Source organism: Mesorhizobium sp. M0601 (assembly GCF_040320845.1).
GTDB lineage: Bacteria > Pseudomonadota > Alphaproteobacteria > Rhizobiales > Rhizobiaceae > Mesorhizobium.
In genome coordinates this window covers 1-48,166 of sequence record NZ_JAMYQK010000043.1, presented here as the reverse complement: position 1 = coordinate 48,166, position 48,166 = coordinate 1, and the positions used below count along the sequence as shown (strand labels likewise).

Genomic DNA, 48,166 nt, shown 5'->3' with positions numbered 1-48,166 from the left:
CTCTCTCAGCGTTCCTTTCTGACCCATTCGGCAGCGAAAGTCATAAGACAAGCAATTCCAGGAAAAGTGTGAAACGGTTTTCCGTCCGGAATTGCGCAAAAACAAAGAGATAGAGCGATTCGGCGTTTCCGTGAAACGATGAACCACTCTAGCCATTGTTGTAGGGGAAGAGCTTGAAATACGGCTGCGCTTCCTCGATCACACGGGCAACCGAGGGGCGTTGCAGCAACCGGTCGTGATAGCGCCTGACCGCAGGATATTCGTCTCCGAACGGCTCGACCTTGTTGGCGTAGAACAGCGCGGGGGCGGCAGCGCAGTCGGCCATGGTGAAGCTCGCACCCACCGCCCATGTCCTCGACCGCATGTCCTGTTCAATGATGGCGTAGGAGCTGCGCAGCTGGGCGCGGGCCTGCTCGACGCCGAACGGATCGGTCTTGCCCTCCGGCCGCAGCCGGTCGCCAACGATCTTCTGCATCGGTTCCTGGACGTAGAAGTCATAGAAGCGGTCGGCAAGCCGGGTCTGGCGAGCGAGATCGAGATCGGCGGGGATCAGTTCGACCGGCCCAGGATAATACGCGTTGAGATATTCGATGACGATCGTCGATTCCGGCACGGTCCGGTCCAGCGCTTCATCGCGCAGCACCGGCATCTTGCCGAGCGGCCACAATTTCAGAAACGCCGCGCGCGACTGTTCATTGCCGAGATCGACAACGACCGATGTGAATGGCGTGCCGTTCTCATAGAGCGCGATCAGCGGTTTCCAGCAGAAGGAGGCCAGCGGATGAAGATGCATCGTCAGGGACATTTTTGCTCCTATCTTTGGTGCTTCGTCTCGCGGGCATCCGGTGTCAAGGTTCGGCCCGCTGCTACGTGGCCCGGCTGTGGGCGACGATCGCATCGATGATCGCGGCCCAATCGTCGGGATGCAGCTCGTGGCCGCCGCCCTCGATCCGGACCAGTCTTGCACCGGCGACCGCGTCGGCAAGAGCGGCGCCATGCTCGGCTGGAAAGATCGGATCGTCGGTGCCGTGGACAACGAGGAGCGGAATCTTCATCTCGTGCAGCCGCCCCGTCCAGTCCTCGCCGCTCCGATCTTCGCCGCCCTTGAGCATGAAGTGATTGGTCGCGCTGAGAAAGCCGCCGGACCGGTCGTAGTCCTGTTCCACGAACGCTCTCGTCCGCGCCTCATCGAACGGATGCGCGGTGCCGGCGAGCGCACGCGCGTTTTTGACCATGAAATCGACCGCTTGGCCACGGTCAGACCAGTCGACCTTCGCGCCTTCGGCCGAATGTTTCCTATAGGCCTCGGTGGTTCCGGGCAAATGCGACGTATCGATGCCCAAGGGCGAGCTGCTGATCACCGTCAGCGAAGTGACACGCGACGGGTATTTCAACGCAACGAGCTGCGCGATCATGCCGCCCATCGACATGCCGACCACGTGCGCCTTTCGGAGTCCCTGGTCGTCAAGGACGCGGACGGCATCGTCCACCATGTCGTCGAATGTATAAGGCGGCTCGCCCGGCGCGTATTTGGTCGAACGGCCGGTATCGCGATTGTCATAGCGGATCACGAAGCGACCCTCGCCGGCCAGCTTCCGGCAAAACGCTTCGGGCCACCAAAGCATGGAAGCCATCGCGCCCATGATCAACAACACCGCCGGATGGGCCGGATCGCCGAACGTCTGGGATGCGATTTCGGGGTGTTCGGCGTTTTTCATGGCTTTCCTCCTTGGGCTTCCAATCCGATTGCATTTTGCAATCAGTTGCACGATATTAAAACCGATACGATAATGCAACCGGTTTTTGGAGATTCGCATGAACATCGATCGTCGGTCCGGATGCCCCATCAACCTGTCGCTCGAAGTGTTCGGTGACCGGTGGAGCCTGATCATCCTTCGCGACATCATCTTCGGCGGCAGACGCCACTTTCGCGAACTGCTCAACGGCTCGATGGAGGGCATCGCCTCCAACATCCTCGCCGACCGGCTGAAGCGGCTGATGGAGCTCGGCATGCTGACCAAGGCGGACGATCCCTCCCACAAGCAAAAGGCGATCTACAGCCTGACCGAAATGGCGATTACGCTGGTGCCGATCCTGGCGCATCTCGGCGCCTGGGGCCGCGTCTGGCTGCCGGTCAGCGAAGAGCTCTCTATCCGTGCCGAGCTTCTGGAAAAAGGCGGCCCGCCGATGTGGGATAAGTTCATGAACGAGTTGCGCCACGAGCATCTGGGTGCGTCTCCCGCCCCATCTGGACCCACCGTCCGCGCGACTTTGCAGGCCGGATACGATGCGGTAGTCGCCCGCAAGGCGGAGCGAGTTGGCTGCGATCCGGCGCCATGACCAACTTATTTTCCCAATTGCGGGCTGGCTCTGCTATCAAGGGACTGAAGATAATTTACGGATTGGATAACGCTCTTGGTCGAGAACTCTAAGGACACTGCCCGTGCGCGGGCCGATTTGCGTTTCAAGAAACAGGAAGAGGCAGCCACGGTTCGCCAGAAGGCGATGGCGGAATATGTCGCCGAGAGCGACGCTCGCCAAGCCAAGACCAACAAGCTGCGGGCGCTGCGCCTCGCCAAGGAAGCGGAAGACCTGGCCAATGCGCCTCCGGCCCCGGTGAAGAAGCCTCGGGCCAAGAAGAAATAGGCCGGCGCTCCCAGAATCCATGCTTCCTTCCGCACGCGAAACAGTTCACTCGGAGTCTGTTCTGACGGCTGATAACTGGCGCGTTCAGGAGACGGCCATGACCGCACTGACGCTCGACGAAGCCCTTGAAATCAACGCCGCCGCCTTTGCCAAGGGTGCCTAGCTCAAGCTCAGGCCGCTTGGCGTCTCGGTGCTCGACGCCGGCGCCCATCTGGTCGCGTTCCAGCGTCAGGACGGCGCCTCGTTCCTGCGTCCGCAAATGTCGGCCGGCAAGGCCTATGGCGCGCTCGCTATCGGCATGGGCCCGCGCCGGGTGGAAGCTTTCGCCAAGGAGCGCCCGCATCTGATCGCCGGCGGCTCCGACGTGTCGGGCGCGCGCGCGCGGCGTGCTGATCCGCGACAACGCCGGCACGATCATCGGCGCCATCGGTATTTCCGGCGACACGTTCGACAATGATGAAACGGCAGCCATCGCCGGCTCGAGGCGGCTGGCTTCACCGCTGACCCGGGCTGAGCCGGGATCCTTAATTCATATTGATGTCGCGGGTGGCCGACCGCATTGACACCGAAAAGCCGGCCAGCACGTCGATCAGCGCTATGACCATCAGTGTGAAGAAGACGGAATGGGCGGCGCCCTTCACCAGCAGGAACTCGACCAGATAGGCCACAAAGACGAAGGTCGACAAAAGATGGTCCATGATCGAGGCACTTGTCGTGCGCGTCGACTTCACCACTTCGACGAACAAGAAGATCAGTGCGATCAGCACGATGAGGTCGCCGAGGGTCATCGAGAACACGCCACCCGACATCATCCGGACCGAAAACATTTCGGTGGCCCACGGATCGTCGCCGCTGCCGAATATTCCCAGAAGCCCAAGATTGTAGAGGATGAAAGGCACGATCAGCAGCGGGATGGCACCGAACATGTGGCGGCTCCGGTTGGACTGATCTTTGTAGAGTGCGCCCGGCGTTCGCCGTCAAGAATTTTCGTGCGGCCGATAAACACGGACAAAGACGGCGTGAAACAACAATGTCAGGCCCGGCTGATACGATCAGTTGTCGCAAACGCAAAAAGACCGGCCAATGGCCGGTCGTTTCGCAACCCAATAAACCGTCGAAAGCTCTATCAGCTTTCCTTCGGCTCCAGAACCTGGCGACCGCGATACATGCCGGTCTTCAGGTCGATATGGTGCGGACGGCGCATCTCGCCGGAGTTCTTGTCCTCGACATAGGTCGGGGCCTTCAGTGCGTCGGCAGAACGGCGCATGCCGCGCTTCGACGGAGAGGTTTTTCGTTTCGGAACGGCCATGGATATGCTCCACTACATGGTCAAAACGCCCCGGCGGCCCTCGTGAAAGGGCCACATCAGGGGCCGGAATCTGAGAAAGTCGGGTGCCTATACACGCCCGACAGCGTTTTGGCCAGCGTCGCCGTGTTTTTTTTTGACACTATCGCAGGCAACCGACATAGGCGCCGGCGCGGCCGGCGCGCCGTTCGATCAACGCGGCAAGCCGCCTCAGTCCCGGCCCGGGCTTCGCCGGATTGCGCACGATCGGATTCGGCAAGGTGACGGCAAGCAGCGCTGCCTGCCGCCGCGACAGCTGTTTTGCCGAGACGCCGAAATGATGCTGGGCGGCGGCCTCGATGCCGTAGATGCCCGGTCCCCATTCGGCGATGTTGAGGTAGATCTCCATGATCCGCCGTTTCGACAGCACCGCATCGAAATAGACGGCCAGCGGCAGTTCCACGACCTTACGGACCGAGCCCAACGGCCGCGACCATAGATAAAGATTCTTTACCGTCTGCATGGTGATGGTCGAGGCGCCACGTGTCATCTCGCCGGCGAGCGCATCGTCGACGACGCCGCGCAACTCGCCCAGATCGACGCCGCGATGGAAACAGAACTGCCCGTCCTCCGACATGATTACCGAATATGCCAGCACCGGCGCGACATCGTCGATGGAAACCCAGCGCCGATCGTAGCCGGAAAACGTCGCCAGGTCCTTCAGCATCAATGTCGACACCGGATGCACGAATGACGGCAGGTACAGGAAGGTCAGCACCACCGGCACCAGCGCCAGCACAACGGCGACGGCAATGCCGCGCCGGACTCGGCGTTGAAGACCGATGCGGCTGCCGCGTCTCGGTCTCGCCATGTCCAACCCTTCGGTTTCGTGATCGACGATCGGTTCCGCCAAGCCACCCAGTCCGCGCTACTCCCTGCCCCCGGCATAATGGCGCTTGGCTTCTTGCGCAATGTCTGAGTGTCGGCTACCGCTCCCGACCATGACGAAAGACGACCAAATGGCGTTCGAAGCTGCACTTATTGCCCGGGCAGTTCCGCTCGAGGCGCTGCTGAGGCGGTTGCTCGACGGACGGACGCTTTCGGGCGAGGTCGCGCGGCCCGAACGCCTGATGGCGGCAATGCGACATGGCGTGCTGAACGGCGGCAAACGACTGCGTCCCTTCCTGGTCATGGAAAGTGCTGCACTGTTTTCAGCCGACGGCGAGGCGGCGCTGCGCGTCGCGGCGGCGCTCGAATGCGTGCACTGCTATTCGCTCATCCATGACGATCTACCGGCCATGGACGACGACGATTTGCGCCGCGGCCAGCCGACCGTGCACAGGGCTTTCGATGAGGCGACCGCCATTCTTGCGGGCGACGCCTTGCTGACACTTGCCTTCGACATCCTTGCCGACGAGGCGACAATGCTGCCGGCCGAGCGCAGGGCAACGCTGGTGCTGGCACTGGCCCGCGCCGCCGGGGCGGGAAGCATGGTCGGCGGCCAGATGCTCGATCTCGAAGCCGAACAAAGCCGGCCGGACGAGGCCGGCATCATCCGGCTTCAGGCGATGAAAACCGGTGCGCTGATCCGCTTTGCCTGCGAAGCGGGCGCTATCCTTGCCGGCGCGCCGTCGGGCGACCGCGAGAGGCTGGCCGAGTTCGGCTCGGCGATCGGGCTTGCCTTTCAGCTTGCCGACGATCTGCTCGACCTGACCGCCGACGCGCATCAGATGGGCAAGGCGACCGGCAAGGATGCCGCGGCCGGCAAGGCGACGCTGGTCGCGCTGCACGGACCGGACTGGGCGCGGGGCCAGCTCCATGGCCTCGTTGACCAGGCTCATGCGTTGCTCGAACCTTTTGGCGAGCAAGCTGCGCTTCTGAAACAAGCGGCGCAGTTCGTAGCGGCCCGCAACAATTAAGCGCGCCCCTATGGCGCGCCGGAGAAGTGGCGACTGATCGGCCGAACGTCCTCGCAACCGGCCGATCGGGATCATTTCCGGCGATGTCGGAACACATGGACGCGCCACACCAGTTGCTGAGCCATTCTTCAGCCTCGCGGCAGGGTTCCGCGGCTCGGGTGGACAGCGGTCAGCCTTCGCCAGTTGTCTTTTCCACCACGGGCTGCGGAACCGTTTCCATCTCGGCCGCCGCCTCGACCGCCCGCGCCTCGGCCGGCTTGCGCCGGTTGCGGATGAAGGCGGCGATGCGGTCGCGGATTTCGCCGGCACTGAGAAACACCGGAACGCGCGCCACCGGCGCGGTCGGCTCAAAGGACAGGCCAAGGCCGGTGATCCTGCCCTTGTCGTCGACGTCGCGGACGATCAGCTCGATCGGACCGAGCAGCACGCGGTCGGCATATTCGGCGTGGCCGCCGAGCCGCGTAGTGACCAGGTCGCCAATGCTGAGCTTGCGTTCCGCTTCGGTCAGGCCCGGCGCGTAGGCGGTTTCCAGTTCCTCGGCGGGGCGTGACGGATCGACGGCGAAGGCGCCGAAGAAATCCGCGTCCTCGGGATCGACCACGGCACGGCTGGCGAACAGTTTGTCGAGCAGGCGCGGATAGCGGTCCGGCACGAAGATGTAGACATGGTCGCCGGCCGCGAGCCGGCCCATATCCTGGAAGCGCATCGAGCGTCCGTCGCGCAGCACCAGCGACGGCCGCGCCCAGCGCGGAATGCGTTCGCCGCGCGCCACCGGGCTGCCAGGTGACACGCGGTAGGCGAGAAGCTCATGATGGGCGGAGCCCGGCAGTTCCAATTCGACCTTGTCGAGCGGTCCCAGGCGGGCCGGCACGATAAGGCCGAGACGGCGCGCCAGCGGCCCGACGGTCCATCCCTGGATGATCAGCGAGACCAGCACGATGATGAAGGCAGTGTTGAAGATGAGGCGGCCGTTCTCAAGACCGCCGAGCAGCGGCGTGATGGCAAGCAGGATCGACACGGCACCACGCAGGCCAACCCACGAGACGAAGGCGACTTCCGGGCGTGGCAGACGGAACGGCACCAGGCAGAGCCAGACGGCGATTGGCCGTGCCACAAATACCAGGAACAGGCCGAGCAGCACTGCCGGCACCAGGATCGCCGGAAATTGTGAAGGCGTCGCGAACAGGCCGAGGATCAGGAACATGATGATCTGCGCCAGCCACGACATGCCGTCCTGGAAGCGCTTGAGGATGGTCACGGCCCGGATATCGGAATTGCCGGCAATCAGGCCTGCGAGATAGACCGCCAGGAAGCCGGAGCCGCCGACGGCACCGGCGGCAGCGAACACCATAAGCGACAGCGTCAGCACGAAGATCGGCAGCAGGCCGTGATCGAGATTGAGGCGATCGACAAGGCGCACAATGGCCATGCCGCCGAGAATGCCGATGACCGCGCCGAGCCCCATGTTGACAAGGAAGCCGACGGCAAGATCGGTGACCAGCACCTTGGCCTCGGGGTGGGTATTGGCGGCGATGACCTCGACCAGCGTGATGGTCAGGAAGATGGCGATCGGGTCATTTGTGCCGGATTCCACCTCGAGCGTGGACCGCACGCGCTCGCGCAAATTGATCTCGCCGGCGCGCAGCAGGAAGAACACCGCCGCGGCGTCGGTCGAGGCGACGGCGGCACCGAGCAGGAAGGATTCCAGCCAGGTCAGGTCGAGCAGATAATAGGCGGCGGCGCCGAAGAGCCCGGTGGTCAAAAGGACGCCGAATGTGGCCAGCGACAGCGCCGGCCCGGCCGCCTGCCGCAAGGCGTTGAGCGGCGTGCCGAAGCCGGAATCGAAAAGGATGACCGCCAGCGCCAATGAGCCGGCAAAATAAGCAACTCGGGCATTGTCGAAATGGATGCCGAGACCGTCGGTTCCGGTGGCGAGGCCGATGCAGAGAAACAGCAGCAGGAGAGGGGCGCCGAAACGGAAGGCGATCAGGCTTGAAAACGCGGCGGCAACGACAAGTGCTGCGCCAACGAGCGTCACAAGATAGATACCATGCTCCATTCGTTGGTCGCCCCTAGTCGATATGCTACGGCATCACGGGAGAGTGGGGCGAAGACATGGCCGCTGCAAGGCAGCAGCGTGGCTTTTTGCCCCACGCTGCCGATCGTCGAAAGTTTTGGCACCCCCGAGCAGCGGAGCGTGCCTCGGCGGTTCGTGCTGCAATGAAAAACGCCCGGACTGAGCCGGGCGTCTCCAAGTCGAGAAGCTGGCTCTGCGATCAGGCGATGGTCTTGCCGAAGGCGACGGCGGTATCGCCCATGCGGTTGGAAAAGCCCCACTCATTGTCGTACCACGACAGCACCGAAACGAAGTTGCCGTCCATGACCTTGGTCTGGTCGAGCGCCACGATCGAGGAATGCGGATCATGGTTGAAGTCGATCGAAACATTGGGGTGACGGGTAACGGCGAGGATGCCCTTCAGCTTGCCGTTCGAGGCGGCGATCACCGCGTCATTGATCTCCTGGACGGTGGTCGGCCGTTTGGCGATAAACTTGAAATCGACGAGCGAGACGTTCGGGGTCGGCACGCGGATGGAGATGCCGTCGAGCTTGCCCTTGAGTTCGGGCAGTACCAGGCCAATGGCCTTGGCAGCACCGGTCGAGGTCGGAATCTGCGACAGCGCGGCGGCGCGGGCGCGGTAGAGGTCCTTGTGCATGGTGTCCAGCGTCGGCTGGTCGCCGGTGTAGGAATGGATCGTCGTCATCATGCCCTTCTCGATGCCGACCGCCTCATTCAGCACGGCCGCCAGCGGCGCCAGGCAGTTGGTGGTGCAGGAGGCGTTCGAGATGACGATGTGGTCCTTGGTCAGCTTGTCGTGATTGATGCCATAGACGACGGTGAGATCGGCGCCCTCTGCCGGAGCGGAGACGAGAACGCGCTTGGCACCGGCGGTCAGATGGGCGACGGCCTTGTCGCGGGCGGTGAAGATGCCGGTGCATTCGAGCGCGATGTCGATGCCAAGCTCCTTCCAGGGCAGTTGCGTCGGATCCTTGATCGCGGTGACCTTGAATTTTTCCTTGCCGACGATGATCTGGTCGCCGTCAACCGTCACCTCATGCGGAAAGCGGCCATGCACGCTGTCGAAGCGCAGCAGATGCGCGTTGGTCTCGACCGGGCCGAGATCGTTGACCGCGACGACGTCGATATCCTTGCGGCCGGATTCATGGATGGCGCGCAGGATGTTGCGGCCGATGCGGCCGAATCCGTTGATGGCAACTCTGACGGTCATTGTTCTCTCCCTGGGAGTTGGAGGCCGAAGATCAAGTCCGCAGCTTCATAACGGCGGACGGGCAAAGAATCCAGCCGCCGAGGCGTGGATTTAAATCGATTAGTGCTCCACCGCCCGGCAAAACCGCTATGCCAGCCTTTGCCGGGCGAGGCTCACTTTCATTTGCCATGCAGACGGGCTTCCGCCGCCTTCACCGTTGCCTCGGCTGTGATGCCGAAATGCGGGTAGAGCTGTTCGATGGTGCCGGAGGCGCCGAAGCCGGTCATGCCGACAAAGATGCCGTCGGTGCCGATGAAGTGATCCCAGCCCTGACGGATGCCGGCTTCGATGGCAATCTTGAGCGGCGCATTGCCGATCGTCCTGCTGCGATAGTCGGCGCTCTGCTTGTCGAACAATTCGAAACACGGCACCGAGACGACGCGGGTCGCGTGGCCGTGCTTTTCCAAGGCCTCGCGGGCGGCCAGCGCGATCTCGACCTCGGAGCCCGACGCGAAGATCGTCACCGCCGCCTCGCCACTGGCGGCGGCAAGTTCATAGGCGCCGCGGCTGGAGAGGTTTTCCGCAACGAAGTCGTTGCGTACCGTCGGCAGGTTCTGCCGGGTCAGCGCCAATGTCGAAGGCGTCTTTTCCGACTCAATGGCCAACTGCCAGCATTCCGCGGTTTCCACCGCGTCGGCTGGGCGGAAGACATTGTGGTTCGGAATGGCGCGAAGTGCTGCCAGATGCTCGACCGGCTGATGGGTCGGGCCGTCTTCGCCAAGGCCGATGGAATCATGGGTCATGACGAAGATCGAGCGGATGCCCATCAGCGAAGCAAGCCGCATCGCCGGACGGGCATAATCGGAAAAGCACATGAAAGTGCCGCCATAGGCGATAATGCCGCCATGCAATGTCAGCCCGTTGAGCGCGGCCGCCATGCCGTGCTCGCGAACGCCGTAATGAACGTAGCGCTGGCCGTAATCGTCGGCGGTGATGTTCTTGGTCTGGCTGGTCTTGGTGTTGTTGGAGCCGGTCAAATCGGCCGAGCCGCCGATGGTTTCGGGCAGGGCGCCGTTGATGACCTCCAGCGCCATTTCCGATGACTTACGGGTGGCGACCTTCGGCTTGTCGGCGACGAGCTTCTTCTTGTAATCGCCAATGACGGCGTCGAAGTTGGCCGGCAACGTGCCACTGATGCGGCGTTCGAACTCTGCGCGCAATTTGGCATCAGCCTTGGCAAGGCGGCTTTCCCAGTCGGTGCGCGCCTTGACGCCGGTCCGCCCGGCGGTACGCCATGCGTCGAGGATATCGGCCGGAACCTCGAAGGGCGGATAATCCCAGCCGAAGAATTTTCTGGCGCCAGCGATTTCCTCGGCGCCGAGCGGCGAGCCATGCGCCTTGTTGGTGCCGGCCTTGGTCGGCGCGCCGAAGCCGATCGTCGTCTTGCAGGCGATCATCGTCGGCTTGTCGGAGTGGCGGGCCGCTTCGATGGCATAGGCGATCGCTTCCGGGTCCTGGCCGTCGATATGGCTGGCATTCCAGCCGGACGCCTGGAAGCGGGCGACCTGATCGGTGTTATCGGCGAGCGACACCGGGCCATCGATCGAGATGTTGTTGTTGTCCCAGAAGACGATCAGCTTGTTCAGCTTCAGATGCCCGGCAAGCGCGATGGCTTCCTGGGATACGCCTTCCATCAGGCAGCCGTCGCCGGCCAGCACATAGGTGTAGTGGTCGACGAGATCTTTGCCGAAAGCGGCATTCATGATGCGCTCGCCGAGCGCGAAGCCGACCGAATTGGCAAGGCCCTGGCCGAGTGGGCCGGTCGTCGTCTCAATGCCCGCGGCATGGCCGTATTCCGGGTGGCCCGCCGTCCTCGACCCCAATTGGCGGAACTGCTTGATCTGCTCGATGGTGATGTCTTCGTAGCCGGTCAGATAGAGCAGCGAGTAAAGCAGCATCGATCCGTGGCCGGCCGACAGGATAAAGCGGTCGCGGTCCGGCCAATGCGGGTTTTTCGGATCGTATTTGAGAAAGCGGGTGAACAGCACCGTGGCGATGTCGGCGCAGCCCATGGGCAGTCCGGGGTGGCCGGAATTTGCCTTCTCGACGGCGTCCATGGCGAGAAAACGGATCGCATTGGCCATCCGGTCATGTTGTTCGCGCGAGGTCATGCTTCCTCCAAAATGGGGGTTTGGGCCTTGGGAAAGCCCTTGAAAAGGGTGCGCGACACATAGCAGGCGCGGCCTTTTAGTCAACAAATCGGTGTGCTTTTGCCGGTCTTGTGATGGCCGTGCGCGACTTACATTAGCGTTAGCAGGGGACAGTCGCGACAGCTTTATTGACGTGCGGTTCACACGACGCGTAATGTTTCAGGGATAACGCGTTCTGAACGTGGATGATTCGGTGATGGGCAGGGCGCAGGACGAAAGCCATGACCGGGGAAACGACCCTCAAGGAAGTCATTGCCAGGCTGGGTAAGGCCATCGAAGGGCTGGAAAACGCCGTCGCGGCCAAGCTTGAGCATGAGCGGGACTATTCGGAAGCCGAGGCCGAAGTGCAGCGGATGAACGCCGACCGCTCGCGGCTGGCGCAGGAGCTCGACAATTCCGAGGCCCGCGCCGAACGGCTGGAAGATGCCAACAAGGAAGTGTCGCGAAGGCTGGTGACAGCCATGGAAACCATCCGCGCGGTACTGGACAGGTAGGCCAATGGCACAAGTCACGGTTTCCATCGACGGCAAGCAGTATCGGATGGCCTGCGACGAGGGCCAGGAAGAGCATCTGATCGATCTTGCCGAGCGCTTCGACCGCTATGTCTCGCATCTGAAGGATTCTTTTGGCGAGATCGGCGACCAGCGGCTGACCGTGATGGCCGGCATCATGGTCATGGACGAGCTTTCGGAACTGCAAAAGCGGGTCAAGGGCATGGAAAGCGAAGTGCTGACGCTGCGCAAGACGCGCGATGACGCACTGACCAAGGCCGACAAGAACGATTCCGTGCTGACCGGGGCGCTCGGCGCACTGGCCCAGCGCATGGAAGACCTGGCGACGACGCTGGCAGTGAACAAGGCCTGAACCAGCGCAGCGAAAATTCCTGCTGCATTTGCCGAGAAGCAATGAAAATATTTCGCCGCCGGCCTTGATGCCGGCGCAACAGGCGTTTGAAGGATGACGCCGGAGTGATAGAAAGGCAAAAGCAGCGCCGGCCAACGCCGGCTGCGATCTGCACGCACAGGGTAAGGGACACGTCATGAGCCTTCGCATCAACGATATCGCACCGGACTTCACCGCTGAGACCACGCAAGGACCGATCAGCTTCCATGAATGGATCGGCGATGGCTGGGCGGTATTGTTCAGCCATCCGAAGAACTTTACGCCGGTTTGCACGACCGAACTCGGCACAATGGCCGGGCTCGAAGGCGAGTTCAGGAAGCGCAACGTCAAGATCATCGGCATCTCGGTCGATCCCGTCCAAAGCCATGAAAAGTGGCAGAACGACATCAAGACCGCGACCGGTCATTCGGTGAACTACCCGCTGATCGGCGACAAGGATCTCAAGGTCGCCAAGCTCTACGAGATGCTGCCGGCGGGTGCCGGCGAGAGCTCGGAAGGCCGCACGCCCGCCGACAATGCCACGGTGCGTTCGGTTTACGTCATCGGGCCCGACAAGAAGATCAAGCTGGTTCTCACCTACCCGATGACGACGGGCCGCAACTTCGACGAAATCCTGCGCGCCATCGATTCCATGCAGCTGACCGCCAAGCACCAGGTGGCGACGCCGGCGAACTGGAAGCAGGGCGAGGACGTCATCATCACCGCTGCCGTCTCGAATGAGGATGCCATCAAGCGCTTCGGCGCCTATGAGACGATCCTGCCATATCTCAGGAAAACCAAGCAGCCTTCCGCCTGAGCAGGCAGAGGCGGCACAGAGAGTTTTCGGTTTTCCTGGCCGTGTGAGCATGGGGTGCTTGACGATGCCTGGTTGACGGACAACCATGCCTTTAATTTGCCGTGGCAGAGAAAATCCTTCCTGCCGTGGTGAGGGGCGAAGGAGGCTGGATTGGACGCATTATCGGCCAGGTCGCAGGTCACCGGCTTCTATGACAAGCCGAGCGGGTCCGTCCAGTATGTGGTCGCCGACATGGCGACCCGCAAATGCGCCATCATCGATCCGGTGCTCGACTTCGACGAAAGGTCCGGTGCAACGGCAACGAAAAACGCCGACGCCCTGCTCGACTTCGTCAGGGAAAGCGGGCTGGAGGTCGAGTGGATCCTCGACACGCATCCGCATGCGGATCATTTCTCCGCCGCCCATTATCTGAGGGGGAGAACCGGAGCGCCGACGGCAATCGGCGAGAAGGTCATCGACGTCCAGAAATTGTGGAAGGTGATCTACAACTGGCCGGAATTCCCCGCCGACGGTTCGCAATGGGACAGGCTGTTCGCCAACGGCGCAACTTTTTCGGTCGGCGGCATTGCGGCAAGAGTGCTGTTCTCGCCGGGCCACACACTGGCCTCGATCACTTACGTCATTGGCGACGCCGCCTTCATCCACGACACGCTGTTCATGCCGGACAGCGGCACCGCAAGGACAGACTTTCCGGGCGGCAGTGCCGAGCGGCTCTGGCGTTCGATCGAGGACATCCTGGCGCTGCCGGACGAGACACGTCTGTTCGTCGGTCACGACTACCAGCCGGGCGGTCGCGAAGCGCGGTGGGAAAGCACGGTCGCGGAGCAGAAAGCCGGCAACATCCATGTTGCCGGCTGCAAGACGGAAGCCGACTTCGTCGCGCTCCGCCAAGCCCGCGACAGGACGTTGCCGATGCCGCGGCTGATCCTGCACGCGCTGCAGGTCAATATGAATGGCGGACGCCTGCCGGAACCGGAATCCAACGGGCAGCGCTATCTGAAGTTTCCGCTCGATTGCCTGTGAGAGGATGGGTCGCTGGCACTACAATGCCATTCAGACTCGGCGCCGCCCTCATCGTTCTGCGATGGTCATCCAAGCTATTGATCCTGATTCGATTTTTGCGATGTTTGAATCCGATAGGTCTATGCGGGACGACGGTGGCGGCAGCCGGATGAGGAGCAGCGCAGACGCCAGCCAGTCGAGCGTCAGGGTTTTGTTCGGCGGGCTAAATGTTCATACGTGATTTGCCAAGGATCGCTCTCGGAAGATCTTTCCTCGCCGATCCAATGGAAGCTGGTGGCAGTGATCTCGGTGAAACGCCATCGAGTTTGCAGACCGCGCGAGTCATTGCCGAGCTGGATAATGTCCTTACCCTCGGCCCGCCCGATCTGGCGCGAGTGATCCCGGTTGAGCGGGTCGTTCCATATGATATGCCAGCCATCGATCCCAGGGTCGAAGATGCGCAAGGTTGTGCCATACATCGCGGACGGAGCAGGGCGCTTGGGCCTGATCCAAACGTCCTGAATCGCGCGGCCATCGAGCACCCAGCCAAAATGGCATTCGCCATCCCATTTCTGGATTGTGCCGTCGTCGAGGTAGTGGACCGAGTCCATCTCCCAGCTTCCAATTAGCCATCCATACAGGGCCATGTCTTTCGCTCGATCGGCTGGCGGACCGTCGGATCCGAGGGCGGCCAGAAACGGAGAAATCGTCATCATCACACTGCCTTTCGTTTCCAATAGACGAACTCAACTGCCCGACGGACCGTTGTCGCGCCCGCCTGCCGCAAGCGCCGGGTTGTGGAATGCCGCGGTCGGCGCCGCAACATTGCCGCCACAGCTTGCAGCCTTGCGGTTTTCAGGGCTTGGGGAAAATTGCGACAATGCCGCTATCAATGAGATCGTCTGGGGACGCCTGGCAAGGCTACTGAGCAGTTAGGGCGACGGATCGGACATCCGCGAAGGCGCCGCGGAACCGGCAACCCGCTAATGCATGTCGCGCAAAAGTGTGCAGCGGTTTTGCGATAACGACATGCATAAAAACAAGAATCTAAAGCGCGTCGCACAAGGCCGGCCCGAACGCGACGCGCTTTAGAAAAAAACGGCGGCGCCAGTTACCTGACGCCGCCGTTATTTGTTTCTACCGGAAGGCCTTACGCCGCCGGCTGCGCCTCGATGGTGCGCAGCGCCTGCGTCTGGCGCTTGGCTGCGGCCTTGACCGCGTCCTGCACCTTCTCGAAGGCGCGCACCTCGATCTGGCGCACGCGCTCGCGGCTGATATCGAACTCGGCCGACAGCTCTTCAAGCGTCAACGGCTCATCGGCGAGGCGGCGCGCCTCGAAGATGCGGCGTTCGCGGTCGTTGAGCACGGCAAGAGCGCCCGACAGCATGCCGCGCCGGTTTTCCAGCTCGTCCTGCTCGATCAGCATCTCTTCCTGGCTTTCGTGGTCGTCGACCAGCCAGTCCTGCCATTCGCCGGACTCGCCTTCACTGGCCCGGATGGGCGCATTGAGCGAGGCGTCGCCCGACAGGCGGCGGTTCATCGACACGACTTCCGCTTCCGAGACGTTCAGCCGGGTGGCAATCTCGGTGATCTGATCGGGCTTCAAATCGCCTTCGTCGAGCGCCTGGATCTTGCCCTTCACCTTGCGCAGGTTGAAGAACAGGCGCTTCTGGTTGGCGGTGGTGCCCATCTTGACCAGGCTCCACGAGCGCAGGATGTATTCCTGGATCGAGGCCTTGATCCACCACATCGCATAGGTGGCGAGACGGAAGCCGCGCTCCGGTTCGAATTTCTTGACGGCCTGCATCAGGCCGACATTGCCTTCCGAGATCACCTCGCCGATCGGCAGGCCATAGCCGCGATAGCCCATGGCGATCTTGGCGACGAGCCGAAGGTGGCTGGTGACGAGCTTGTGCGCAGCTGTGGTGTCCTCATGCTCGGCATAGCGCTTGGCGAGCATGTACTCTTCCTGCGGCTGAAGCATCGGAAAGCGGCGGATTTCTTCCAGGTAGCGGCTGAGACCGCCTTCGCCGGAAACGATACTGGGTAATGACTGGGCCATGATAGCGCCCCCTCTCTATTGGAGTGATGCCCCCGAAACGCGGCGGGCATGTGGCGTGAATGCCAAAGGCACATTCGCGCCAACCGACATATATAGGAACAAAACCAGAAAGACAGGCATTTGTTCAACACGAAACAGTGTGTCACGTTGAAGTGAACAACGCCGGTCAGGTTTTCAGGTGGTTGGTTCAGAGCTTGCGGAAGCCGTCGACGAGTTCCTCCATGTCCCACGGTATCGGTGCTTCGAACCTCATCGTTAGATGGGTATCAGGATGGCGAAATGCAAGGAGGCGGGCGTGCAAAGCTTGTCGCGGAAACGCCTTTACCTTGCTTCTTAGCGGCTCGGGCAACCGATTGGCCTTGGTGCGGAAAGCCTGGCCGTATTCGGGGTCGCCAATCACCGGATGGCCGATATGGGCCATGTGGACGCGTATCTGGTGAGTGCGACCGGTTTCCAGCCGGCATTCGACCAGGCTCGCCGTGGCGAATTCCTGCTGCTGCTCGCCAAAGCGCTCAACGACGATGAAATGCGTGACGGCGTGGCGGGCATCGTCGCGGCCTTGCGGCACCACGGCGCGGCGTACCCGGTCGGCGGCGCGGCCGAGCGGCGCGTCGACCGTCCCGGTCGGCCTTGCCGGTATGCCCCAGACCAACGCCAGATAGGCCCGCTCGAGATCGCCGGTCAGGCCGTGGTCGGCAAAGGCCTCCGACAACGCCTTGTGGGCGCGATCGGTCTTGGCGACGACCATGACGCCGCTGGTCTCCTTGTCGAGGCGATGGACGATGCCCGGCCGTCTCACCCCGCCGATGCCAGACAGGCTGTCGCCGCAATGATGGATCAGCGCGTTGACCAGCGTGCCGGTCCAGTTGCCGGCGCCGGGATGCACGACCAGCCCGGCCGGCTTGTTGATGACGATCAGCTCGCTGTCCTCGTAGAGGACGTCCAGCGCAATATCTTCGCCTTGCGGCGCCGCCGGTTCCGGCTCCGGCATATCAACCGACACGCTGTCACCTTGCGCCATCTTGCGCTTCGTTTCGCTGGCTGGCTTGCCGCCGATCCTGACGGCGCCCTGCTTTATCAGCATCTGTACCCGGCTGCGCGACATGTCGGGGCCGAGCCTGGCCGCCAGCCATTGGTCGAGCCGCTGGCCGGCCGCATCAGCGCCCGCCTCCAGGACGATCGGTCCGGCCCCTATTAATTGTCTGACCACTTCGTTATGAGCGCTCATCGAAAACAGTTCCGGAATCTGCTGCCATGGCCCGGCCGCTTGCCGACGAAGACGAGGAAAAGCCGCTCGACCCCGAGGTCGAAAAGGTGCGGAGGAAGCTCGTCCGCTTCGTCGCCATCAATCTCGGCCTGCTGTTCCTCGCCCTTATGGTGGTGATCGCGGCACTTGTCTACAAAGCGCGCAACGCGCCGCCTGCCGCCCCTCCGCTAAGCAGCGACATCCAGGTGCCGATCGGCGAGACGGTCAACGGCGACATCGTGCTGCCGGTCGGCGCCAGGGTGATCAGCCAATCGCTGTCCGGCAATCACCTGTCGATCGACGCAGAGCTGCCCGACGGCAGCCGCGCCATCTTCGTCTATGACATCACCGAGCGCCGCATCGTTGGCCATTTTTCGATCAGGAACAAATGACCGGTTTTGCCGAATACCGCAGCATTGCCACGGTCGCGCTTGTCGTCGCAAATTATGACGAGGCGATCTCGTGGTATGTCGACCGGCTGGGTTTTGTGCTCGCCGAAGATGTCGATCTCGGCGGCGGCAAACGCTGGGTCACGATCACGCCGCGCAACGGACAGGGTGCGCGGCTGCTTCTCGCCGAGGCATCCGGCGATGCGCAAAGGCACGCCATCGGCAACCAGACCGGCGGCCGGGTCTTTCTGTTCCTCGAAACCGACGATTTTGCCCGCGACCATGCGCTGATGCTCGAAAAGGGCGTTGAGTTCCGTGAGGCGCCCCGGCACGAGACCTATGGCACTGTGGCGGTTTTCGCAGATCTCTATGGAAATCTCTGGGACCTGATCGAGCCAAAACGCTAGGCTTGCAGCGGATACTTCACCGGCGCGATCGGCAGCCTTAAGCCTAGTTGCTTTTTGCCAGCCGTCAGCCTATATCGCCGGTTCTTGAACGCGCCCATCGTCTAGCGGTCAGGACACCGCCCTCTCACGGCGGGAACAGGGGTTCGATTCCCCTTGGGCGTACCAAGTCTCTCCAAGCTCTCGGCAAACCATCAATCCGATCCATCGCCTTGGGTCGCGGCGGGTCTGGCTCATTGCCGCTTCTGGTGAAGCGGAGCTGATTGCATTAGCATTGCATCGTGGGTCTTGAGGCACAGCGTTAGCGGCGCGCAGAACGTCGCGCTGAACAGGGCAGTCGATGCCACGCGGGGAGGAGCCAGATACAGAAACTACAATCACAAGGCGTCCATCACGCTGGTCGGCACTGCCTGGAGCCGACCTGAGCTACAGCTGCCGGCGGCGGATCGTTTTGGCGAACTCGGCGAAGGCGCCTCTCCCTCGAAGGGTGGATGCCGGGAAGGCCCTTAGCACCGGCCAGCGAAAGCTGCGCGCGACGCGCATGGCTGGGCTCTAAACGCGCCATACTCCAGTTGCAGTATCGTAGCTTCTTTGCCGTTCGAATTTCTCTCAGTCATGGCTTCGCACGATACCAAGATATGCTGCGAACGACACATCCACGGCGGGCTCAACCATTCGATCTATTCCGGCAAGCCGAAAAGTGTTTGCGCGCCTGCTATTCCTCCGAGCGGATGACTGCCCATGGCGATCATCGGCTCGGTAGTTTCTGCCTCGAACACTGTCGACGCGAGCACCGTCCGTCCCAAAGGCTTGCACAGCCCTTCGATGCGGCTGACAAGATTTACAGCCTTGCCGATCGCGGTGAAGTCCAACCTGCCGGCAGTGCCGATATTCCCCCAGAGTATCTCGCCGACATGCAGGCCAATGCCATATCCGAGCTCAGGGCCGCCATTGCGGCGCCGAGTTTGGTTGAGATGATCTATCCCGGCGCGCGTGGCCTTCACGGCGCGTACCGCCGCGTCACATGCGGCATTTGCATCGCGCTCGCCAATCGGGAAAATCGCGAGGACGCCATCACCTATAAACTTGAGAACCTCACCACCAAATGCGTGCACCGCGCCGGCGACGCAATCGAACCAGGCATCAAGTACCAATACGATCTCGTCTGCATCATGAACCTCGGATAGATCGGTGAAACCTCGAAGGTCCGCGCACAGAAGCGCAGCCCGTATCGTCTCTCCCTTTACTCGACGAGAATGACCGTTGAGCACATGTGCTGCACTGCGCTTTCCCAAATATGCCTCGAGCAATGCGCGTTTCGCGGACCGTTCTGCGAGTGCGGTCATCGGAGCCGCAGCAAACCGGGAGATTTGCCGCAGCAGCTCTGACTGCGCCTCATCCGGAGTATGATCGAACGCCCACACCAAAGTCGGTGCGACACCGCCCGCTCGCTCGTCGAACACGATCGCCCGCGTCGTGCCAAGCCACTCCCGCAGCACGAGCCGGGGATCGGCATTCTGGCGGTCGGCGCCTATCCCCAAAGCCTCGACCACTTCACCCCCAGGCGCTCGCCAGAGCCAGATGCGGCGTGAGATAATCGGGTCGGGAGCATCCTGCGCCAGCGCGCCGGCGATGATCGGCAAGCCGTCTTCAATCAAATGCGTTGAGAGCTGCAATAGAAGTCGCCCACCGTCGCCAATATGCGCGGCGTCGTCCAGAAGGAATGAAAGCGACTTTGCGAGAAGCATGGGTAGAAGGTCACTCGGCACCGGCTTATGCTTACGCCTCGAACATCTTCTTGCAACTCCCCACATTCGCTTCAATCATGCAGGTATTCGCTGCGGATGTGACCTGGAGTGAGCGATGGCGGAATCGGTTTACACAGAGATTGAGGTCGCCGCGCCACAAGCGACCGTGTTCGCGCTTTTGACGGATCCGGACCAGATCGTGCGATGGATCGGGACCGAAGCGAATTTGGATGCAACGCCGGGCGGTCTGTTCCTCGTCAATGTCGGTGGTCGCCATATGGCGCGCGGCGAGTTCACCGAGGTGATCCCGGTCCACCGTCTTGCCTACAGTTTTGGCTGGGAAGACAACGAGACCGTGCCGCCCGGCTCCAGTCATGTCGAGATCGACCTGATCGCGAGGGATGCGGGGACACTGATCCGCTTCACGCACAGCGGACTGCCGAACGCAAAGGAGCGTGACAGCCACCGAAGGGGATGGGAGCACTACCTCTCAAGGCTGAAGATCACTGCCGATGGGGGACATGTCGATCCCGACGTGCCGATGAAGAATATGTGATTTTCATCTAAGGGCCGCGGATGCCCGTAATCCGAACCAGGCGCGGCATGCGTCAACGAGGGCCCCTTTGACCTGCTGTCGCCAAACCGGCGCTCGGGAAACCCAGCGACCTGCGGGCCGCCGCACCACTACAGCTGCCGGCGACGGGTCGTTTCAGCGAGCTCGGCGAAGGCGTCCGCGATCCCGGTGCCGCTCTTGGCGCCTGCGTGGAGTTCTTGAAACTCAGCGCTTCTGGCGCAACGCCTCGGATTGAATTAGCATCCGTTCATCAAAGCTCCGGCCGCACTCCTGCAGGATGCGGAATGCGGAGCGCAGGCGAGCGAGGCCGGGCGCGGTCACATGCCGGGCGCCGATCCAAGCGCGACTGGGCATCCGAACTTCCGTTCGGCGGCAAGACGGCGTGGCCGGGAGGAGTCAGATGCAAAAGCTGCAATCGCAAGGCGTCCATCACATCACGCTGGTCGGGGCCGGGCGCCAGACTTCCATCGATTTCTGGGAGGGCGTGCTTGGCATGCCTTTCATCTTCGAGCAGCCCAATCTCGATAAGGCAAGCGAAAGCCATCTCTATTTCGATCCGGGCGACGGCCGGCTGATCACCGTCTTCACCGACGAAAGCCGCACGCCGGTCAAGCGGCGCACGCCGACCGACACCGGCTGCGTCCATCATATCGCTTTCGCGGTGTCGCGCGTCACCTTTCTGCAGGCGGTTGCCCGGCTCGACGAGCGCGCCATCAAGCACAGCGGCGTCAAGGATCGCGGCTTCATGGACTCGATCTATTTCGAGGATCCGCTCGGCCTGCTGATCGAACTCGCCTCCTACCGTTTCGAACCACCGGCGGGCTTCACCCATGCCGACGTGCTGATGCAGGCGCACAAGATCCGCGTCGCGCGCGGCGACTACAACATCGCCGAAGTGCACCTTGCCGATGCGATCCAGGCGCTTGTCGAGCGCTCGCGCACGACCTTGTCGGAGGATCGCGCACCGAAAAATCCATACTGACGACACGCCAAACAAAGGGAGGACATAATGGCAAAGACAGCAACGAAGAGTGCGAAAAAGCCCGCCGCCAAGGCAGCCAGGCCAGGAGCGAAGCCGGCGGCCAAAGCCGCCGCCAAGTCAGCGGCGAAAGTGGCAAAGCCGGCGGCCAAGGTCTCCGCCAAGAAGCTGGCGCCGAAGGCCAAGGCGAAACCGGCGAAAAAGCCCGCGCTCTCGCTCAGCATGCTGAAGCCCAGCGTCAACAATATGAGCGTTCGGGTGTTTGCACGCGCCGCCGGGCTCGATCATTCCGAGACCGACGTATGGGGTCTCACGCGCTCGCCCGAATACATGGCGCGAAACCCGGCCCATCTTACGCCGATGATCGAGGACAAGGGCCTGCCGAGAGGTGTCTTGTGGGAAAGCTGCGCCATTATGCAGTACCTCGCCAACAAGCACGGGCTGGAGAAACTATATCCCAAGGCGCCGGCCAAGCGGGCAATGATCGACAGTGCCATGTTCTACCTGATCGGGACGCTCTACCCCTATGTGGCGCGCGCCACATATCCTGTGCTGAATTTCCCGCAATATGCCGGCGAGGTCGGCCACAGCGACGCCCACCCCGACAAGAAGTCGGAAGCCCAGAAGGCCGCTATAGAGGCGATAGCCGAGCCGCTGGAGGTGTTTCACAGCTTCTTCAGGAACGGCAAGCCGTTCATCGGCGGCAAGAACCCGTCGATCGCCGACATCCGCCTGGCGGCGACGCTCGAATTCCTCGCCGTCATCGACTATGCGCTGCCCCAATGGGCAAAAGACTATATGGCGGCGATCGAGAAGAAGCTCGGCAAGGCCTATGCTGAGCCGGCCGGCGACGTGCGCGGCTATATCGCCTATGTGCGGTCGCAGGCCAACGCCTGAGGCACGTGCAGGCCGGCGATCGTCCGCACGTTCTGCGGGAGCCGGTAATGATCTGAGGTAATTCTTTCTTACTCTCCCCTGTTTGCACGATGTGGGGAGCTTAAGGTTTCGTTAACCGAAACCCTTTCTACTGGTATCCACCTCCAGCTTGCGACCACGGATGTACTGGCGCGGATGGAAAGCAAAGGTCGGCTGCTCGCCGGCCTTTGCTTATTGCAGCCCTGCCGAAGTTTGCGGCTGACGGCGCTTCACGACGCCTGAATGGCTGATGAAGCGCGTTGCCGGCATCTTGCCATCGCCGATGTGAGCCCTACCATCGAAGTAGTCCCGTCCTCGATGGCGGTTCAAGGACAGAGGCCCTGTCATGAAAAGCATTGCTGGAATGATGGTGATTGCAGGCGCCATACTGGCGGATGCAGCCGGTCAATCGAATGCAGCGACGCTCAACACCATGCCCGAGGTCGGGGCTGCCATCCAGGCGTGCTGGACCCCGCCCGCGAATGCCGGGAATTCCACCGTCACCCTGAGCTTCAGCTTCAGGCGCGATGGCACGCTGATCGGCCGGCCCAAGCCGACCGCCATCCGCGTCGCCGGCGAGGAGAAGACGCGCCAAGCTTTTGTCGACGCGGCGGTCGCGGCCGTGGACCATTGCCTGCCGTTGAGCTTTTCACCGGCGCTGGCTGAAGGCATCCCGGGCAAGGTGTTCACTCTGCAATTCAACTCGCCCAAACAAGAACAGGCTGCACCGCGCGTGAAGGCTTCGCCTTGATTTTTTCCGACAACCGGATTCCACTTTTCGGGACCAAATGCATGTCGCGCAAAAGTGTGCAGCGGTTTTGCGACAACGACATGCATTAGACAAGAACCTAAGCGCGTCGCATGAGGCCCGGTCGACCGCGATGCGCTTTAGTGTCGCCTTCGTCTCGCCTCGACATGTCGCGCCAGTTCCGGCATCTCGAAGACATAGTCGCTCCAGGCCGAATCCGGTATCTGGCCGGCGAGATAGCATTCCAGCAAAAGCCTCTGCTCGTGGTCGAGTGGCCTCGGTGCGCGTTCATGGTCCAACCCAAGTGAATGGAACAGATTCCTGGTCAGGTCCGCGACAGTGAAGTGGATCGACATTTGCGGTCTCCTCCTTTGGCCGCTCAACGCCGATCCCAGGGCTAAGGTTTCAGCAACGGCCGGCCGGTAACGCCGGATTGATCGCGATGCCGAACCCGCCGCGCACATCAAAGCTTCGCCGTGGCGGGCGTCCGCCGGCGTTGCTGCCGTTTCGTCTCAATCTTGAAATAAAAATGTAATATTGAATTTACACGAGGGGATCTAATACACTAGAGCTAAAGTCTCTGGTGGCAGTTTGATCTACTTCAATTAGGAAAAACTGATTTAGCTAGTACTTATCCATAGTCGACAAAGAAATCCTGTTCTCGGTGCAGCAAGGATAATGGTCGTTCCAATGACACGCTTCTGGCCCCTCACGATTCTGATGCTGGTGTCGGCAATAGCCGTTGCGCTCGGCACATCCTTCTCCTATGCGGATAGCTGCGGTGCCATCAGGAGCCAATTGCTTTCGGCGGGGCGCAGCGGCGGGACCAGCCCCGAGCTTGCCCAACTGCGCCGGCAACTCGCCGCGATTCAAAAGCTTGAGAGACAACGCAGATGCACGGCGAAAACCGCCGGCTTCTTCTTCAATCCCTGCGCCGACCTGGTCAGCAGCAAGGCGGAGGTGCAACGGCAGATCGCCAGACTGTCGAATTCGAGCAGGGACACGTCCGGACTGAAGGCCAGGTTTGTCGCGCTGGGCTGCGCCGCCCCCGCTGCCAAGAAACAGCCGGCGCAGCAACGCACGGCACCCAAGGCCCAGTCCGCAGGCACAACAATTGGCGGCAATCGGATGCTGTTTTGCGTTCGCTTGTCGGACGGATATTTCTTCCCCGCGCCAAAGTCGCAATTCGCCAAGAACGACGATCTGAAGGAAACGGTCGATCAGTGCCGCTACATCTGCGACGATGCCGGCGTCGACCTCTATATGCTGAGCGACGCCACTCGCGAGACCGAGGAGATGGTCGCGCTCGAGTCGGGAAAACCCTATGTGGAGCTACCTGCCGCGTTCCGGTACCGCGACGACGCGAACTTCAAGGCCTGTGACGTCAAGCGCTATTACCAGCGCGTTGCCGAACTCAGGGCACGAACCGTGACACCGGCCAACATGAGCAACGCCATCATTCCGTTGCCGACCGCAAAGCCGGATCTTGGCGTCGTCGCGGAAATTCCTGAATCCGGGATCGAAACTGCCGGTGCGGCTCTCGCAGGGGCAAAAACGTCGGTTTTCGAGGTGCCAGGGACTGCCCAGCATCAGTCGATCGAGAAAGCGATCGGCGCGCGGCCGGTGAGAGTGGTCGGGCCGGCCTTTTTCCCGGCGGACTGACCAGGGCGGGCGATGTTCCGAGACGGCTGGCCGGATAGCCGCTTCAAGGCCTGGAGCCGTGCGCATCGACCGACGTCGGCTGGTTATTCGCAGACCATGCGGGCCCGTTTGCCGGGCTCGCTGACATTCTTGCAAGTTAGCGGCTTCGTCGGCTCCGGCGACAGCATGGGCGGGTTGTTGGTGGCCCTCCTCCGAGGCGTTGCAACGGAAGCCGCGCTCCTGCGCACCGCCGGCCCTTTCGGCGTTTGCGGCGCCACTGGAAAGACGTCGGTCTCCAGTTGCGACTGTTCGGCTTGCGCCTGCGGCGAAGGCCTGTCCCAGAAACGGCGAACATCGAGCGGCTTGGGAATGATGACGGTGCCGTCATAGCTGCGCGCGCAGCCGCTTCCCAGAGGCAGCGCCAGGCACAGGAAGACAGGCAGAATCCGTCGAGACATCAGCAATACCCCTGCAAGCTTATAACGCTGCTTCGGCCTAACCGACAACCGGCGGAATAGGGCGAAGGGAGTAGATACCGTGAAGTAGAAGTCGTCGCACTTCCAGTGGAAGGCGTTGCTCGAAGATCGAGCGCCGGGTCGGGCGCGGATGGAGGTCCAGCGCGAGTTAGAACCTTGCGATTCGTCAACGCTTCCAGCGTAAGGCCATGGTGCGATCGCACCATACCAAAGCCGCGCTCAGTGGCGACAATGGGATATTCGAAGTTCCGCTCCTCCAGTTACGGGCGGGAGCAGCGACCGCCGGCAAGAAACAGGGTCAGATTTACCCCAACGGACCTGTTTCGGCGATGGCGCGGCCATGACACGTTCTGGCTGCATGCAACGCGCTCCCGTCCGGCTTTTTTCTTTTAAAGCCGGTGGCTGCGATCGCCGAGCAGACGATGCCGGCCGGAATTCACGCAAGCTGCTGATTCCAGCGGCAAACCGCGGCCCATGCCGACAAAAGCCCGCGGCCGCTCCTTCTTAACCCGGCTGGACGTCGTTACCGGAGCGACATGAAACTGTCATGCGACTGTAATAATCGGGGGCTATTGGCCTCAGCGGGCGCCGGAGGAATGGCGCCGAGAGACCATATTCCGAACAGGAGCAGGCCACATGAGACATTTCATCCGCTCGGCGGCCGTTGCGATTGCAATGGCTGCGGCGACGACCACCCTCACCCTGTCCGCCGCGCTCGCCGCGGACATCTCCGGCGCCGGCGCCACCTTCCCCTACCCGATCTATGCGAAGTGGGCCGACACCTACAAGAAAGACACCGGCGTTGGCCTTAACTACCAGTCGATCGGTTCCGGCGGCGGCATCAAGCAGATCAAGGCCAAGACCGTTACCTTCGGCGCTTCGGATGCGCCGCTCAAGGGCGACGAGCTTGAAGCGACCGGACTGGCTCAGTTCCCGATGGTGATGGGCGGCATCGTTCCCGTCGTCAATCTCGAAGGCATCAAGCCGGGCGAGTTGGTTCTCGACGGCCCGACGCTGGCCGACATCTTCCTCGGCAAGATCACGAGCTGGGATGACGAAGCGATCAAGAAGCTCAATCCCGACGTCAAGCTGCCTTCGCAGGCGATCGCGGTCGTTCACCGTTCCGATGGTTCGGGCACGACGTTCAACTTCACCTATTACCTCGGCGACGTCAGCGCGGTCTGGAAAGAAAAGGTCGGCGTCGACAAGGCCGTGGAATGGCCGGTCGGCATCGGCGCCAAGGGCAATGAGGGCGTTGCCAACAACGTCTCCCAGACCGGCGGCGCGATCGGTTATGTCGAATATGCCTACGCCAAGCAGAACAAGCTCACCCACACCGATATGATCAACAAGGACGGCAAGAAGGTCGAGCCCACCGCGGCGGGGTTCTCGGCGGCAGCGGCCAATGCCGACTGGAGCTCGCAGCCGGGCTATGGCGTCATCCTCGCCAACGAGCCGGGCGCCGAGTCCTGGCCGATGACGGCGGCAACGTGGATCCTGCTCTACAAGAAGCCGGATGATGCCGCGACCACCGGCGAAGCGCTCAAATTCTTCGCCTGGGCATACGACAAGGGCGACGAGATGGCCGGCGAGCTGGACTACGTTCCGATGCCCGACAAGGTGGTTGAGAGCGTCAAGGCCATGTGGGCCAAGGAAGTCGTCGGCGACGACGGCAAGCCGCTCTACTCGGCTATGTAATCTCCTCCAGGGAGGGCGTCGATGGCGCCCTCCCTGTTGCCTTTAATCGCGAGGACCCAATGACCATCGCTTCCGATGCCATGCAATCATCTGCAGCAGCCCGGGCCAGGGAAGCTACTGTGCGGCGCTTCGCGCTCACAGATGCCATATTCCGCGGACTCACCCGCGCTTCCGCAATTCTTGTGCTGGTCATCCTCGGCGGTGTCGCCATCTCGCTGTTTGCCGGCTCATGGCAGGCGCTGTCGTCGTTCGGTTTTTCTTTCCTGACGACTGAGAGCTGGAATCCCGTTACGGAAAAATTTGGCGCACTGGCGCCGATCTACGGCACGCTGGTGACGGCGGCCATTGCCATCCTGATCGCGGTTCCGATCGGCATCGGCATTGCAATCTTTCTCACCGAGCTCTGCCCGCGCCCGCTCAGGCGTCCTATCGGCATAGCGGTCGAGCTGTTGGCCGGCATTCCTTCGATCATCTACGGCATCTGGGGCCTGTTCGTGTTCGCGCCGTTCCTGCAGACGACGATACAGCCCTTCATCATCAACATCTTCCACGGCGTGCCGGGACTATCCAGCCTTTTCGCCGGCCCTCCTTACGGCATCGGCCTTCTGACCTCGGCGCTGATCCTCGCCATCATGGTGCTGCCCTTCATCACCTCGATCACCAAGGACGTCTTCGATACGGTGCCGGCGGTGCTGAAGGAATCGGCCTATGGCATCGGTTGCACGACCTGGGAAGTGACCCGGCGCGTGGTCATTCCCTATACCCGCATCGGTATCATGGGCGGCGTCATGCTTGGCCTCGGCCGGGCACTCGGCGAAACCATGGCGGTGACTTTCGTCATCGGCAACGCACATCGCATCAGTGCCTCCCTGTTCGCGCCGGGCACGACGATCTCGGCGACCATCGCCAATGAATTCACCGAGGCCGACGGCGACCTCTACACCTCCTCGCTGGTTTCGCTCGGCCTGATCCTCTTCGTCATCACCTTCCTGATCCTCGCCGCCGCCCGCTATATGCTGATGCGGATCGACGCCCGTACGGGAGCCTGACCGATGTCGACATCCTCATCGCTCCACAGCCGCCGCAAAGCCAGGAATTCGGTGATGATGGCGCTTTGCGTCGTCGCCGCCGGCATCGGGCTTGCCTGGCTGGCGCTCATTCTCGGCGCGTTGGTCTATAAGGGCACAGCCGGGCTTTCGCTCGCGGTCTTCACCGAGATGACGCCACCACCGGGCGAGGCCGGCGGCTTGCTCAATGCCATCACGGGCAGCCTGCTGATGACGATCATCGCCGTTGTCGTCGGCACGCCGATCGGCGTGCTGGCGGGAACCTACATGGCCGAGTATGGACGCTTTTCGCGCATCACCACCGTCGTCCGCTTCATCAACGACATCCTGTTGTCGGCGCCGTCGATCATCATAGGCTTGTTTGTCTATGAGCTGATGGTGCGGCCAATGGGACATTTCTCGGCCATTGCCGGCGCCGTTGCGCTTGCCATCCTGGTCATTCCGGTGGTCGTGCGCACCACTGAAGACATGCTCAACCTGGTGCCGAACGCGTTGCGTGAAGCCGGTGCCGCGATCGGCGCGCCGCGCTGGGTGGTGATCCGTTCGGTCGCCTACCGCGCCGCATTGTCCGGCATCGTCACCGGCATATTGCTGGCGATAGCACGCATTTCCGGCGAGACGGCGCCGCTGCTCTTCACCGCGCTCAATAACCAGTTCTGGAGCAGCAATATCAACGCGCCGATGGCCAGCCTGCCGGTGACCATCTTCCAGTTCGCTCTCAGCCCTTACGAGGAATGGCAGCAACTGGCGTGGACCGGCGCACTCATAATCACCCTGACGGTTCTGGGCTTGAGCATCCTCGCCCGCAGCCTTACCGGACGCAGAGAGGACAGATGACACAGATGTTGTCCCCAGACATGACGATGGCCGAAACGGTCGCCGAGAAGACGAAGATCGAGGTCAAGAATCTCAACTTCTACTACGGCCAGAGCAAGGCGCTGAAGGACATCAGCCTGTCGCTGCCTGAGCGCAGTGTCACGGCCTTCATCGGCCCTTCGGGCTGCGGGAAATCGACGCTGCTGCGTGTATTCAACCGCATCTATGAGCTCTACCCAAAACAGACGGCCGAGGGCCAGGTGCTGCTCGACGGCAAGAACATTCTCGACCGGTCGCAGGATCTCAACCTCCTCAGGACCAAGATCGGCATGGTGTTCCAGAAGCCGACGCCGTTCCCGATGTCGATCTACGAGAACATCGCCTTCGGCGTCAGGCTCTACGAGAACCTCGGCAAGTCCGAGATGGACGGCCGCGTCGAACAGGCGTTGAAGCGCGCCGCGCTGTGGAGCGAGGTCAAGGACAAGCTCAACGCCAGCGGCTTGAGCCTATCCGGCGGGCAGCAGCAGCGGCTCTGTATCGCCCGCACCGTGGCCGTGAAGCCGGAAGTCATTCTGCTCGACGAACCGGCTTCGGCCCTCGACCCGCTGTCGACTGCCAAGATCGAGGAACTGATCGACGAATTGCAAGCCGACTACACGATCGTCATCGTCACCCACAACATGCAGCAGGCGGCGCGCGTGTCGCGCCAGACGGCCTTCATGTATCTGGGTGAACTGGTCGAGTTCGACCGGACCGAGAAGATCTTCACGTCGCCCCGCGAGAAGCGCACGCAGGACTACATCACTGGCCGCTTCGGCTGAGCCGTTCCGATCATGCATATGAGGACAGGACCATGGGCGAACACACAGTCGCTTCTTTCGACGAGGATCTCGAGCAGATCAGCAAGCTGATCCGCGACATGGCCGACCTCGCCGGTTCGATGGTCGGCGGGGCGACCAAGGCCCTGTTGAATTCCGACAACGTGCTGGCGCAACGCGTCGTTTCCGACGACGCCATCATGGATGCGCGTCAACGCGAATTGGACGACCGCGCCATCACCCTGATCGCCAAACGCCAGCCGATGGCCCACGATCTTCGCCATGTGGTCGGAGCGATCCGCATGGCGGGCGACCTCGAACGCATCGGCGACCTTGCCAAGAATATCGCCAAGCGCGTGAGTGCGGTCGGCCTCAGCGCCACGCCGCGGGACCTGTCGCATTCCATCGACGCGATGGCGCAGCTGGTTCTCATCCAGGTGCAGGGTGTCATCGAGGAATATGCTGCAGGCGATGCGGCCGCGTTGGCCAAGCTGCGTGCCGCCGACGAGCGCATCGACGTCAAATACACGTCCGTGTTCCGCGAGCTGTTGACCTACATGATGGAAGATCCGCGCAACATCACCGCTTGCACGCACCTGCTGTTCTGCGCCAAGAATCTGGAGCGGATCGGCGACCATGTCACCAACATCGCCGAAAATGCGTATTATGTGCTGACCGGCGAGCAATTGCCGGTCAATCGTCCGAAGCAGGACGAAACGACAATGTCCGCACCGGTGACATGATGGGGGTGCCCAGCCGATGATCGCACCACGCATAATGGTGGTGGAGGACGAGGAGCCGTTGGGTGTGCTGCTCCGCTACAATCTCGAATCCGAAGGCTACCAGGTCGAGGTGGTGACACGCGGCGACGAAGCCGAGATCCGTTTGCAGGAGAATGTGCCCGACCTTTTGGTGCTCGACTGGATGATACCAGCGGTTTCCGGCATCGAGCTCTGTCGTCGGTTGCGGGTGCGCCCCGAAACCGAGCGGCTGCCGATCATCATGCTGACCGCGCGCGGCGAGGAGAGCGACCGGGTGCGCGGTCTTTCGACCGGCGCCGACGACTATCTGGTCAAGCCGTTTTCGACACCGGAATTCATGGCCAGGGTCAAGGCGCTGCTGCGGCGCGCCAAGCCGGAAGTGCTGTCCAGCGTGCTGAAGGTCGGCGACATCGTGCTCGATCGCGAATCGCACAGGGTCTATCGCAAGAAGAGCGAAATCAGGCTCGGGCCGACCGAATTCCGGCTGCTCGAGTTCATGATGCGGCATCCGGGCCGTGTCTTCTCGCGCAGCCAGTTACTCGATAATGTCTGGGGGGAGACAATCTACATCGACGAACGCACCGTCGACGTGCATGTCGGGCGGCTGCGCAAAGCCGTCAACAACGGCCGGATGCCGGATGTCATCCGCACCATCCGCGGCGCCGGCTATGCGATCAGGGAAGATTGACCCGCCTGGTCAGGCTACGTTCTTTCTGACGCTGGGCCTCATTTGCGCGCCCGGCGCGAAAATCTCCTGGTCGACGAAGCTTAACGCCCGCATCGCGCAGCCTTCGCGGATCAGAGGCAATTCGTTCGGCTCTGTATCGAAGGAGATCGAGCCTGAATGCTGGCCGCCGGCGGTCTGGGCGATTGCCTTCCGCAAGGCCGGCTCGATCAGATCGAAGGCGGCGGCACTGGCGCCGACCATCGCCACCGGTGCCGGATCGATCAGCGCGAACAGCGAGCCGAGACCGAAACCCAGCGCTTCGCCGGCCTTGCGGTAGGCCTCGCGTTCCGGCCCATCTTTCTCGCGCGCCCGGGCCGCCAGTGCGCGCATGTCGGCGTCGCTGACATCGGCGACCGGTTCGCTGTCTTCGCTCATCTGCCTGGCGTTGCGCCAGATGGCGTAGTTGCCGGCATACGCCTCGATGCAGCCGCGCCGCCCGCAACGGCAGAGCGCGCCGCCCGGACGATGGATCATGTGGCCAAATTCGCCGCCCGAGGAATGCGTCCCGGTGAACAGTTCGCCCTTCAGCACCAGCCCCATGCCGATGCCATGCGAAAGCAGGATGGCGATGAAGTCATCGCGATAGCGATCCGGATTGCGCCAGCGCAAAGCCACCGCCATCATGTTGCAGTCGTTCTCCACCGTTGCCGGGATGCCGAATTCGTCCTCCAGCATATCGGCAAAGGCGATGTCGGTCTGCGGCGTGATCGGCGACCACAGCATGGCGCGTGCAGGGGAGTCGGTAATGCCCTGAATCGCCAGGGCGATGCGGGCGACACTGCGGACGTCAAGATCTGGATCCTGCAGCCGGCGCCGGACGATGGCCATGCATTCACGGATCAGCTCGTCGCGCGGCATAGTCAGCGTGTCCAGCCGGCGCTGTTCCTCGGCGACCACCTGTCCCGTATAGTCGATAATGGCGGCCGAAAGGAAATTCAGCGACAACACCACGGTCAGCACCGCCGCCGCTTCCGGGTTGAGGGCGAGGCCGACTTGCGGACGACCGCGTTTCAACGAAACGGGCTCACTTGGCTTGCTCTCGGCGAGGATGCCTTCCCGTATCAGGTCGGAAGAAATCGCCGATATGGTCGAATGACTGAGGCCGGTGGTAGCTGCGATCTCAGTACGCGATGGCTGGCCGGCCCGGCGCACCGCCGAGATCACCATCGCCCGGTTGCGCCGGCGCAAATCGTCATGGCGGATTCCGACCGACATTGTTTTGCTTTCCTCCCGGTTGCCGCGGCCGCTCATGAACCGGAAGCCGTCGGTAATGTCCGACAAATAGTGTCGGATGAGGCAAATAGTGTCAGATGCAGGTGGCGCTGTCATCGTTTATTCCGACGCTCGAAAAAACTCGCAGAGTCATCAAAATCCATCAGAATCGATGTTGACAGCAGCCGGAGATCGGGCCAGTATTTTTTCGAGGCTCGAAAAAATTAGAGCTTCTAAGCTGGTCTTTGAGCCAATTGATCACGCCGTACGCGGCGCAGGGAGGATATGATGAAGAAATTCACGACCGCCATTCTGGCGGGTGTCGCCATGACGCTGGCGCTGGCGTCAGTGGCGCAGGCTAAAGACAAGGTCATCGGCGTTTCCTGGTCGAACTTCCAGGAAGAGCGCTGGAAGACCGACGAGGCCGCAATGAAGGCGGCCATCGAGGCCGCAGGCGACAAGTATATTTCCGCCGACGCACAGTCCAACCCCGGCAAGCAGCTCACCGACGTCGAGAGCCTGATCTCGCAGGGCGCCAACGCACTGATCATCCTGGCGCAGGACGCCTCGGCCATCGGGCCGGCCGTGCAAAAGGCGCTGGACGAAGGTATTCCGGTTGTCGGCTACGACCGGCTGATCGAGAACAAGGACGTCTTTTACCTGACCTTCGACAACAAGGAAGTCGGCCGCATGCAGGCCCGGGAAGTCTTCAAGGTGAAGCCGGAAGGCAACTACGTCTTCATCAAGGGTTCGGGTTCCGATCCGAATGCCGATTTCCTGTTTGCCGGTTCGATGGAGGTGCTGAAGGCGGCAATAGACAGCGGCAAGATCAAGAATGTTGGCGAGGCCTATACCGACGGCTGGCTGCCGGCCAACGCTCAGAAGAACATGGAACAGTTCCTGACCGCCAACGACAACAAGGTCGATGCCGTGGTCGCGGCCAATGACGGCACTGCCGGCGGCGTCGTCGCCGCGCTGACAGCGCAAGGGCTGGCCGGATCGGTTCCGGTTTCGGGCCAGGACGGCGACCACGCCGCGCTGAACCGCATCGCGCTCGGCACACAGACCGTGTCGGTGTGGAAGGATGCGCGCGAGCTCGGCAAGAATGCCGCCGAGATCGCCTCGCAGCTGGCCGACGGCAAGCAGATGACCGACATTGCCGGCGTGAAGGATTTCACCACGCCCGGCGGCAATACCGTCAAGTCGCTGTTCCTGACCCCGGTCGCCATCACCAAGGACAACCTCAACGTCGTCATCGACGCCGGCTGGATCAAGAAAGAAGAGGTCTGCGCCGGCGTGACGGCTGGCACTGTTGCAGTCTGCAACTGAGCCGACGTTTCCGAGAAGTCCGAACGCCGCGGCCGCTCGCCGCGGCGTTTTTCAACAAGAGTTGTTTTTCCGCTTCCGGCGGATAACTTCTAGGCTGCTTCCGGCATCCGCGGCAGACGGCAACCCGGCGGGAGAAACATCATGACCGACACGACGTCCAACACGCCGGTCGACAGCACGGCAGACCGGGCACGGGAATCCGAGCTCGGCATCGTTGCCCGATTTCTCAAGGCAACCGAACTCGACACGCGCATGCTCGGCATGGTCGGCGCGCTGCTGGTCATCTGGGTCGGCCTGCATGTCGTTTCCAGCGTACGGCTCGGCGTCAATCCGTTCGACTTCGACAGCCGGACCTTCCTGACGCCACGCAATCTCTGGAACCTGTCGGTGCAGACTTCCGCCGTGGCCATAATGGCCGCCGGAATGGTGCTGGTTATCGTCATGCGCAATATCGACCTGTCGGTCGGTTCCGCCGAAGGTCTGATCGGCGTGGTCATGGGCTTTGCGCAGGTGCATTTCCTGGTGCGAATGATCGGTCTGCAATTAGGCAATCCCTGGATCTGGATCCTGGCACTGGCCATCGGCCTGGCGCTTGGCCTTCTGATCGGAGCGTTCCAGGGATACATCATCGCTTATCTCGAGGTGCCGGCCTTCATCGTGACGCTGGGCGGCCTTCTGGTCTGGCGGGGTGCCGCATGGTGGGTCGCCAGCGGTCAGACGATTGCGCCGCTTGATGCCACTTTCCAGCTGATGGGCGGTGGGCCGGCGGGTTCGATCGGCGCGCGATGGAGCTGGATCGTCGGAATTGTCGCGTGCCTGGCGGTTGTGTTCATGCTGCTCAACGGGCGGGTGCAGCGCAAGCGGTTCCGCTTTCCGTTGCGCCCGATCTGGGCCGAGACGTTCCTCGGTGTCCTCACCTGCGCTGTCATCATGGGCGCCATATGGCTTGCCAATTCCTATCCTTGGCCGGTCGGCATCGTGAACAGATATGCGGCGGCCAACAATATAACGGTTCCCGAAGGCGGGCTGTTCATCGCCCATGGCATCGCCATACCCGTGCTGATGGCTGTAGCCGTAGGGCTGATCATGACCTTCATCGCCAAGCGTACCCGTTTCGGCCGCTATGTCTTCGCCATCGGCGGCAATCCGGAAGCAGCCAACCTTGCCGGTATCAACACGCGCTGGGTGACCATGAAGGTGTTCATGATCATGGGCGTGCTGGCGACGATCGCCGCGGCGATCTCGTCAGCCAGGCAGAACTCGTCGACCAATGCGCTGGGCACGTTGGACGAGCTGCTGGTCATCGCGGCGGCGGTGATCGGCGGCACGTCGCTCGCCGGCGGCTCCGGCACAGTGCTCGGCGCCATGCTCGGCGCGCTTTTGATGCAGTCGCTGCAGTCCGGCATGGTGCTGCTCGGCATCGATTCACCGCTGCAGAGCATCGTTGTCGGCGCCGTGCTGGTGCTCGCGGTGTGGCTCGATACCGTCTATCGCAAACGCGTTTAGGGAGGAGGAACGATCATGGCAGACAAAACCGCTCCCACGGGCACGCCGCTGATCGACATGCGCAACATCTCCATCGCTTTCGGCGGCATTCGCGCCGTCGACGATGCCTCTGTCGACCTTTTCCCGGGCGAGGTGATGGCTTTGCTCGGTCACAACGGTGCCGGCAAATCGACGTTGATAAAAATCCTGTCCGGCGCCTACAAGCGCGATGCGGGCCAGATTTTCGTCAACGGCGAGGAGGCTTCGATCTCCAATCCCCGCGACGCCAAGAAGTACGGCATCGAGACGATCTACCAGACGCTGGCGCTGGCCGACAATGTCGATGCGGCCGCCAACCTGTTTCTCGGCCGCGAGCTGATGACCGGCTGGGGGACGCTCGACGACGTCGCCATGGAGGCCGAGGCGCGCAAAGTGATGGGCAGGCTCAATCCGCGTTTCCAACGCTTCAAGGAGCCGGTGGTAAAGCTTTCGGGCGGCCAGCGGCAGTCGGTGGCGATCGCCCGCGCCATCCTGTTCAATGCTCGCATCCTGATCATGGACGAGCCGACGGCGGCACTCGGGCCGCAAGAGACGGCGCAGGTCGGCGAACTGGTCAGGCAGCTCAAGGCCGACGGCATCGGCATCTTCCTGATCAGCCATGATATTCACGACGTGTTCGAGCTTGCCGACCGTGTCTGCGTCATGAAGAACGGTCGGGTTGTCGGAACGGCGCGCACAACCGACGTCACCCAGGACGAGGTGCTCGGCATGATCATCCTCGGCAAGTGCCCACCCGGCGCCATTCCGGGGCCGGGCGCGCTGAAGATCGCCGCATGAACGAGAATTAGCCGGCTAATCACACGCCGCCAAAATGTGCCAGCCGTCACCATGCTTTGGCCTCGCCATTGTGTTGGCGTCAGGACTTGCCCATAAAGATGCCGAACCGTCCACGGGACGTATCAGCAATTGAAGAAGCTTTTTCCGACCGTCGCTTTTATCGCCGTCGCGCTGATCAGCCTGACGATGGCGGGTTTTGCCTATTTTGCCACCCAGGAGGCGGCCCGCATTAAATTCGAGGCGACGGCAGACGACGCGCTTAACCGGATCGAAAGCCGCATCGACCTGGACCTGTCGCTGCTGCGTTCGACCCGGGCGCTGTTCGACGCACGCAATGGCGGTATCTCGCAGGGCGAGTTCAAGGCTTTCTTCAACGCGCTCGACGTCGACAATAATTTCGCCGGCCTGCGCGGCATCGGTTTCCTCCGCCTGGCGAAAACTGGCAACGAGGCGGCGGTCGAGCGCGACATCCTGCACGATCACGGCGCAAGCCATCCGATCTATCCCGACACGAACTTACCGTGGCGTACGCCCATCGTGCTGTTCGAACCGCTGGATCCGTCCAACAAATCCAGCATCGGCTACGACATGTTCACCGGGCCGGCGCGGCGCGAGGCGATCGAAAAGGCGATGGCCGACGACCAGCAGCACGCCAGCGGGCTCGTGCAGTTCGGCAAGGATACGGGTGCCGCGCAGACCTTTACCGGGTTCCTCGTCTTCGTCCGGCTCAATGTCGAAACCGCGCCGGACGCCGTGAACGCGACGAGATCCTCGACTGCCGGCTTCCTTTATGCGGCCTTCCGCGCCCGTGATCTGTTCCAGGCTGCGCTCAGCCGGGCACCATTGCTGCCGGTCAACACCGAGATCTATGACGGCACGGTGGACAGCGACAACCTGCTGTTCCAATCGGAAACGCCGCCTGTTTCGAGCCTCGGCGACAGGCTGCTGGTCACCCGCAAGGTCACCGTCGCCGGCCGGTCGTGGGTCGTCCTGTTCAGGCCGACAAGTGCTTTCTCGCAACCTTCCTCGCGCGCCATCCCGGTGATGCTCGGATTGTTCGGACTGCTGCTTGCGGGCGCCATCGCGCTGGTGGCCCGCTATCAGGAGCGGGCCTATGAGGCGGTCTCGCTGCTTCACGAAACGACCGAAAAGAGCCTGCTGGAAAAAGACCTGATGCTGCAGGAGATGAAGCATCGCATCAAGAACTCGATCACGCGGGTGCTGGCAATCGCGCGCCAGACAGCATCGCACACCACCGACGTCCAGGAATTCTCGGCTTCTTTCTCGGCCCGGCTGCAGGCGATGGCGGCTTCCCAGGACATGCTGACGCGCTCACGCTGGCAGAAAGCCGATCTCGGCGACCTGCTGCGCATCGAGCTAGGCCAGGTGTTCGGCAGCGAGCTTCCTGAAGGGCTGCTGTCGGGACCGCAGATTCTTCTCGATGAAAAGACGACGCAGGCACTCGGCCTCGTCTTTCACGAACTGGCGACGAATGCGCTGAAGCATGGCGAAGCCGGCAATTCAGTCGGTGCGCTGAAGGTCGACTGGTCGCTCGAAGCCCGTAGCGGCACCCGGACATTGGCTCTCAACTGGCGCGAGGCCGGTCAGAAGAAGCTTGAGAGACCGGCAAAGAGTGGTTTTGGCACCAGACTGATCGATCTCAACGTCACGCGCGAATTGCGTGGCACAATCAGGCGCGATTTTCGCGAAGATGGCTTGAACGTGGAAATCAGGGTTCCGCTGCCGGCCTGAAGCCCCGTCTCGTGGGCCGCGTCGCAACAGCGCTTTAAAGGGCAAACGCGGAGACAGGTGGCCTGCCTCCGCGTTTGCTGTTCGCCTGGAGCTCGAAACTAGTTGCAGCGAGCTGTGTAAATCCGGCCGTGACGATCTCTGTATTGGCAGTAGCCATTTTGCAGCCGGCGAACGAGCAGACCGCCAATCGCACCAGCGCCGGCGCCGATCAAAGCGCCCTTGCCGCCGCCGACAGCGCCACCAATGAGCGCGCCGCCCACAGTGCCGATTCCCACGTTCTCTTCCGTGGTGGTGCAGCCGCTGACCGCAACCACGGCAACCATGGCAATAATCATCTTCCGCATGGAGTCATCCTCACTTTTGTCCTCACTTTAATAAGCTCCAGCCGCCATTTAGCATGAAAGTACGGCCTTTGCCCGCACGATTTCATTGTTGATTAAGATAGTCTTTTTCGGGGCGTGCGCCGTTTGATGCTACCACGAACCCGGAAATCTCCAAGGACGCATCGAGCGTGCCGTTGGGGCGCACGTTCCAGACGATCCTGTCATGGTCGTTCTCGAGCGCCGGATCGACGGCAAGGCATCTGGCGCCGACATGTTGGGCCTGGCCCTGCAGGTCAGCGACCGCGAACGGGCACGGCCGAGCACTCGGGCAGTGGTTTCAAAGCGATCAAGCAGAGGCGAGTTCGATTCAGATCAGTTGGGACGCGGCGGTCAGGACGATCGCGGCCATAAGCGCGACGGCGGCGAAGCGCAGGGGCGAAGCACGAGGCGCGGGCGTTGCGGGCGCGTCGGGATCCTGAAAACCGCCCATCGAGACGCGAGCGGCCTGTTCCAGTCTGTTCACGTCTGCAGCCGTCAACGCCCATTCCCTTCACTTTGTGCCAAACTCAATCCGGCGGATCGGCACGTTCGCACAGGATCGGACTTGATGGTGAACAGTCGGTTAAAGATGGCGATGCGCAGCAAGCCTTCGCGCGGCGACCGCCGCTCGTTAATCCGTCTCGAAATTACCGTGAGGAACGACAAGGCGGTATTCGAGGCGGTTCCCGGTGATCTCAAGGGTCGCCGTTCCATTCAATGAAGTGGGCACGACGCGTTCGAGCGCGACGCTGCCAAAACGCTTCTCACTGCGCTGATTGTCGTTGGCTCCGATCACTTCGGCCCATGTCAGCGACAGCGCAGGCTCGCCAGCGGAAGCTGCCGTCAGATCGGCCGTCACCTCGACGAAACCGTCGCTGCGCGACAGTGCGCCATAGCTGACCGAATTGACGGCGAGCTCATGCATGGCCAAGCCGATGTGCAAGGCGGCATTGGGGTTGAGATATGGATTTGCGCCGCGGAAACGTAGGCTGTGCAAGGGATCCGCGCCGTACCTGCCGACCTGACCGGAAACCAGCTCGCGCAGCGCCGCTCCCCGCCAGTTGGATGACGTAACCAAATCCTGCGAGGAGGCCAGCGACTGCAGTCGGCCCCGGAAGCGCGTCAGGAAATCGTCAATGCTGCCGGAATAACGGCCCGTCTGGGTGGCGATGCTCTGGATGATGGCCAAAAGGTTCTTGGAGCGATGACTGACTTCGCGCAGCAGCGCCTTCAACGTCTGCTCCCGGCGTTTCTGCTCGGTTGTTTCGACCATGGTGGTCACGACGCCCTGCACCGCGCCGGTCTCGCTGCGGTCGGCGTCTATCCACACCTGAAACCAGCGGGCGCCGTCATCGGCCGGCACGCTGAGCTCAAGATGTTGAGGATTGCCGGAGACGATGACGTCGTGCTTGGCGGCGCCGATACGCTCTGCCTGCGCCGGCGGCAAGATGCCGTTGTTGTCGGAGGCATCGGAAGTCCAGGGCGCGCGCATGTTGCGCGCCCACACCGTCTTCATCTCGCGATCCTGGTACAGGACGGAAATCCCGGCATTGTGCAGTGCATGGAGAAGGGCCCGACCAAGCTGCATCCCGCTTTCGGCGGGATGCAAAGCGATGATCTCATCACTCTGGCCGCGGTCTTTCATTTTTCCGACTCTGGAACGCATCGGTCAATTTGCTCAACCCATGTCGGGCTGAACGGTTCGCGGAAAAATGGGTTCCAAAAGGAGGAGGTTCGTATCAAACCTTAAAAAGCGGTCCGCCGAGCGGCATCCCGTTGGAGGACACTGCCCGGCGGTGGCTGGAAACCGTTTGAGGGGTGCGGCTTCCAGTGTTCGCTTGAATGGCCGCTTGGCATTCACGCTCGTCTGATCAGGCCGGCAATAAGCGATATGATCAGGAAGGCGAGAAAGATGAAGAACAATATCTGCGCTATGCCGGCCGAGGTGCCAGCGATGCCGCCGAAACCAAGCGCACCGGCGATGATCGCCACGACGAGAAATACGAGCGCCCAGTAAAGCATGATCGATCTCCTTCCAATGCTGCGGTGAAAACGTGATTCGCCTCCGTTTGTTCCACCATTTTCCGAAAAAGACGATGCTGAAAATCTTCAGGGCCCGAATTGCCGCGGTGTGTGGAAAGGTCCAGTTGGTTGCCCCAGTTGGTTGCCAGTGAATTGAGCCGGCGTCACTCCCCTCTGATCCTGGGGAGCGGCTGTCTCGGCGGCCGCAGTTCGGCCGCCCGCTGTTTCATGCCGCGGCTTTCGCGTGCCGGTCAAAGAACAGGGCCTGGCTGATAAGAGCCTTGACCATGTCCGGATTGAACGGCTTGGTAACCAGGAATGCCGGTTCCGGCCGCTCGCCGGTGAGCAGGCGCTCGGGAAAGGCGGTGATGAAGATCACCGGTACCGAGGTCGACGACAGGATCTCATTCACGGCCGCTATGCCCGAACTTCCGTCGGCAAGCTGGATATCGGCAAGCACCATCTTTGGCCGCGCCTTGCCGAACATCGCCACCGCCTCGGCGTGGGTGCGCGCCGTTCCGACGACGCGGTGGCCGAGGCTTTCGACCATTTCCTCGATGTCCATGGCGATCAGCGGCTCATCCTCGATGATCAGCACGTCGGTTGCCACCTGACGGGAGATCTCGTTGCTCGCCTGCGCGAGGAGTTCGGAGAATTCCTGTTCGTCGACGTCGAGAATCTCCGCCGCCTCGTCTTCGCTGAAGCCTTCGACCGCCACCAGCAGAAAGGCTTGGCGGGGGCGAGGCGCAATTGCATTCAGATTGGCCGCGGCACGCTGTTCCCATGCCGACTGGGCATGCTCCTGCGGAACGCGAATGGCCACTGAGGTGAAGAGCTTGGCAAAGACCTTGTAGAGCGCGATGCGGTCGTTCGATGCGTTCGGAAAGATGTCGACATCGGCAATGATGGCCTCGAGCATTGCGGCGACCAGCGCGTCGCCGCTCTCCTGCGATCCGGATACTGCGCGCGAGAAGCGACGCAGGAACGGCAGGTGCGGAGCGATGGTTGCTGATAGGCTCATATTGGACGTCTCCCTCATATGACGTGATTGCATGTTACAGCTAAAAAACGGTTCGCAAGCCCAGAGTTGAAAACGCGGGTTCTGCGAAAAAGTTCCGATCATGCGGAACTAAATATATGGGCTGGCGTTTAGGGGCGGGTTGGGCAACCAGACGAGGCTGCCGCTTGCCTTGCGTTATGTGTTGAAGGGCGGCTTAAGGCTGGGACAAAAGGGCGAAATGAAGAACATGACGAAAGCTACCATGGGTGGCGTTGGCAACGGGCGCCGGGCTGCTTCCCGCGACCCGCTTGGGCCGAACTCGGAAATCGGCCGCAAACTCAAACAATACTACGACGAGCTGGTCTCCGACAATGTGCCGGATCGCTTCGCCCAACTGCTCAGCCAGTTGGAAAAAGCCGAACCTGTACAAAAGAAGGACTGAGGCATGGCGGCCGTCTCCCAGGGCTTCAAGACCGACTTGCTCGGCTCGATCCCGAGCCTGCGGGCTTTTGCCGTGTCGCTGACGCAAAACGCCGACAAGGCCGACGACCTGGTGCAGGAAACATTGGTCAAGGCATGGGACAAGCATGAAAGCTTCCAGCCCGGCACCAATCTGAAGGCATGGCTGTTCACGATCTTGCGCAACGAATTCTATTCGCAGATGCGCAAGCGCGGCCGCGAGGTGCAGGACAGCGATGGCGTCATGACGGCCAGGCTTGCCGTTCACCCGGCCCAGCACGGCCAACTTGACCTCGAGGACTTTCGCGGCGCGCTCGAATTGCTGCCAGAAGACCAGCGCGAAGCCATTATCCTCATCGGCGCGTCGGGCTTCTCCTACGAGGAAGCGGCCGAGATCTGCGGCTGCGCCGTCGGAACGATCAAGAGCCGCGTCAGCCGCGCCCGCACACGGCTGCAGGAAATTCTGAAGATCTCCGGTGAAGACGAGTATGGGCCGGACGCAATTTCGGCTCAGGTAACCGGGTCGACGGCTGCGTGAAGCGCGGCGTGTTCGAACCGCTCCGCGCCTCAGCGGAGAGGCGTTCGCCTGCAGGCCGCCGCCACTGCCTCGACGAGATCGTCTCCCGAATAGGGCTTGGTGACCAGTCTGACGCCGGGAAAGGATTTCTTGATCTCGTCCGTATCCGAATAGCCCGAGGCAAAGACGAACGGGATGCCCGCTTCACGCAGCCGCGAAGCAAATTGGAGCGTCGAAACGCCGCTCAGCATGAGGTCGACGATGGCCACATCGAACTGCGCGGCAACGTCTTGCTGTTCGATCTCAGTCAGATCACGGGCGATGACCACATTGAGCGCGCCGTAGTCGCGGCAAAGCTGCTCGATATCCATGGCAATCAGGAACTCATCTTCCAGGATAAGAATCCGCAAACCGTCGAGTGATGCGCGCACGCAGCAATATCTCCTTAAATTCGTCTCGATCGTGAAACGGGGGAAGTCATGATCGTTATTTGGCATGCTGTCATTTAAAAAAGACGCGCTGGCGCGGATGCGTCGGCCTCGGCCCACGCAAGGCATTTGCAACGCGCGCTGCCGGAGATAGGGTTAGAAGAGGTTCGTGCCGGAACCTTGGGGTCTGTCGGGCGTTTCGACCGAGCAAAAGCATGGAGAGTGAAGCAATGGCGACTGCCGCAGGAAAGGCCGCGAACGAAGCCCGCACGAATTCCGATATTGAGGCCGACATCGCACAACTGAAGGCCGACATCGACCAACTTACCAAGCTGTTGGCCAAAACTGGCGAACATGGCTACGGGGCAGCGCGGCGAGCCGCCGCCGAAAGCGTCGAGCAGTTGCGAACCCAGGGCGAGGCAGCCTTCGACAGCCTGCGCAGCAACGCCAGGGACATCGAGGCGCAGATGATAGCGCATATGCGCGAGAAGCCGGTGACGTCGCTGGCGATCGCCGCCGGCGTCGGGTTCCTCTTCGCGCTTCTCGCGCGCCGCTAGTTCTGCACGCATGGGAATGCTTGCATCGCTGATCTCGGGCCTCGCCTCGGGCGAAACCATTGCGGCGGTGCAACGCGCGCGTGTGGCTGCAATTGTCTATTCGGTCGCAGCGGTCGTAGCGCTGTGCGGCCTCGGCTTCCTGGTCGGGGCGGCCTATATCTGGACGGCGGCCCGCTATGGGCCGATGGCAGCTTCCCTGAGCTTCGGGATCGGCTTTCTCGCAATCGCCGGTCTCATCCTGCTCGTCTACCGGATGTCGGCCGGCTCGCGCGCCAGGCGCCGGGCGAAGCGACGCAACGCTGACATGAAGGCTATCGGCATCACTGCGGCACTCGCCGTGCTGCCGGCGCTGCTCAAGGGCAAAGATGGCCCGGGAAAGGCCAGACTGAGCGCGATTCTCGGCCCGGCGATAGCACTCGCTGCCTACGCCATCTACCGCGAGAACGTGAAGCGCGGCTCCGATGATCCGGATACCGGCAAACGTGAATAGTTCGGAGGGGATAGTTCGGGGCAAACGATTCTGGCGCCGGTCGCAAAATCACAAATCTTCGAGCGGAATCGATATTTCCGCGACCACGCCGTCCGGCCGGAATTCATGGATCACCTCGCTGGAAATGACCTTGGCCAGGCTGCGGCGGATCAGGATCGAGCCGAAGCCATGGCGTTCGGGCGGCGCAACCCGCGGGCCGCCGCTTTCGCGCCAGGCCAGCAACAGACGGCGTGCGCCCTTCCTGCCTTGTACCCTCCAATCGAGATCGACCTTTCCGGAGGAAACCGAGAGCGACCCGTATTGCAGTGCATTGCTTGCCAGTTCATGCAGGATCAGCCCGAGCCCGACTGCCTGGTCGGGTGAGAGCAGGACATCGGCGCCGGAGATCGCCATGCGCGATTGTCCGGCGGCTTGGAACGGCTTTAGCTCGATCTCCACCAGCTCGCGGATGCCGATGCCGCGCCACTCGCGGTCCGACAGCAGGCTGTGCGCAACGCCCAGTGCCTGCAGCCTGGCGCTGAAGGCTTCGAGGAATTCGCTTGGCTGGCGGGCATGGCGAACGGTCTGCGTCGCCAGCGCCTGTACGGTTGCCAAAGTGTTCTTGACGCGGTGATTGAGCTCGCGCAGCAACAGTCGTTGACGTTCGTCGCCAAGCTTGCGTTCGGTAATGTCGTAGTTGACGCCGAAGATCAGCGTCGGCTTGCCCTCGCCGTCGCGTTCTATGACGCGGCCGCGCGTTGCGATCCATCGCGGCGGATCGAGGCCTTTGACACGGTATTCGCCAAAATAATCGTCGCTGCCGGTCAGCGCGTCGCGAAAGCGTGTTTCGGTCTGGTGAACGTCGCGCGGGTCGATGGCGGTCAGGATGTCGCGCGCCCTCAGCCTGTTCGACTTCGGCAGGTTGAACAATTCGGACAGCAGGACATCGCAGTCGATCATATCGCTGCGGATATCCCATGCCCAGCTGGCAAGCGAAGCCGCGTCGAGCGCGATAGCGCGCCGCTTTTCCTCTCGGACCAGTGCTGCCTTGGCAATCGCCGCACTGCGGGTTGCATCCTTCAGCGTGAACAGGCTGGCGGCGAGGCCGGCCAGCGCCGACAGCTGGTCGAGCTGGACAGAGGAGGGACGTGCGTGCGGCTTCCGGTCGAGCACGCACAGCGTGCCGACCAGCGCGCCGTCGACTACGATGGGCACGCCTGCGTAAAAGCGGATATGATGCTCGCCGGTGACCAGCGGATTGGCTTTGAACCGCGGATCCGCCGCCGCGTCGGCCACCACCATCGGCACGTCGCCGGCTGCGATGGTATAGGCGCAGAACGATGTCTCGGTTGCGATTTCGGTCTCGTCGAGGCCGATAGAGGACTTGAACCACTGCCGCTCGGCATCGACCAGCGTGATCAGTGCGACAGTCGTTTGCATAGCCGAAGCGGCAAGACCGCCGATACGATCGAAATCAGGGTCGGCAGCCCCGTCCAGCGTGTCGAGGCCGTGCAGCACGGCAAGACGGTCCGCGGCGCCCACCACACGGCGAATATCGGCCGGCAGGCCCGGCGTGTTCTGGCTATTGTCGTCCACTATGCCCCCGGAGGCCGGCTCCGCTGATTGGTCAGGCCAACCGGCCCGTCTGCCGCCTTGCAGTGCCGGAACTTTCGCGGCGGGGGACCGTTACCAGCCAACGCCCCGCCAGTTACGCCTGCCGGCGCCAAATATGGAGCCAGACGATGCCAAAAACCATTCCTGAAAACAAAGCCCGTCAAGGGCGGCGGGGTCGGCATGTCCTTCGTATCCTGATCGCCGCGCTGTTGCTGGCTTTTATCGCCTGGGGCGTCGCCGAAATCTACGGCTGGATAATCGAGACGCCGAAGACCGAACAGGGCAACACGCCCAGCGGCTAGGTTCTCTCCATCGCTCGCGCCAGTTTGCATCACGCAACCCCACATCACGCATCCCACGTCAGGCAACCTTTGCCTCGACAGCGCGCGCCGGGACGAGAACATTCAACGCGCGCGGATGGATTTCGACGGTCGTCTCGCGATCGAGCTTTACCAGTTCGCCGTCCATGACGGCCTGAACTTTCCTGTTAGTCGAATGGATTTTCAAAACGGCGCGGTTTGCCTGATGGATTTCGACATGCTCGTTGCCGCGCCATTTCCCACGGGCGACGTCAAAGAGGAACCTGATCAATTCGCCGCGCCGCCGCGCCACGGTGACATAGATGCCCAGCACGCCGCCTGCCGGATTATCGGCATAGGGCAGGTGGCCCTCGCCAAACAGATTGTTGGTGATGCCGATACCGGTGATCCGGGTTCTGATCTCGGCCTCGCCGATCATCAGCGTTACGTTCATCGCCGGTGGATTGTTGATCGTCGCCCAAGCGGCTCGCACCGAGGCGCGCATCTTCCCCAAGCGCGAGCCGAATTCCATCTTCTGGCGCAGTTGCACCATCCTGGCGTGCATGCCGATCGAGAATTGATGCACGAAGGGCCGGCCGTTGGCTGTTGCAATGTCAATCGCCATCACCTCGCCGTCGGCAAACGATTTCAGTGCCGCATCGAGGGTCTGCGGGATACCGAGGCCGCGCGCAAAAAGGTTCATTGTGCCAGCCGGCAGAATTGCCAGCGCCTTCTCCCCATTCATCAAACGGGCTGCCGCGGCCGAAATGGTGCCGTCGCCGCCGCCAGCCAGCACGACGTCGATGCCGCGCCTGGAAGCTACGCCGTCCAGCGTGGCGACGATATCCTTGCCGGCGACGATTTCGATATCAATCGAGTGGCCGGCAGTCTCAAGTGTGCTGCGCATCCGACTGGCGAAGGCCTCAAGATCGATGGTGCGCAGGGTGCCCCCGTCCTTGTTCAGCACCGCTGCAAACCGCATGGCCGTTCCATTTTCCAGCACTTATCGGGCCGGGACGGAGCCCCAGCCGGGAGTGGAACGGGGCGGCCGAGAAAATGTTCCTTTCGACCAACGCGGCGAATCCGAGAACCATTGACATCGCACCGGGTGCACCACGGCTTTTTTCGGAACAACAGTGTGGTCACAACGTTGTGAACATGCAGAAGACGCTGCGCCCGCAGTGACGCCAGGTGGGCACGGCGTGCACGAAATCACCGACGAGGAGACACTAAGATGATCCGCACCCTTTTAACCACGACAGCAGTCGCAACATTGATTGCGACGGGTGCATTTGCGCAGTCGGCGACGACCCCGGCGCCGGCGCAACCACCCGCCGTAGAGAATTCCGCTCCAGCCGCTCCGGTGCAACGCGCCGAGGGCAGCCTTGTCACCAATATCATCGGCGAGTCGGTCTATAACGGCACCGGCGACAATGCAGAGAATATCGGCAAGATCACCGATGTCGTCTTCGACGAGCGCGGCGAGGTAAAATCCGTCGTCATCGGCGTTGGCGGTTTTCTTGGCATAGGAACCAAGAACGTCGTTTTCGACTACAAGAAGATGCAATGGGCCGAAAGAAATGGCGACCGTTGGCTGATAGCGCAAACGACGAAGGATGAGTTGACTGCTCAGCCGGATTTCGACCGGAGGCCTTACGATCCGACTCCGCCACCAGCTTCGGCGGATAATGCGGCGCCTGCCGCCCCTTCCACCAGCGCGCAAAATACAACCCCGGCGCCTGCCGCGCCGGCTGAGCCAGTGAAGCGCGCGGAAGGCAATCTTGCCACCAATATCATCGGCGAGACCGTCTACAACGGTACCGGCGACGACGCCCAGAACATCGGCGACGTAAACGACATCGTCATCAACAAGGAAGCCAAGGCGCAATCGCTGGTCATCGGTGTCGGCGGCTTCCTCGGCATAGGTGAAAAGAACGTCGCCTATGATTTCGACAAGGCGCAGTGGGCCGAGAGGAACGGCGATCGCTGGCTGGTTGCCCAAACCACCAGGGAAGAGCTGACGGCGCAGCCGGATTTCGACCGCAAGCCCTATGATCCGGCCCCGGCGACCACAGCGTCGAACGATGCCGCGGCTAATGCGCCAGCCGTCGTCACGCCTACCGTGACGGCCAGCAACACTGCCACGACCGATAACACTGCGACAACCAACAACACTGACCAGGCCAGTAAGACGGCCCAAAATGCCCCAGCGCCCGCAACGACGGCAGACCAGACCAAGACCGGGTCGATCGACAAGTCCACACTGACTGAAATGCCGATAGGCGAAATCCGGGCCGAGGATCTGGTCGGAACAACCGTCTACGGCGCCAACGATGTCAACGTCGGCGAGATCGGCGATATCGTGCTGGGCGGCGACAAGAAGGTCGACGCAGTCATCATCGACGTCGGCGGCTTCCTTGGCATCGGCGAGAAGGAGGTGGCGGTCGGCATGGACAACCTGAAATTCATGACCGACAAGAACGGCAAGCGCTATCTCTACACGAACTTCACCAAGGAGCAGCTTGAGGCGCAGGCCCCTTATGACAAGGCCAGCTATGCGCAAAATCGCGAGAAACAGCGCATGATCATGCGCTAAGCTGCGCACAGGCCGACAGAGAAGCGGGCGCCGGCGACGGGGGGGGGGGGGGGTGTGTGGAGGGGGGGCCGGCGGCCGGGGCGGCCACCCCCATGTGCGGGAATTAGGGGGGGGCCACAAAAAAGGGGGGAT

General features: G+C 61.9%; 56 protein-coding genes and 1 tRNA gene. 34 read left to right on the top strand and 23 right to left on the bottom strand.

Features of this window, described 5'->3' with window-relative positions; all coding sequences use genetic code 11:
- Positions 1 to 148: 148 nt before the first annotated feature.
- Positions 149 to 805: a glutathione S-transferase family protein gene (locus NKI41_RS27690; RefSeq protein WP_352685956.1), complete on the bottom strand. Its 657-nt coding sequence runs from the start codon at positions 803 to 805 to the stop codon at positions 149 to 151.
- 61 nt (positions 806 to 866) lie between these two features.
- Positions 867 to 1,718: an alpha/beta fold hydrolase gene (locus NKI41_RS27685; RefSeq protein ID WP_352685954.1), complete on the bottom strand. Its 852-nt coding sequence runs from the start codon at positions 1,716 to 1,718 to the stop codon at positions 867 to 869.
- 97 nt (positions 1,719 to 1,815) lie between these two features.
- On the opposite strand from NKI41_RS27685, the gene NKI41_RS27680 reads away from it, so the two are divergent.
- The 5 genes from NKI41_RS27680 (at position 1,816) to NKI41_RS33365 (ending at position 3,209) form a co-directional block, all read left to right on the top strand.
- Positions 1,816 to 2,340, top strand: a complete 525-nt coding sequence (locus tag NKI41_RS27680; protein ID WP_352451127.1) for a winged helix-turn-helix transcriptional regulator — start codon at positions 1,816 to 1,818, stop codon at positions 2,338 to 2,340.
- A 75-nt stretch (positions 2,341 to 2,415) separates the two neighbouring features.
- Positions 2,416 to 2,646, top strand: a complete 231-nt coding sequence (locus NKI41_RS27675; RefSeq protein WP_023678501.1) for a hypothetical protein — start codon at positions 2,416 to 2,418, stop codon at positions 2,644 to 2,646.
- Between the two features lie 19 nt (positions 2,647 to 2,665).
- Positions 2,666 to 2,809 (top strand): hypothetical protein, encoded by a 144-nt coding sequence (locus NKI41_RS33375; RefSeq protein WP_502893701.1) that lies wholly within the window; start codon positions 2,666 to 2,668, stop codon positions 2,807 to 2,809.
- Between the two features lie 27 nt (positions 2,810 to 2,836).
- Positions 2,837 to 3,103 (top strand): heme-binding protein, encoded by a 267-nt coding sequence (locus NKI41_RS33370; RefSeq protein ID WP_502893707.1) that lies wholly within the window; start codon positions 2,837 to 2,839, stop codon positions 3,101 to 3,103.
- Entirely contained in the window at positions 3,033 to 3,209 is a 177-nt protein-coding gene (locus NKI41_RS33365) for a hypothetical protein (RefSeq protein WP_502893700.1), read from the top strand. Before NKI41_RS33370 ends, NKI41_RS33365 begins: the two co-directional genes overlap by 71 nt.
- Here the strand turns inward: NKI41_RS33365 and NKI41_RS27665 are convergent.
- The 3 genes from NKI41_RS27665 to NKI41_RS27655 all read right to left on the bottom strand — a co-directional run bounded on the left by NKI41_RS27665 (position 3,171) and on the right by NKI41_RS27655 (position 4,853).
- Positions 3,171 to 3,572 carry a hypothetical protein gene (locus NKI41_RS27665; protein ID WP_352500775.1) on the bottom strand — a complete coding sequence of 134 codons (402 nt, stop codon included), beginning with the start codon at positions 3,570 to 3,572 and terminating at the stop codon, positions 3,171 to 3,173. The genes NKI41_RS33365 and NKI41_RS27665 overlap by 39 nt on opposite strands.
- A gap of 200 nt (positions 3,573 to 3,772) precedes the next feature.
- Positions 3,773 to 3,955, bottom strand: a complete 183-nt coding sequence (gene rpmF / locus NKI41_RS27660) for a 50S ribosomal protein L32 (RefSeq protein WP_006203806.1) — start codon at positions 3,953 to 3,955, stop codon at positions 3,773 to 3,775.
- 139 nt (positions 3,956 to 4,094) lie between these two features.
- On the bottom strand, positions 4,095 to 4,853 hold the full coding sequence (locus NKI41_RS27655) for a biosynthetic peptidoglycan transglycosylase (RefSeq protein WP_352500827.1): 759 nt from the start codon (positions 4,851 to 4,853) through the stop codon (positions 4,095 to 4,097).
- Between the two features lie 79 nt (positions 4,854 to 4,932).
- Between NKI41_RS27655 and NKI41_RS27650 the strand changes: the two genes are divergently transcribed.
- Entirely contained in the window at positions 4,933 to 5,850 is a 918-nt protein-coding gene (locus NKI41_RS27650) for a polyprenyl synthetase family protein (RefSeq protein WP_352457948.1), read from the top strand.
- Between the two features lie 169 nt (positions 5,851 to 6,019).
- On the opposite strand, the gene NKI41_RS27645 is transcribed toward NKI41_RS27650, so the two are convergent.
- The 3 genes from NKI41_RS27645 to tkt form a co-directional block, all read right to left on the bottom strand.
- Entirely contained in the window at positions 6,020 to 7,909 is a 1,890-nt protein-coding gene (locus NKI41_RS27645; protein ID WP_352685952.1) for a potassium/proton antiporter, read from the bottom strand.
- A 217-nt stretch (positions 7,910 to 8,126) separates the two neighbouring features.
- Positions 8,127 to 9,137 carry a type I glyceraldehyde-3-phosphate dehydrogenase gene (gene gap, locus NKI41_RS27640; RefSeq protein ID WP_023678507.1) on the bottom strand — a complete coding sequence of 337 codons (1,011 nt, stop codon included), beginning with the start codon at positions 9,135 to 9,137 and terminating at the stop codon, positions 8,127 to 8,129.
- Positions 9,138 to 9,295: 158 nt separating this feature from the next.
- On the bottom strand, positions 9,296 to 11,287 hold the full coding sequence (tkt, locus tag NKI41_RS27635; protein ID WP_352685950.1) for a transketolase: 1,992 nt from the start codon (positions 11,285 to 11,287) through the stop codon (positions 9,296 to 9,298).
- Between the two features lie 260 nt (positions 11,288 to 11,547).
- On the opposite strand from tkt, the gene NKI41_RS27630 reads away from it, so the two are divergent.
- The 4 genes from NKI41_RS27630 to NKI41_RS27615 all read left to right on the top strand — a co-directional run bounded on the left by NKI41_RS27630 (position 11,548) and on the right by NKI41_RS27615 (position 14,048).
- On the top strand, positions 11,548 to 11,820 hold the full coding sequence (locus NKI41_RS27630) for a DUF4164 domain-containing protein (RefSeq protein ID WP_006200774.1): 273 nt from the start codon (positions 11,548 to 11,550) through the stop codon (positions 11,818 to 11,820).
- 4 nt (positions 11,821 to 11,824) lie between these two features.
- On the top strand, positions 11,825 to 12,190 hold the full coding sequence (locus tag NKI41_RS27625) for a cell division protein ZapA (RefSeq protein ID WP_254816554.1): 366 nt from the start codon (positions 11,825 to 11,827) through the stop codon (positions 12,188 to 12,190).
- Positions 12,191 to 12,365: 175 nt separating this feature from the next.
- Entirely contained in the window at positions 12,366 to 13,025 is a 660-nt protein-coding gene (locus NKI41_RS27620; protein WP_023678511.1) for a peroxiredoxin, read from the top strand.
- A 150-nt stretch (positions 13,026 to 13,175) separates the two neighbouring features.
- Positions 13,176 to 14,048: an MBL fold metallo-hydrolase gene (locus tag NKI41_RS27615; RefSeq protein WP_352471144.1), complete on the top strand. Its 873-nt coding sequence runs from the start codon at positions 13,176 to 13,178 to the stop codon at positions 14,046 to 14,048.
- A 182-nt stretch (positions 14,049 to 14,230) separates the two neighbouring features.
- Here the strand turns inward: NKI41_RS27615 and NKI41_RS27610 are convergent, their stop codons facing one another.
- The 3 genes from NKI41_RS27610 to NKI41_RS27600 all read right to left on the bottom strand — a co-directional run bounded on the left by NKI41_RS27610 (position 14,231) and on the right by NKI41_RS27600 (position 17,317).
- A complete protein-coding gene (locus NKI41_RS27610; RefSeq protein ID WP_352685958.1) occupies positions 14,231 to 14,743 on the bottom strand; it encodes a hypothetical protein in 513 nt (170 codons plus the stop codon).
- Between the two features lie 434 nt (positions 14,744 to 15,177).
- A complete protein-coding gene (gene rpoH, locus NKI41_RS27605; RefSeq protein WP_023678514.1) occupies positions 15,178 to 16,089 on the bottom strand; it encodes an RNA polymerase sigma factor RpoH in 912 nt (303 codons plus the stop codon).
- 187 nt (positions 16,090 to 16,276) lie between these two features.
- The gene (locus NKI41_RS27600; RefSeq protein WP_352613500.1) at positions 16,277 to 17,317 is read right to left on the bottom strand and encodes an RluA family pseudouridine synthase; all 1,041 of its coding nucleotides are present in this window, start codon (positions 17,315 to 17,317) and stop codon (positions 16,277 to 16,279) included.
- A 26-nt stretch (positions 17,318 to 17,343) separates the two neighbouring features.
- Here NKI41_RS27600 and NKI41_RS27595 point away from each other — a divergent pair, with 26 nt between their 5' ends.
- The 3 genes from NKI41_RS27595 (at position 17,344) to NKI41_RS27585 (ending at position 18,296) form a co-directional block, all read left to right on the top strand.
- Positions 17,344 to 17,727 (top strand): fimbrial protein, encoded by a 384-nt coding sequence (locus NKI41_RS27595; protein WP_352540246.1) that lies wholly within the window; start codon positions 17,344 to 17,346, stop codon positions 17,725 to 17,727.
- On the top strand, positions 17,724 to 18,131 hold the full coding sequence (locus tag NKI41_RS27590; protein ID WP_352685948.1) for a VOC family protein: 408 nt from the start codon (positions 17,724 to 17,726) through the stop codon (positions 18,129 to 18,131). Before NKI41_RS27595 ends, NKI41_RS27590 begins: the two co-directional genes overlap by 4 nt.
- Before the next feature lie 90 nt (positions 18,132 to 18,221).
- Positions 18,222 to 18,296, top strand: a tRNA-Glu gene (locus tag NKI41_RS27585).
- 512 nt (positions 18,297 to 18,808) lie between these two features.
- Here the strand turns inward: NKI41_RS27585 and NKI41_RS27580 are convergent.
- Positions 18,809 to 19,876 (bottom strand): adenylate/guanylate cyclase domain-containing protein, encoded by a 1,068-nt coding sequence (locus NKI41_RS27580; RefSeq protein ID WP_352540245.1) that lies wholly within the window; start codon positions 19,874 to 19,876, stop codon positions 18,809 to 18,811.
- A 115-nt stretch (positions 19,877 to 19,991) separates the two neighbouring features.
- Here NKI41_RS27580 and NKI41_RS27575 point away from each other — a divergent pair, with 115 nt between their 5' ends.
- From NKI41_RS27575 to tolA, 4 genes are all read left to right on the top strand, one after another.
- Positions 19,992 to 20,432, top strand: a complete 441-nt coding sequence (locus NKI41_RS27575; protein WP_008873905.1) for an SRPBCC family protein — start codon at positions 19,992 to 19,994, stop codon at positions 20,430 to 20,432.
- Between the two features lie 418 nt (positions 20,433 to 20,850).
- On the top strand, positions 20,851 to 21,432 hold the full coding sequence (locus NKI41_RS27570; RefSeq protein ID WP_352540244.1) for a VOC family protein: 582 nt from the start codon (positions 20,851 to 20,853) through the stop codon (positions 21,430 to 21,432).
- A gap of 27 nt (positions 21,433 to 21,459) precedes the next feature.
- Positions 21,460 to 22,326, top strand: a complete 867-nt coding sequence (locus tag NKI41_RS27565) for a glutathione S-transferase family protein (protein WP_352685945.1) — start codon at positions 21,460 to 21,462, stop codon at positions 22,324 to 22,326.
- A 382-nt stretch (positions 22,327 to 22,708) separates the two neighbouring features.
- Positions 22,709 to 23,095 (top strand): cell envelope integrity protein TolA, encoded by a 387-nt coding sequence (gene tolA, locus NKI41_RS27560; RefSeq protein ID WP_352685943.1) that lies wholly within the window; start codon positions 22,709 to 22,711, stop codon positions 23,093 to 23,095.
- Positions 23,096 to 23,232: 137 nt separating this feature from the next.
- Here tolA and NKI41_RS27555 read toward each other — a convergent pair whose 3' ends face one another.
- Entirely contained in the window at positions 23,233 to 23,448 is a 216-nt protein-coding gene (locus NKI41_RS27555; RefSeq protein WP_352685941.1) for a hypothetical protein, read from the bottom strand.
- A 334-nt stretch (positions 23,449 to 23,782) separates the two neighbouring features.
- Between NKI41_RS27555 and NKI41_RS27550 the strand changes: the two genes are divergently transcribed.
- On the top strand, positions 23,783 to 24,754 hold the full coding sequence (locus NKI41_RS27550; RefSeq protein WP_352685939.1) for a DUF2865 domain-containing protein: 972 nt from the start codon (positions 23,783 to 23,785) through the stop codon (positions 24,752 to 24,754).
- Between the two features lie 83 nt (positions 24,755 to 24,837).
- Here the strand turns inward: NKI41_RS27550 and NKI41_RS27545 are convergent, their stop codons facing one another.
- Positions 24,838 to 25,191 (bottom strand): hypothetical protein, encoded by a 354-nt coding sequence (locus tag NKI41_RS27545; RefSeq protein WP_352685937.1) that lies wholly within the window; start codon positions 25,189 to 25,191, stop codon positions 24,838 to 24,840.
- 654 nt (positions 25,192 to 25,845) lie between these two features.
- On the opposite strand from NKI41_RS27545, the gene pstS reads away from it, so the two are divergent.
- Genes pstS through phoB form a run of 6 tightly spaced genes read left to right on the top strand, consistent with a single transcriptional unit; the run spans position 25,846 to position 31,057 of the window.
- Positions 25,846 to 26,907 (top strand): phosphate ABC transporter substrate-binding protein PstS, encoded by a 1,062-nt coding sequence (gene pstS / locus NKI41_RS27540; RefSeq protein WP_352685935.1) that lies wholly within the window; start codon positions 25,846 to 25,848, stop codon positions 26,905 to 26,907.
- A 59-nt stretch (positions 26,908 to 26,966) separates the two neighbouring features.
- The gene (gene pstC, locus NKI41_RS27535) at positions 26,967 to 27,956 is read left to right on the top strand and encodes a phosphate ABC transporter permease subunit PstC (RefSeq protein ID WP_352685933.1); all 990 of its coding nucleotides are present in this window, start codon (positions 26,967 to 26,969) and stop codon (positions 27,954 to 27,956) included.
- A 3-nt stretch (positions 27,957 to 27,959) separates the two neighbouring features.
- On the top strand, positions 27,960 to 28,811 hold the full coding sequence (pstA, locus tag NKI41_RS27530) for a phosphate ABC transporter permease PstA (protein ID WP_352613520.1): 852 nt from the start codon (positions 27,960 to 27,962) through the stop codon (positions 28,809 to 28,811).
- Positions 28,808 to 29,611 (top strand): phosphate ABC transporter ATP-binding protein PstB, encoded by an 804-nt coding sequence (gene pstB / locus NKI41_RS27525; RefSeq protein ID WP_352451144.1) that lies wholly within the window; start codon positions 28,808 to 28,810, stop codon positions 29,609 to 29,611. The genes pstA and pstB overlap by 4 nt, the downstream gene beginning before the upstream one ends.
- A 32-nt stretch (positions 29,612 to 29,643) precedes the next feature.
- A complete protein-coding gene (gene phoU, locus NKI41_RS27520) occupies positions 29,644 to 30,351 on the top strand; it encodes a phosphate signaling complex protein PhoU (RefSeq protein ID WP_023678534.1) in 708 nt (235 codons plus the stop codon).
- A gap of 16 nt (positions 30,352 to 30,367) precedes the next feature.
- Positions 30,368 to 31,057 (top strand): phosphate regulon transcriptional regulator PhoB, encoded by a 690-nt coding sequence (gene phoB, locus NKI41_RS27515; RefSeq protein ID WP_031212149.1) that lies wholly within the window; start codon positions 30,368 to 30,370, stop codon positions 31,055 to 31,057.
- A gap of 9 nt (positions 31,058 to 31,066) precedes the next feature.
- On the opposite strand, the gene NKI41_RS27510 is transcribed toward phoB, so the two are convergent.
- Positions 31,067 to 32,311: an ROK family protein gene (locus NKI41_RS27510; protein WP_352685931.1), complete on the bottom strand. Its 1,245-nt coding sequence runs from the start codon at positions 32,309 to 32,311 to the stop codon at positions 31,067 to 31,069.
- Between the two features lie 285 nt (positions 32,312 to 32,596).
- Between NKI41_RS27510 and xylF the strand changes: the two genes are divergently transcribed.
- The 4 genes from xylF (at position 32,597) to NKI41_RS27490 (ending at position 37,711) form a co-directional block, all read left to right on the top strand.
- The gene (xylF, locus tag NKI41_RS27505; RefSeq protein WP_352685929.1) at positions 32,597 to 33,637 is read left to right on the top strand and encodes a D-xylose ABC transporter substrate-binding protein; all 1,041 of its coding nucleotides are present in this window, start codon (positions 32,597 to 32,599) and stop codon (positions 33,635 to 33,637) included.
- 141 nt (positions 33,638 to 33,778) lie between these two features.
- A complete protein-coding gene (locus NKI41_RS27500) occupies positions 33,779 to 35,143 on the top strand; it encodes a sugar ABC transporter permease (protein WP_352685927.1) in 1,365 nt (454 codons plus the stop codon).
- A 15-nt stretch (positions 35,144 to 35,158) separates the two neighbouring features.
- Positions 35,159 to 35,959, top strand: a complete 801-nt coding sequence (locus NKI41_RS27495) for an ATP-binding cassette domain-containing protein (RefSeq protein WP_352471126.1) — start codon at positions 35,159 to 35,161, stop codon at positions 35,957 to 35,959.
- Positions 35,960 to 36,088: 129 nt separating this feature from the next.
- Complete coding sequence (locus NKI41_RS27490) at positions 36,089 to 37,711, top strand: CHASE domain-containing protein (RefSeq protein ID WP_352685925.1); 1,623 nt, start codon at positions 36,089 to 36,091, stop codon at positions 37,709 to 37,711.
- Between the two features lie 98 nt (positions 37,712 to 37,809).
- Here NKI41_RS27490 and NKI41_RS27485 read toward each other — a convergent pair whose 3' ends face one another.
- The 5 genes from NKI41_RS27485 to NKI41_RS27465 form a co-directional block, all read right to left on the bottom strand.
- A complete protein-coding gene (locus NKI41_RS27485) occupies positions 37,810 to 38,055 on the bottom strand; it encodes a YMGG-like glycine zipper-containing protein (protein WP_006328050.1) in 246 nt (81 codons plus the stop codon).
- A gap of 346 nt (positions 38,056 to 38,401) precedes the next feature.
- Positions 38,402 to 38,572, bottom strand: a complete 171-nt coding sequence (locus tag NKI41_RS27480) for a hypothetical protein (RefSeq protein ID WP_352685923.1) — start codon at positions 38,570 to 38,572, stop codon at positions 38,402 to 38,404.
- 132 nt (positions 38,573 to 38,704) lie between these two features.
- Entirely contained in the window at positions 38,705 to 39,739 is a 1,035-nt protein-coding gene (locus NKI41_RS27475; RefSeq protein WP_352451150.1) for a sensor histidine kinase, read from the bottom strand.
- A 191-nt stretch (positions 39,740 to 39,930) separates the two neighbouring features.
- A complete protein-coding gene (locus tag NKI41_RS27470) occupies positions 39,931 to 40,095 on the bottom strand; it encodes a DUF1328 domain-containing protein (protein WP_023678541.1) in 165 nt (54 codons plus the stop codon).
- Positions 40,096 to 40,321: 226 nt separating this feature from the next.
- Positions 40,322 to 41,116, bottom strand: a complete 795-nt coding sequence (locus tag NKI41_RS27465; protein WP_352471123.1) for a response regulator — start codon at positions 41,114 to 41,116, stop codon at positions 40,322 to 40,324.
- 217 nt (positions 41,117 to 41,333) lie between these two features.
- On the opposite strand from NKI41_RS27465, the gene NKI41_RS27460 reads away from it, so the two are divergent.
- The gene (locus NKI41_RS27460; protein WP_023678543.1) at positions 41,334 to 41,537 is read left to right on the top strand and encodes a NepR family anti-sigma factor; all 204 of its coding nucleotides are present in this window, start codon (positions 41,334 to 41,336) and stop codon (positions 41,535 to 41,537) included.
- A 3-nt stretch (positions 41,538 to 41,540) separates the two neighbouring features.
- Positions 41,541 to 42,092: a sigma-70 family RNA polymerase sigma factor gene (locus NKI41_RS27455; protein ID WP_023678544.1), complete on the top strand. Its 552-nt coding sequence runs from the start codon at positions 41,541 to 41,543 to the stop codon at positions 42,090 to 42,092.
- Positions 42,093 to 42,121: 29 nt separating this feature from the next.
- Here the strand turns inward: NKI41_RS27455 and NKI41_RS27450 are convergent, their stop codons facing one another.
- Positions 42,122 to 42,502: a response regulator gene (locus NKI41_RS27450; protein WP_292659204.1), complete on the bottom strand. Its 381-nt coding sequence runs from the start codon at positions 42,500 to 42,502 to the stop codon at positions 42,122 to 42,124.
- Positions 42,503 to 42,729: 227 nt separating this feature from the next.
- Between NKI41_RS27450 and NKI41_RS27445 the strand changes: the two genes are divergently transcribed.
- Positions 42,730 to 43,056, top strand: a complete 327-nt coding sequence (locus tag NKI41_RS27445; RefSeq protein WP_023678546.1) for an ElaB/YgaM/YqjD family protein — start codon at positions 42,730 to 42,732, stop codon at positions 43,054 to 43,056.
- 10 nt (positions 43,057 to 43,066) lie between these two features.
- The gene (locus NKI41_RS27440; protein WP_352540234.1) at positions 43,067 to 43,546 is read left to right on the top strand and encodes a hypothetical protein; all 480 of its coding nucleotides are present in this window, start codon (positions 43,067 to 43,069) and stop codon (positions 43,544 to 43,546) included.
- Positions 43,547 to 43,594: 48 nt separating this feature from the next.
- Here NKI41_RS27440 and NKI41_RS27435 read toward each other — a convergent pair whose 3' ends face one another.
- Entirely contained in the window at positions 43,595 to 45,121 is a 1,527-nt protein-coding gene (locus NKI41_RS27435; RefSeq protein WP_352685921.1) for a sensor histidine kinase, read from the bottom strand.
- A 146-nt stretch (positions 45,122 to 45,267) separates the two neighbouring features.
- Here NKI41_RS27435 and NKI41_RS27430 point away from each other — a divergent pair, with 146 nt between their 5' ends.
- Complete coding sequence (locus tag NKI41_RS27430) at positions 45,268 to 45,441, top strand: hypothetical protein (protein WP_352685919.1); 174 nt, start codon at positions 45,268 to 45,270, stop codon at positions 45,439 to 45,441.
- 58 nt (positions 45,442 to 45,499) lie between these two features.
- Here NKI41_RS27430 and NKI41_RS27425 read toward each other — a convergent pair whose 3' ends face one another.
- Positions 45,500 to 46,420, bottom strand: a complete 921-nt coding sequence (locus NKI41_RS27425; RefSeq protein WP_352471119.1) for a diacylglycerol/lipid kinase family protein — start codon at positions 46,418 to 46,420, stop codon at positions 45,500 to 45,502.
- Positions 46,421 to 46,672: 252 nt separating this feature from the next.
- Here NKI41_RS27425 and NKI41_RS27420 point away from each other — a divergent pair, with 252 nt between their 5' ends.
- Positions 46,673 to 48,034, top strand: a complete 1,362-nt coding sequence (locus tag NKI41_RS27420; protein WP_352471118.1) for a PRC-barrel domain-containing protein — start codon at positions 46,673 to 46,675, stop codon at positions 48,032 to 48,034.
- The last annotated feature ends 132 nt before the right edge of the window (positions 48,035 to 48,166 follow it).

Coding starts and splice junctions, on each gene's coding strand:
- NKI41_RS27570 (WP_352540244.1), top strand. CDS start 20,851: ATGCAAAAGCTGCAATCGCAAGGCGTCCATCACATCACGCTGGTCGGG.
- NKI41_RS27445 (WP_023678546.1), top strand. CDS start 42,730: ATGGCGACTGCCGCAGGAAAGGCCGCGAACGAAGCCCGCACGAATTCC.
- xylF (WP_352685929.1), top strand. CDS start 32,597: ATGAAGAAATTCACGACCGCCATTCTGGCGGGTGTCGCCATGACGCTG.
- NKI41_RS27625 (WP_254816554.1), top strand. CDS start 11,825: ATGGCACAAGTCACGGTTTCCATCGACGGCAAGCAGTATCGGATGGCC.
- NKI41_RS27500 (WP_352685927.1), top strand. CDS start 33,779: ATGACCGACACGACGTCCAACACGCCGGTCGACAGCACGGCAGACCGG.
- NKI41_RS27630 (WP_006200774.1), top strand. CDS start 11,548: ATGACCGGGGAAACGACCCTCAAGGAAGTCATTGCCAGGCTGGGTAAG.
- NKI41_RS27460 (WP_023678543.1), top strand. CDS start 41,334: ATGAAGAACATGACGAAAGCTACCATGGGTGGCGTTGGCAACGGGCGC.
- pstB (WP_352451144.1), top strand. CDS start 28,808: ATGACACAGATGTTGTCCCCAGACATGACGATGGCCGAAACGGTCGCC.
- NKI41_RS27455 (WP_023678544.1), top strand. CDS start 41,541: ATGGCGGCCGTCTCCCAGGGCTTCAAGACCGACTTGCTCGGCTCGATC.
- NKI41_RS27685 (WP_352685954.1), bottom strand. CDS start 1,718: ATGAAAAACGCCGAACACCCCGAAATCGCATCCCAGACGTTCGGCGAT.
- NKI41_RS27470 (WP_023678541.1), bottom strand. CDS start 40,095: ATGCTTTACTGGGCGCTCGTATTTCTCGTCGTGGCGATCATCGCCGGT.
- NKI41_RS27680 (WP_352451127.1), top strand. CDS start 1,816: ATGAACATCGATCGTCGGTCCGGATGCCCCATCAACCTGTCGCTCGAA.
- rpmF (WP_006203806.1), bottom strand. CDS start 3,955: ATGGCCGTTCCGAAACGAAAAACCTCTCCGTCGAAGCGCGGCATGCGC.
- rpoH (WP_023678514.1), bottom strand. CDS start 16,089: ATGGCCCAGTCATTACCCAGTATCGTTTCCGGCGAAGGCGGTCTCAGC.
- NKI41_RS27565 (WP_352685945.1), top strand. CDS start 21,460: ATGGCAAAGACAGCAACGAAGAGTGCGAAAAAGCCCGCCGCCAAGGCA.
- NKI41_RS27550 (WP_352685939.1), top strand. CDS start 23,783: ATGACACGCTTCTGGCCCCTCACGATTCTGATGCTGGTGTCGGCAATA.
- NKI41_RS27665 (WP_352500775.1), bottom strand. CDS start 3,572: ATGTTCGGTGCCATCCCGCTGCTGATCGTGCCTTTCATCCTCTACAAT.
- NKI41_RS27510 (WP_352685931.1), bottom strand. CDS start 32,311: ATGTCGGTCGGAATCCGCCATGACGATTTGCGCCGGCGCAACCGGGCG.
- NKI41_RS27485 (WP_006328050.1), bottom strand. CDS start 38,055: ATGCGGAAGATGATTATTGCCATGGTTGCCGTGGTTGCGGTCAGCGGC.
- phoU (WP_023678534.1), top strand. CDS start 29,644: ATGGGCGAACACACAGTCGCTTCTTTCGACGAGGATCTCGAGCAGATC.
- NKI41_RS27645 (WP_352685952.1), bottom strand. CDS start 7,909: ATGGAGCATGGTATCTATCTTGTGACGCTCGTTGGCGCAGCACTTGTC.
- NKI41_RS27575 (WP_008873905.1), top strand. CDS start 19,992: ATGGCGGAATCGGTTTACACAGAGATTGAGGTCGCCGCGCCACAAGCG.
- NKI41_RS27440 (WP_352540234.1), top strand. CDS start 43,067: ATGGGAATGCTTGCATCGCTGATCTCGGGCCTCGCCTCGGGCGAAACC.
- pstC (WP_352685933.1), top strand. CDS start 26,967: ATGACCATCGCTTCCGATGCCATGCAATCATCTGCAGCAGCCCGGGCC.
- NKI41_RS27465 (WP_352471123.1), bottom strand. CDS start 41,116: ATGAGCCTATCAGCAACCATCGCTCCGCACCTGCCGTTCCTGCGTCGC.
- NKI41_RS27545 (WP_352685937.1), bottom strand. CDS start 25,191: ATGTCTCGACGGATTCTGCCTGTCTTCCTGTGCCTGGCGCTGCCTCTG.
- pstA (WP_352613520.1), top strand. CDS start 27,960: ATGTCGACATCCTCATCGCTCCACAGCCGCCGCAAAGCCAGGAATTCG.
- NKI41_RS27610 (WP_352685958.1), bottom strand. CDS start 14,743: ATGATGACGATTTCTCCGTTTCTGGCCGCCCTCGGATCCGACGGTCCG.
- phoB (WP_031212149.1), top strand. CDS start 30,368: ATGATCGCACCACGCATAATGGTGGTGGAGGACGAGGAGCCGTTGGGT.
- NKI41_RS27555 (WP_352685941.1), bottom strand. CDS start 23,448: ATGTCGATCCACTTCACTGTCGCGGACCTGACCAGGAATCTGTTCCAT.
- NKI41_RS27600 (WP_352613500.1), bottom strand. CDS start 17,317: ATGAGCGCTCATAACGAAGTGGTCAGACAATTAATAGGGGCCGGACCG.
- tkt (WP_352685950.1), bottom strand. CDS start 11,287: ATGACCTCGCGCGAACAACATGACCGGATGGCCAATGCGATCCGTTTT.
- pstS (WP_352685935.1), top strand. CDS start 25,846: ATGAGACATTTCATCCGCTCGGCGGCCGTTGCGATTGCAATGGCTGCG.
- NKI41_RS27475 (WP_352451150.1), bottom strand. CDS start 39,739: ATGCGTTCCAGAGTCGGAAAAATGAAAGACCGCGGCCAGAGTGATGAG.
- NKI41_RS27580 (WP_352540245.1), bottom strand. CDS start 19,876: ATGCTTCTCGCAAAGTCGCTTTCATTCCTTCTGGACGACGCCGCGCAT.
- NKI41_RS27420 (WP_352471118.1), top strand. CDS start 46,673: ATGATCCGCACCCTTTTAACCACGACAGCAGTCGCAACATTGATTGCG.
- NKI41_RS27425 (WP_352471119.1), bottom strand. CDS start 46,420: ATGCGGTTTGCAGCGGTGCTGAACAAGGACGGGGGCACCCTGCGCACC.
- NKI41_RS27495 (WP_352471126.1), top strand. CDS start 35,159: ATGGCAGACAAAACCGCTCCCACGGGCACGCCGCTGATCGACATGCGC.
- NKI41_RS27620 (WP_023678511.1), top strand. CDS start 12,366: ATGAGCCTTCGCATCAACGATATCGCACCGGACTTCACCGCTGAGACC.
- NKI41_RS27690 (WP_352685956.1), bottom strand. CDS start 805: ATGTCCCTGACGATGCATCTTCATCCGCTGGCCTCCTTCTGCTGGAAA.
- NKI41_RS27650 (WP_352457948.1), top strand. CDS start 4,933: ATGACGAAAGACGACCAAATGGCGTTCGAAGCTGCACTTATTGCCCGG.
- NKI41_RS27590 (WP_352685948.1), top strand. CDS start 17,724: ATGACCGGTTTTGCCGAATACCGCAGCATTGCCACGGTCGCGCTTGTC.
- NKI41_RS27595 (WP_352540246.1), top strand. CDS start 17,344: ATGGCCCGGCCGCTTGCCGACGAAGACGAGGAAAAGCCGCTCGACCCC.
- NKI41_RS33375 (WP_502893701.1), top strand. CDS start 2,666: ATGCTTCCTTCCGCACGCGAAACAGTTCACTCGGAGTCTGTTCTGACG.
- tolA (WP_352685943.1), top strand. CDS start 22,709: ATGATGGTGATTGCAGGCGCCATACTGGCGGATGCAGCCGGTCAATCG.
- gap (WP_023678507.1), bottom strand. CDS start 9,137: ATGACCGTCAGAGTTGCCATCAACGGATTCGGCCGCATCGGCCGCAAC.
- NKI41_RS27430 (WP_352685919.1), top strand. CDS start 45,268: ATGCCAAAAACCATTCCTGAAAACAAAGCCCGTCAAGGGCGGCGGGGT.